The 57,671-nt window shown below is 31.5% G+C and carries 53 protein-coding genes, 1 pseudogene and 1 other annotated feature (1 of these 55 running past the window's edge); of the genes and pseudogenes, 10 read left to right on the forward strand and 44 right to left on the reverse strand.

Annotation, left to right across the window (positions count from 1 at the left end):
* The 4 genes and pseudogenes from DP68_RS17955 to DP68_RS17970 all read right to left on the reverse strand — a co-directional run.
* Positions 1-238: pseudogene (locus tag DP68_RS17955) on the reverse strand (pyridine nucleotide-disulfide oxidoreductase); the annotation flags it as partial.
* Positions 239-645: 407 nt separating this feature from the next.
* The gene (locus DP68_RS17960) at positions 646-1,461 is read right to left on the reverse strand and encodes an ABC transporter ATP-binding protein (RefSeq protein ID WP_035311822.1); all 816 of its coding nucleotides are present in this window, start codon (positions 1,459-1,461) and stop codon (positions 646-648) included.
* A gap of 37 nt (positions 1,462-1,498) precedes the next feature.
* Positions 1,499-2,542: an aliphatic sulfonate ABC transporter substrate-binding protein gene (locus DP68_RS17965; protein WP_035311824.1), complete on the reverse strand. Its 1,044-nt coding sequence runs from the start codon at positions 2,540-2,542 to the stop codon at positions 1,499-1,501.
* 29 nt (positions 2,543-2,571) lie between these two features.
* Positions 2,572-3,348, reverse strand: a complete 777-nt coding sequence (locus DP68_RS17970) for an ABC transporter permease subunit (RefSeq protein ID WP_081957325.1) — start codon at positions 3,346-3,348, stop codon at positions 2,572-2,574.
* Positions 3,349-3,751: 403 nt separating this feature from the next.
* Here DP68_RS17970 and DP68_RS17975 point away from each other — a divergent pair, with 403 nt between their 5' ends.
* Entirely contained in the window at positions 3,752-4,642 is an 891-nt protein-coding gene (locus DP68_RS17975) for a LysR family transcriptional regulator (RefSeq protein WP_035311828.1), read from the forward strand.
* 23 nt (positions 4,643-4,665) lie between these two features.
* Here DP68_RS17975 and DP68_RS17980 read toward each other — a convergent pair whose 3' ends face one another.
* The 9 genes from DP68_RS17980 to DP68_RS18020 form a co-directional block, all read right to left on the reverse strand.
* Entirely contained in the window at positions 4,666-5,193 is a 528-nt protein-coding gene (locus DP68_RS17980) for a YeeE/YedE thiosulfate transporter family protein (RefSeq protein WP_035311829.1), read from the reverse strand.
* Positions 5,194-5,210: 17 nt separating this feature from the next.
* Positions 5,211-5,435, reverse strand: coding sequence for a sulfurtransferase TusA family protein (locus tag DP68_RS17985; protein ID WP_035311830.1), 225 nt, complete (start codon positions 5,433-5,435; stop codon positions 5,211-5,213).
* A gap of 1 nt (position 5,436) precedes the next feature.
* Positions 5,437-6,132, reverse strand: coding sequence for a YeeE/YedE thiosulfate transporter family protein (locus tag DP68_RS17990; RefSeq protein WP_035311831.1), 696 nt, complete (start codon positions 6,130-6,132; stop codon positions 5,437-5,439).
* Between the two features lie 141 nt (positions 6,133-6,273).
* Entirely contained in the window at positions 6,274-6,600 is a 327-nt protein-coding gene (locus DP68_RS17995; protein ID WP_035311832.1) for a hypothetical protein, read from the reverse strand.
* A gap of 137 nt (positions 6,601-6,737) precedes the next feature.
* Positions 6,738-6,935, reverse strand: a complete 198-nt coding sequence (locus tag DP68_RS18000) for a cold-shock protein (protein WP_035311833.1) — start codon at positions 6,933-6,935, stop codon at positions 6,738-6,740.
* 209 nt (positions 6,936-7,144) lie between these two features.
* Positions 7,145-8,809, reverse strand: a complete 1,665-nt coding sequence (locus DP68_RS18005) for a ribonuclease J (protein ID WP_035311834.1) — start codon at positions 8,807-8,809, stop codon at positions 7,145-7,147.
* A 35-nt stretch (positions 8,810-8,844) separates the two neighbouring features.
* Entirely contained in the window at positions 8,845-9,207 is a 363-nt protein-coding gene (locus DP68_RS18010) for a NifB/NifX family molybdenum-iron cluster-binding protein (protein WP_035311836.1), read from the reverse strand.
* A 124-nt stretch (positions 9,208-9,331) separates the two neighbouring features.
* Positions 9,332-10,840 (reverse strand): DUF1846 domain-containing protein, encoded by a 1,509-nt coding sequence (locus DP68_RS18015; RefSeq protein ID WP_035311837.1) that lies wholly within the window; start codon positions 10,838-10,840, stop codon positions 9,332-9,334.
* A gap of 285 nt (positions 10,841-11,125) precedes the next feature.
* Positions 11,126-12,268 (reverse strand): acyl-CoA dehydrogenase family protein, encoded by a 1,143-nt coding sequence (locus tag DP68_RS18020; protein WP_035311838.1) that lies wholly within the window; start codon positions 12,266-12,268, stop codon positions 11,126-11,128.
* 237 nt (positions 12,269-12,505) lie between these two features.
* On the opposite strand from DP68_RS18020, the gene DP68_RS18025 reads away from it, so the two are divergent.
* Both DP68_RS18025 and DP68_RS18030 read left to right on the forward strand, forming a co-directional pair.
* Positions 12,506-13,762, forward strand: a complete 1,257-nt coding sequence (locus tag DP68_RS18025; RefSeq protein WP_035311839.1) for an MFS transporter — start codon at positions 12,506-12,508, stop codon at positions 13,760-13,762.
* Between the two features lie 92 nt (positions 13,763-13,854).
* A complete protein-coding gene (locus tag DP68_RS18030; RefSeq protein WP_035311840.1) occupies positions 13,855-14,520 on the forward strand; it encodes an HD domain-containing protein in 666 nt (221 codons plus the stop codon).
* 80 nt (positions 14,521-14,600) lie between these two features.
* Here DP68_RS18030 and DP68_RS18035 read toward each other — a convergent pair whose 3' ends face one another.
* Both DP68_RS18035 and DP68_RS18040 read right to left on the reverse strand, forming a co-directional pair.
* A complete protein-coding gene (locus tag DP68_RS18035; RefSeq protein WP_052085900.1) occupies positions 14,601-15,629 on the reverse strand; it encodes a hypothetical protein in 1,029 nt (342 codons plus the stop codon).
* Positions 15,630-15,640: 11 nt separating this feature from the next.
* Positions 15,641-17,128 carry an MBOAT family O-acyltransferase gene (locus tag DP68_RS18040; RefSeq protein ID WP_035311841.1) on the reverse strand — a complete coding sequence of 496 codons (1,488 nt, stop codon included), beginning with the start codon at positions 17,126-17,128 and terminating at the stop codon, positions 15,641-15,643.
* A 290-nt stretch (positions 17,129-17,418) separates the two neighbouring features.
* On the opposite strand from DP68_RS18040, the gene DP68_RS18045 reads away from it, so the two are divergent.
* Positions 17,419-18,456 carry a M42 family metallopeptidase gene (locus DP68_RS18045; RefSeq protein WP_035311842.1) on the forward strand — a complete coding sequence of 346 codons (1,038 nt, stop codon included), beginning with the start codon at positions 17,419-17,421 and terminating at the stop codon, positions 18,454-18,456.
* 108 nt (positions 18,457-18,564) lie between these two features.
* On the opposite strand, the gene DP68_RS18050 is transcribed toward DP68_RS18045, so the two are convergent.
* From DP68_RS18050 to DP68_RS19805, 4 genes are all read right to left on the reverse strand, one after another.
* Positions 18,565-19,989 (reverse strand): potassium/proton antiporter, encoded by a 1,425-nt coding sequence (locus tag DP68_RS18050; RefSeq protein ID WP_035311843.1) that lies wholly within the window; start codon positions 19,987-19,989, stop codon positions 18,565-18,567.
* A 173-nt stretch (positions 19,990-20,162) separates the two neighbouring features.
* A complete protein-coding gene (locus tag DP68_RS18055; RefSeq protein WP_035311844.1) occupies positions 20,163-21,605 on the reverse strand; it encodes a TrkH family potassium uptake protein in 1,443 nt (480 codons plus the stop codon).
* Entirely contained in the window at positions 21,556-22,962 is a 1,407-nt protein-coding gene (gene trkA / locus DP68_RS18060; protein WP_035311845.1) for a Trk system potassium transporter TrkA, read from the reverse strand. Before trkA ends, DP68_RS18055 begins: the two co-directional genes overlap by 50 nt.
* Before the next feature lie 434 nt (positions 22,963-23,396).
* Positions 23,397-23,873, reverse strand: a complete 477-nt coding sequence (locus tag DP68_RS19805) for a hypothetical protein (protein WP_035311846.1) — start codon at positions 23,871-23,873, stop codon at positions 23,397-23,399.
* Positions 23,874-24,185: 312 nt separating this feature from the next.
* Here DP68_RS19805 and DP68_RS19095 point away from each other — a divergent pair, with 312 nt between their 5' ends.
* A complete protein-coding gene (locus DP68_RS19095; RefSeq protein ID WP_052085901.1) occupies positions 24,186-26,213 on the forward strand; it encodes a methyl-accepting chemotaxis protein in 2,028 nt (675 codons plus the stop codon).
* 86 nt (positions 26,214-26,299) lie between these two features.
* Here the strand turns inward: DP68_RS19095 and DP68_RS18075 are convergent, their stop codons facing one another.
* The 4 genes from DP68_RS18075 to cooS are packed head-to-tail and all read right to left on the reverse strand — an operon-like array spanning position 26,300 to position 30,879.
* Positions 26,300-27,079, reverse strand: coding sequence for an ABC transporter ATP-binding protein (locus DP68_RS18075; RefSeq protein WP_035311848.1), 780 nt, complete (start codon positions 27,077-27,079; stop codon positions 26,300-26,302).
* Positions 27,080-27,083: 4 nt separating this feature from the next.
* Positions 27,084-27,857 (reverse strand): ABC transporter permease, encoded by a 774-nt coding sequence (locus tag DP68_RS18080; protein WP_035311850.1) that lies wholly within the window; start codon positions 27,855-27,857, stop codon positions 27,084-27,086.
* A 4-nt stretch (positions 27,858-27,861) separates the two neighbouring features.
* Positions 27,862-28,833: an ABC transporter substrate-binding protein gene (locus tag DP68_RS18085; RefSeq protein ID WP_035311853.1), complete on the reverse strand. Its 972-nt coding sequence runs from the start codon at positions 28,831-28,833 to the stop codon at positions 27,862-27,864.
* Positions 28,834-28,863: 30 nt separating this feature from the next.
* On the reverse strand, positions 28,864-30,879 hold the full coding sequence (gene cooS, locus DP68_RS18090) for an anaerobic carbon-monoxide dehydrogenase catalytic subunit (RefSeq protein WP_035311854.1): 2,016 nt from the start codon (positions 30,877-30,879) through the stop codon (positions 28,864-28,866).
* 257 nt (positions 30,880-31,136) lie between these two features.
* Here cooS and DP68_RS18095 point away from each other — a divergent pair, with 257 nt between their 5' ends.
* The 5 genes from DP68_RS18095 to DP68_RS18115 all read left to right on the forward strand — a co-directional run bounded on the left by DP68_RS18095 (position 31,137) and on the right by DP68_RS18115 (position 35,023).
* Complete coding sequence (locus tag DP68_RS18095; protein WP_035311856.1) at positions 31,137-31,415, forward strand: YmaF family protein; 279 nt, start codon at positions 31,137-31,139, stop codon at positions 31,413-31,415.
* Between the two features lie 171 nt (positions 31,416-31,586).
* Positions 31,587-31,836: a binding site (T-box leader), on the forward strand.
* Positions 31,837-31,891: 55 nt separating this feature from the next.
* Positions 31,892-32,518, forward strand: a complete 627-nt coding sequence (locus DP68_RS18100) for a class I SAM-dependent methyltransferase (protein ID WP_035311858.1) — start codon at positions 31,892-31,894, stop codon at positions 32,516-32,518.
* Positions 32,519-32,534: 16 nt separating this feature from the next.
* Positions 32,535-33,677, forward strand: coding sequence for an aminotransferase class I/II-fold pyridoxal phosphate-dependent enzyme (locus DP68_RS18105; protein ID WP_035311860.1), 1,143 nt, complete (start codon positions 32,535-32,537; stop codon positions 33,675-33,677).
* Between the two features lies 1 nt (position 33,678).
* Positions 33,679-34,131: an S-ribosylhomocysteine lyase gene (locus DP68_RS18110; RefSeq protein WP_035311862.1), complete on the forward strand. Its 453-nt coding sequence runs from the start codon at positions 33,679-33,681 to the stop codon at positions 34,129-34,131.
* A complete protein-coding gene (locus DP68_RS18115) occupies positions 34,115-35,023 on the forward strand; it encodes a cysteine synthase family protein (protein ID WP_035311864.1) in 909 nt (302 codons plus the stop codon). The genes DP68_RS18110 and DP68_RS18115 overlap by 17 nt, the downstream gene beginning before the upstream one ends.
* Positions 35,024-35,103: 80 nt before the next feature.
* Here DP68_RS18115 and DP68_RS18120 read toward each other — a convergent pair whose 3' ends face one another.
* The 21 genes from DP68_RS18120 to DP68_RS18220 all read right to left on the reverse strand — a co-directional run.
* On the reverse strand, positions 35,104-35,700 hold the full coding sequence (locus DP68_RS18120) for an SdpI family protein (protein ID WP_035311865.1): 597 nt from the start codon (positions 35,698-35,700) through the stop codon (positions 35,104-35,106).
* A gap of 11 nt (positions 35,701-35,711) precedes the next feature.
* Complete coding sequence (locus tag DP68_RS18125; RefSeq protein WP_035311866.1) at positions 35,712-35,972, reverse strand: autorepressor SdpR family transcription factor; 261 nt, start codon at positions 35,970-35,972, stop codon at positions 35,712-35,714.
* 300 nt (positions 35,973-36,272) lie between these two features.
* The gene (locus DP68_RS18130; protein ID WP_035311867.1) at positions 36,273-37,487 is read right to left on the reverse strand and encodes an FAD-dependent oxidoreductase; all 1,215 of its coding nucleotides are present in this window, start codon (positions 37,485-37,487) and stop codon (positions 36,273-36,275) included.
* 218 nt (positions 37,488-37,705) lie between these two features.
* Positions 37,706-38,668, reverse strand: coding sequence for a C-terminal binding protein (locus tag DP68_RS18135; RefSeq protein WP_035311869.1), 963 nt, complete (start codon positions 38,666-38,668; stop codon positions 37,706-37,708).
* A gap of 13 nt (positions 38,669-38,681) precedes the next feature.
* Complete coding sequence (larA, locus tag DP68_RS18140) at positions 38,682-40,010, reverse strand: nickel-dependent lactate racemase (protein ID WP_052085902.1); 1,329 nt, start codon at positions 40,008-40,010, stop codon at positions 38,682-38,684.
* Positions 40,011-40,053: 43 nt separating this feature from the next.
* Positions 40,054-40,461, reverse strand: coding sequence for a DUF126 domain-containing protein (locus DP68_RS18145; RefSeq protein WP_035311871.1), 408 nt, complete (start codon positions 40,459-40,461; stop codon positions 40,054-40,056).
* Entirely contained in the window at positions 40,461-41,666 is a 1,206-nt protein-coding gene (locus DP68_RS18150) for an aconitase X catalytic domain-containing protein (RefSeq protein ID WP_035311872.1), read from the reverse strand. The genes DP68_RS18145 and DP68_RS18150 overlap by 1 nt, the downstream gene beginning before the upstream one ends.
* 52 nt (positions 41,667-41,718) lie before the next feature.
* On the reverse strand, positions 41,719-42,999 hold the full coding sequence (locus tag DP68_RS18155; protein ID WP_035311875.1) for a TRAP transporter large permease: 1,281 nt from the start codon (positions 42,997-42,999) through the stop codon (positions 41,719-41,721).
* A gap of 1 nt (position 43,000) precedes the next feature.
* Positions 43,001-43,495: a TRAP transporter small permease gene (locus DP68_RS18160; protein WP_035311877.1), complete on the reverse strand. Its 495-nt coding sequence runs from the start codon at positions 43,493-43,495 to the stop codon at positions 43,001-43,003.
* 59 nt (positions 43,496-43,554) lie between these two features.
* Complete coding sequence (locus DP68_RS18165) at positions 43,555-44,583, reverse strand: DctP family TRAP transporter solute-binding subunit (RefSeq protein WP_035311879.1); 1,029 nt, start codon at positions 44,581-44,583, stop codon at positions 43,555-43,557.
* A 144-nt stretch (positions 44,584-44,727) separates the two neighbouring features.
* Positions 44,728-45,420 (reverse strand): GntR family transcriptional regulator, encoded by a 693-nt coding sequence (locus tag DP68_RS18170; RefSeq protein ID WP_035311881.1) that lies wholly within the window; start codon positions 45,418-45,420, stop codon positions 44,728-44,730.
* 337 nt (positions 45,421-45,757) lie between these two features.
* Complete coding sequence (locus DP68_RS18175; RefSeq protein ID WP_291550276.1) at positions 45,758-47,263, reverse strand: S-layer homology domain-containing protein; 1,506 nt, start codon at positions 47,261-47,263, stop codon at positions 45,758-45,760.
* A 25-nt stretch (positions 47,264-47,288) separates the two neighbouring features.
* Complete coding sequence (locus DP68_RS18180; RefSeq protein ID WP_035311885.1) at positions 47,289-48,467, reverse strand: ABC transporter permease; 1,179 nt, start codon at positions 48,465-48,467, stop codon at positions 47,289-47,291.
* Complete coding sequence (locus DP68_RS18185; RefSeq protein WP_035311888.1) at positions 48,467-49,144, reverse strand: ABC transporter ATP-binding protein; 678 nt, start codon at positions 49,142-49,144, stop codon at positions 48,467-48,469. Before DP68_RS18185 ends, DP68_RS18180 begins: the two co-directional genes overlap by 1 nt.
* A complete protein-coding gene (locus tag DP68_RS18190) occupies positions 49,144-50,940 on the reverse strand; it encodes an HlyD family efflux transporter periplasmic adaptor subunit (protein ID WP_052085903.1) in 1,797 nt (598 codons plus the stop codon). The genes DP68_RS18185 and DP68_RS18190 overlap by 1 nt, the downstream gene beginning before the upstream one ends.
* Before the next feature lie 278 nt (positions 50,941-51,218).
* Positions 51,219-53,276, reverse strand: a complete 2,058-nt coding sequence (locus DP68_RS18195; protein WP_052085904.1) for a GGDEF domain-containing response regulator — start codon at positions 53,274-53,276, stop codon at positions 51,219-51,221.
* Positions 53,277-53,323: 47 nt separating this feature from the next.
* A complete protein-coding gene (locus tag DP68_RS18200) occupies positions 53,324-54,160 on the reverse strand; it encodes a DegV family protein (RefSeq protein ID WP_035311889.1) in 837 nt (278 codons plus the stop codon).
* Positions 54,161-54,388: 228 nt separating this feature from the next.
* Entirely contained in the window at positions 54,389-54,964 is a 576-nt protein-coding gene (locus DP68_RS18205) for a DUF2284 domain-containing protein (RefSeq protein ID WP_035311891.1), read from the reverse strand.
* A gap of 199 nt (positions 54,965-55,163) precedes the next feature.
* A complete protein-coding gene (locus tag DP68_RS18210) occupies positions 55,164-55,907 on the reverse strand; it encodes a hypothetical protein (RefSeq protein WP_035311893.1) in 744 nt (247 codons plus the stop codon).
* A complete protein-coding gene (locus tag DP68_RS18215) occupies positions 55,888-56,442 on the reverse strand; it encodes an RNA polymerase sigma factor (RefSeq protein ID WP_052085905.1) in 555 nt (184 codons plus the stop codon). Before DP68_RS18215 ends, DP68_RS18210 begins: the two co-directional genes overlap by 20 nt.
* A gap of 321 nt (positions 56,443-56,763) precedes the next feature.
* Positions 56,764-57,671 carry the 3' portion of a VanW family protein gene (locus tag DP68_RS18220; protein ID WP_052085906.1) on the reverse strand. 436 nt of this gene lie beyond the right edge of the window, so the window shows 908 of its 1,344 coding nt (coding positions 437-1,344); the start codon falls outside the window, past its right edge; it ends in the stop codon at positions 56,764-56,766.

Genomic DNA, 57,671 nt, shown 5'->3' on the forward strand with positions numbered 1-57,671 from the left:
TGTGTACTCTAGCATCTATATTGTATTGTGCTAAGAATTTACTTGGATGCATTAAAACTAGATCTTCTGATTTTTCTACAGTTCCACTTAAATGGTATGGTAAGCAGCAGTTTGAAAATGATACATGTGGGTCTCTTTCAAACATTATTATTTTATCCTCTTCACCAAGTCTTCTAAGTCTTGCTGCTGTGGATGCCCCACCTGCAACTCCACCTACTATTAAATATTTTTTACTCATATCCTATACCTCCATATTTTATGTTAATTTTTATACTATTTACTCCATTTTAATACTTTGCCTTCTAAAGAATAATTAACAATTTTCTTATTATCTTTTAAATAATAAAAGATAAGCAAATACAAAGTTGTCAATAAACCCACAAAATGCTTTGTAGAGATATTCATATTGTTTGTTAATTTCCTCTCAATCACAATGTTAATTATAATACAATATTATAGGTTTTAATAATAAATAAGAGTTATATACCATAAGAGTTTTTTATATATGAAAATTTATATAATAACCTTTTATATATTAAACTTATATAAAAATTTTTTAAGCAACATGAAAACACCTTATAGATAAACGTTAAGAAAGTTTATCTATAAGGTGTTATTTAATATACTTTATATACTTTATATGCTTTATGTAAATTTCAGTTCTTCATTCTGACAATTAATAATATCCAATATTTCATCTCTTATCTCCATATATTCAGATGTATATCTTGTATTTTCATGATTTACATTTGAAATGCGATAAGTGAAATCTGCATAAAATTGCTTGACAATTTTGCCTGGCCTACTTGACATTACAATAATTCTTGTGCCAAGTGCCAATGCTTCATCAACATCATGAGTAATAAGAAATACTGTATTTTCTGTTTTAGTCCAAATTCTTCTTATTAAAGTTTGCATATTTTGTCTTGTTAGGGCATCTAGTGCTCCAAATGGCTCATCCATTAAAATCATTCTTGGTTTATTTACTAAAACCCTTGCAAGGGAAGCTCGTTGCTTCATTCCTCCAGAAAGTTCATAGGGTTTATGCTTTTCAAACCCTTTCAATCCAACAAGCTCTAAGTACTTGCTAGTTAATTCATCAATTTCATTTTGTGGAAATTTCCTCATTTTTGGGCCAAAGGCCACATTGTCTTTTACATTTAACCATGGGTATAGGGTAGGACTTTGAAAAACCACACCTCTGTGCCAATCTGGTGTATTAATAATTTCATTATCCATTTTAGCTTCACCCTCTGAAGGTTTAAGAAATCCTGCAATAATCTTTAACAACGTGCTTTTACCACAACCCGATGGGCCAAGTACACATATAAACTCCCCCTCCTTAATATCTAAATTTATATCTTGAAGAGCAGTTACATCATCTTTTGCCCCGGAGTATCTTAAATTTACATCTTTTAATGTTATAACATTCTCTGATTTATCTTTCAATATTTGATTCATGGTAAATTCTCCATTTCTATCGTACTACTTTAAGCTTTTATTGTTTTAAAGCATTTTCTATATATGATGGATTTACAGAATCTTCAAATGTAGATATTTTGGGTTCATTTATAAGGCTCTTTTGTTTATATAAGAAATCTGCTGTATCTTTCAACGAATTTACTAAGTTACCCTTTTTAGCACTTGTTCCAAAATAAGCAGGATCCAATTGCTCCTTAGCAGTAAGCCAAATAGAACCTTTCATTTGCTTTAAAGCTTCTTCTTCTGTAATATTTAGTTCTTTGGCAATTATTTTAACCGCCTCTCCTTGATTTTCATTATATAGCTTAACAGCTTTATTCACCGCTTTTATGTATTTTGATACCATGTCTGGATACTTCTGTGCAAATTCTCTTCTAACAACTTCTACATTAGATGTAACAACGCCCTTTGATGCCATATCCTTACTTGAAATCAACATCTTACCATCTTTTAAAAGATTAGAAAGTGTAGGCTCCCATGCATAAGCTGCATCAATGTCACCTCTTTGCCATGCTGCGTATATCTCAGGCATTTGCATATCATATAGTGTTACTTCCTTTTGTGAGATACCATTTAATTCTAAGGCCTTTAATAAACTATAATGTGTTGTTGTAGTAAATGGTGTAGCAATCTTTTTGCCTACAAGATCCTTCACTGAATTAATATTGGAATTTTTTTTAACTACTAATTTCTCTGCTTCTCCAAGTACTTCATGTATCCAAATCGTTTCTATATCAATACCACTGGCAATCCCCTGAGTTGCAGAAGCTGACCCAAGTAAGGCAAAGTCAATATCCTTTGAAACAAGAGCATTTCTTATGTCACCTGCTTCAAATTGAATAATATTAACTTTAACCCCAAGTTCTTCTTCAAAGAAGTTCTTTGCTATAGCAATTTTTTCATCATTAGGCATTACTTGAGTACCTATATTTACAACCTTCGGCGCCCCTGTTGAAGTTGTATTATTTTCTATAGGTTTTTTTGAAGTCCCACATGCTGCAAATAACGATGATACTATAGTTAGTATTATAATATTTACTACTAACTTTTTTACTCTCATGATTATCACTCCTATTTATATTATATTTTTTATTCTTTACCCTTCCAAGGAACAGCTTTATGTTCAATAAGTTGTATACTTCTATCTAGTAAAATGCCCGTTATACCCATTATAATGATTCCTAAGAAAATGATGTCACTCCTCAAGTAACGACTTGCATCCAATACCATCCAACCTATTCCAGAATTGGCTGCAACCATTTCAGCAGATACTAAGGTGGTATAAGCAACACCTAAAGCTGTCCTAAGTCCTATAAATATATCAGGTAAACTTGCTGGAAATATTACATGAATAAATATTTGCAATTTATTAGCACCTACTATATAAGCACTATTTATATAATCTTCTTTTATCTTTATAACTGCTGCTACACAAGAAATGTAAATAGGCGCAAAGCAAGCCAAGAATAAAAGTGCAATTTTAGACTCATTTCCAATTCCTAACCATAAAACTAATAGTGTGTAATAGGCTAATGGTGGCAATGGACGGTAAAACTCTATAACAGGTTCTAAAAGAGCCCTAATCTTTGAATTATACCCACTTGCAAGTCCCAATGGAACTGCAAGAATAACGGCACATACAAAAGCAATAATAAGTCTTTCCAAACTTGCTCCTAAATGCTCTAGCAATGTGTAATTCTTATATCCATTTTCCATAATATCAATGAAAGCAATCCACACGGATTGTGGAGATGGTACTAATTTAGGGTCAACCCATCTAAGTCTTGCTCCTATAAACCATATGGCTAAAATAACAAGTACTGTTCCAAAAGCTAACATCTTTTCATATGTATTTTTTTTATTCACCATTATTCCTCATTTCTTTTTAGGCTGTACTATAATAAAGAGTATTAAAGTGCTACGAACTTCATATGAATTTGTAATTATACTTCAAACCTTTATGTTCTTCAGGTGTCCAAAGCATTACTACTATAGCATAAAAGAAGTTAGATATTTCACTAACTCCCTTGTCATATAAAAATTATACAATTTAAGCATCCTTGTTAATTTTATCTCAATCTCTCTTTTAAATTATAATATAGTGTTATATATTTTTATAATAATTATTCTTTATACTATATAAGAAATCGTTATACTCTAACTTTATCTTCTAAAATACTTCTATGTTTTGTTTATTTTTATTTGGAGTAATGATACAATATACTCTAATACATAAAAACTATCTTTAAACTTTTAGCGGGGTGAGATTATGAATCTTGAACATCTCCAAGCATTTTATGAAACTGTAAAATGTAATAGTATATCCAAGGCAGCTGAATCCCTTCATCTTACGCAACCAGGACTTAGCATGCAACTTAAAAATTTAGAAAAGGAATTTGGAGCAAGGCTTTTAACCAGAAGTAATAAAGGAGTAGAACTAACAGAAGAGGGCAAAGTTGTATTTAACTATGCTGATACTATTTTATCTATTAAAGGAAATATTGAGAGAGATCTTAAAAACTTGCAAAAGGATACTCCCAAGCTTATAATTGCTTCTTGCAAAAGTGTAGGTGAATATGCTCTTCCTTGCAGCATTTATATATTTAAAAAACTTTATAAAGAAGTAGATATAGATATGAAAGTTATAAATTCCACTGAAGTTATACAGAAGTTGCATGATCACACTATTAATATAGGGATTATTCAAGATGATCCAATGACAGATGATATAATCATAAAAAAGGTAATTTCGGACGAATTGATTTTGGTTGGGAAAAACGCTAATGATAAAAGAACAATTTCCATAGAAGAGTTGAAAAAGTTACCATTGATTTTAAGAGAAAAAACTTCAAATGCTAGACATCTTGTTGAAACAGCCTTAAAAGAAAAAGGGGTTGGTATAAAGGATTTAAATGTAATATATGACTTAAATTCTCCTGAAGCTATTAAATCTTCTATTTCTGCAGGAAATGGATTTTCCTTTTTACCAAAATTGATACTTCAAAAGGAATTAAAACAAGGTATACTTCAGGCAATTGATATAGAGGGTATTAAGATTAATTTTGATTATAACATTGCTTTTAGAAAAAACTACACATTTACCGAATACGAGAAAAGATTTGTAGATTTTATCATCTCTAATAAAAGAGGTTTTTGCTAAAATAGGAGGAATATACTTCCCTCCTATATCAAAAATTTCTTTATAATTTTAATTCCTGCCCAAGCTCCTAATGTCACAAAAATCCAAAAAAACCATGCATGTAATGAAAAGGATGGAATTCCGCTAAAGAAACTTCCTATATTGCATCCACCAGCAATTCTAGCACCATACCCCATTATAATACCTCCAATAAGAGCAAATATTGCTTGTTTCTTATCCTTAACTTTTTTCCACTTAAATTGAGAGGCTAATAGTGTTGCCATTAGAGAGCCTACAACTACAGCAATATCTAAAATTACATATTTATTTATAAATATATTATCGCTTACAATTATATCTCCATAGTTACTCCTAAAATAATTAAAGTAGTCCCATTTAAAAGGCTCTAATCCAAGCCATTGTAAAATTCCAGCACTCCACAGCATAAATCCACTAGTTACATGCCAAGTCATACCACTTACAGCTAATAAAATTACATTTATTAATCCAAGTAAGATTCCACCAACCCAATATGGCCAAGGCTTTTTTAACCACTTTATAATAGAATCCATTTTTTCCTCCTATGTCTCTATGGTTTTTGAATGTACACTTCTAAATCTCCATTTTCTATTTCAACAACTTTCACAGGATAATTATTTTGCTCTCCCCATTCTTCTACAATAACTCCAACACAACTTTGATCAGATTTTAAAATCAAAATATCTCCAGACTTCATTGTTTTTAATTCTCTTATTGCCTTAATCAAAGGAACAGGACATGCTTCATACAAACAATCAAGCTCTTTTACTTTCATATTAATTCCTCCAAAATTTATCTCTTAATGCTTTTTCATATTTAGATGCACCCTTATAGATCATCATTAATAAAAACATTTGCACTACGACAACAACCTTTAAGTCTACATATTGCGGAAAATAAATTATCTTAGTATTTTTAATAATGTGATCATACCAAAACGGATAATCATGAATTCCAAGCGTACTTCCTATAAAGAATCCTAATAAAACAATCCATTGCAATGCATGACCTTCCCCAATTCTCATAAGCACTCCTGAGGCACATCCTCCTGCAATAGTCATCCCAATTCCAAATAAGAAAGCTCCAATCATGATATGAATTCCCCATGAGGTTACAGAGCCAGGAATATATGTATAATCTACAATATGGCCTTTAAAATACAAATATTGAATTACTGCGAAACCTAAGGTACTAACCATCATTCCAAGAAGCATTGCTTTTAATAATTTTACATTACCAATCAATAGAGGATCTCTAATAGCTGCCGAAAAACAAAATCTAGAATATCTTAAGACAATTCCAATTGAAATACCTAAAATCCAATATGCAATATATTCTTGGTTAAGTTTCCAGAGTATTATACAAATAACTATTGAAATTATAAATACTATAATTGCATAAGGAATTTGATTTTTCTTGTTACCACCTTTATCATTACGTTTTTGTATTAACATATCTATTTCATTTGCCAAAATACCACCCTCCTTTAACATTGTAATTTCCCCGAAATTCTACATCACATATTATATCAAAAAAATAATGAAAATAATGACAGTTATCTATAAAGTTAAACAAAAACTTTAAATAGACAACTGTCATCATTTATAAAAGCATTATTTAATGCCCTTCATGTTTCCTTTAAGTGCCTTTACACGACCGTTTACATAATTCATCAATTCGCGCTTATCATCCTTCACACTGTTAGGAGCATTGGACACTATATTAATAAGGTCTAATCTATTCATCTTCACGTCTTCAGCAATTTTATAAGCTAAACACCTATTTTTTACTTTCCAGTAGGTATTATTAAACTCTACCGCTTGTCTTTTGTTATAGTATCCTTTTTCTACGCCAAATTCAAATAAATCAGCAGCTACTTCTAATTCCTCTAAATCTTGAACTTCTAGAGTTTCATTAATAAGATCTTGAAAGTTCTTCATTATAGCACCCTTTCTTTCATTATGTAATAATATTTTGCGCTTTTGCTCCTCATAATATACTTAGTATATTATTTTTCCATAGTATAAACTTGAAAAAACCTGAAGACTTATCTTCAGGTTTTTATTATTTTAACAAATTAAAGTATTGTTATATCTTCAGCTTGAGGACCTTTTGCTCCATCAACAACATTAAAAGATACTTTCTGTCCTTCTTCTAAAGTCTTGAATCCTTCTTTGTTGATTTGTGAAAAGTGAGCAAATACGTCATTTCCCTCTTCTGTAGTAATAAATCCAAATCCTTTTTCTCCATTAAACCATTTTACTGTACCAGTCATTATTTCTTACCTCCGAAACTTCTATTCCTTTAATTCTTTATAAAAAGTAAATTACAAACAATTTTTTTCATAAAAATGTTTATTTAGTAAATCATTACTTCTGAATTAAGGTTCTATATTAGTATATACCATATTAAAAATTTTTCAAGTGTTTTTTGATAAATATATTTATCAAATTACATATTTATTTTTAAAATCACCACATTAATCTAAATTTCCATTATGATAGGCAAAATAATTGGTCTTCGTTTTGTTTTTTCATATAAAAATCTTTCTGTTGCACTTTTCATGTTACCTTTTAATACATACCATTCAATAACTTTATTTTCTAAGCAGCCACTGAGCTCTTTTTTGACAATTTCTTTTACTTCATTTATCAAAGCTTCTGATTCCTTTGCATACACAAATCCCCTAGTTATTACATCAGGACCTGCTATTATACTATAAGTTTCTCTTTCTAAAGTTACAACAATTGTAAGCATTCCATCTTCGGCTAAGTGCTTTCTATCCCTAAGAACTATATTGCCAACGTCTCCTACTCCAAGTCCATCCACAAATACAGATCCTGTGTGAACCCTTCCGGATATTTTTGTTTCCTTATCTGATAGCTCTAAAACTTGACCTGTTTCTAAAGTAAATATTTGTTTTGCATCCATACCTAGTTTTTGTGCTAACTTTGCGTGATGTTTTAAATGCCTATATTCGCCATGAACTGGCATAAAGTACTTAGGATGAACCAAAGTATGAACAAGCTTTAATTCTTCTTGGTATGCATGCCCTGATACATGTACTTCTTCTAAATCATCATAAATTACCTCTGCGCCCTTTCTAAACAACTCATTAATTACTCTAGATATAAACTTTTCGTTGCCTGGAATTGGAGATGCAGAGATGATAAATAAATCCTTTGGTTCAATTTTAATTTTTCTATGATTTGAAAAAGCTATTCTAGCTAGCGCTGCCATAGATTCTCCTTGGCTTCCTGTGGTTATTATAGTTATTTTTTCATTAGTATAATTTTTAACTTCATCTAGAGTTATCATAGATCCTTCTGGAATATGTAAGTATCCAAGTTCCATAGCTACCTTTGATACATTTTCCATACTTCTCCCACTAAAGGTTACTTTTCTCCCATATTCAACGGATGCATCCACTATTTGCTGCATTCTATGAATATTAGAGGCAAATGTTGCCACTATTACTCTTCCTTCTGCATTTGCAAAAACTCTATTAAAGGTTTCTCCTATAGACTTTTCTGAAATTGTATGTCCAATACGCTCTACATTTGTACTATCAGCCATTAAAAGAAGTACTCCCTCTTTTCCTAAAGTTGAAATACGCTCTAAATCCATTACTTTGCCATCAATAGGCGTGTAATCTATTTTAAAATCACCAGTGTGCAATATAACCCCAATAGGTGTATGAATAGCAAGAGCACAGGAATCTGCTATACTATGAGTTACTCTAATAAATTCAATGCTTAAATTTTCTAGCTTTATTATGTCAGAAGTATTTACTACGTTAAGCTGACAATCTGAAATCAATGCATGTTCTTCTAATTTAGTTCTAATCATACCTAATGTTAAATTTGTACCATAAATAGGCGCATTTAACTGTTTTAAAATATAAGGAAGTGAACCTATATGATCCTCATGACCATGAGTTATAAAAAAACCCTTTACCTTTTCCTTATTATTTAGTAAATAAGTTATATCTGGAATCACTAAATCTACACCATACATATCTTCGTCTGGGAACGCTATACCACAGTCTATAACAATAATTTCATCTTTATATTCAATTGCTGTTATATTTTTGCCTATTTCCCCAAGCCCTCCCAAGGGAATAACCCTTACACTATCTTCATTCTTCACTTAATCACCTCATTCACTTAAAAACTTATTTAATTTTAATGACTATGCTCACCATGGCAAGCACAAGTAGTTTCCTTATTAACTAGATCACCTTGTAAATATTTCTGCATGATATCCTCAATCTTTCCTGATGCACCTTTTACAACTCCTAATCCCTTTTCTTCTAAAGCATTGTATGCATTTTCTCCCATACCACCTGCAATAACTACTGAAACTCCCTCATTTTCAAGAAGATCTGCTAACCCCTCATGGTTATGCTGCAAGCCTTCTGTAGAAACTTCTTTAGTATGAACAACTTTATTTTCTCTACCCTGATCAATATCTACAATAGCAAAGCATGTGCTTCTCCCGAAGTGCTGATTTAACATTTCTCCATCTTTAGGTAATGCTATTTTCATTTAAATTCACCTCATATTTAAAATTTATTTTCTAAATATAATTATTCTCATTTTTAAATATAATATTACATTAATAAAAATAAAAAAATAAACCTTAAGATTTCTCTAAAGGTTTATTTTTTTATTACATATTATAATAAAGACTTTCTGAAGCATATACAGGGTCACAAGTTATATCTATCCCAAGCTTTCTAAAGGTTTGTTCATCATTTCCGCTTATGATAGCAGTTGAATGAGCCTGACATCCTTTAAGCATTGATAATTTCTCCATAGCTACTTGTGCTGTTGGATTTGTAACAGCACATATGCTAAGTGCCATTAAGATTTCTTCAGCATCTAAAGATGTACTTCTATTACCTAGTGTTTTTGATTTTAAATTTGTAATTGGTTCTAATACAACTGGTGAAATAAGATGTATTTCATCAGATATATTCCCAAGATATTTTATAGCATTTAAAACTACAGCAGCAGTTGCATCCATAAGTTCTGAGCCTTTACCTGTAATTATTGTACCATCATTAAGCTCTAAAGCTACCACTGGACAAACATCATTTTTATCAGCAGTTTCTTTTAGCTTAGAAGAATATTCTCTTGATGGTATAACTACTTTTCTATCCTCAGGTTTTAAATTAACCTCTTCCATAATAAGCTTTATTCTTTCAAAAGTTTCCTTATCTAAGTAACCCTTTTTGTATTCACAACTTGTTTTAAAGTATCTTCTAATTATTTCTTGTTTAGAAGCTTCCTTAACAACTTCATCATTAACTATTCCAAAACCTACTCGATTAACTCCCATATCAGTTGGGGATTTGTACATAGACTCCTTGCCAGTTATCTTTTCTATTATCTTTTTAAGAACTGGAAATAATTCTAGGTCACGATTATAATTTACAGACATCTCATTGTAAGCTTCAAGATGGAAAGAGTCTATCATATTCACATCTTTTAAATCTACTGTTGCTGCTTCATAAGCTATATTTAAAGGATGCTTTAAAGGAACGTTCCATACTGGGAATGTTTCAAATTTTGAATATCCTGCAACTCTACCTCTTTTGTTTTCATGATAAAGCTGGCTTAAACAAGTTCCAAGTTTTCCGCTTCCTGGTCCTGGTGCTGTTACAACAACTATAGGCTTTGAAGTTTCAATATATGGGTTTGCTCCATATCCTTCGTCACTTACAATTGTATTAACATCTGTAGGATATCCCTTAGTTGGAGCATGTTTATATACTTTTATTCCTCTACGTTCAAGCTTGTTTATGAATACAGTTGCAGCTGGTTGATTTTCATATCTTGTTATTACAACGCTATTTACATCTAGCTCATAGCCTCTAAGCTCATCGATAAGTCTTAAAACATCCATATCATAAGTGATGCCAAAATCTCCCCTTATCTTGTTTCTTTCAATATCTCCTGCATATACGCAAATAACTATTTCCGCTTTTTCTCTTAATTTATGTAGTAATTTAATTTTTACATTTTCATCATATCCTGGTAAAACTCTTTTTGCATGAAAATCTTGTAAAAGCTTTCCACCAAACTCTAAATATAATTTATCATAATTATTAACTCTTTCTAAAATATATTTAGATTGTTCTTCTAAATACTTCCTATTATCAAATCCAATATTCATTTTTAACGCCTCACTATCTATAATAATTATTTAACTATTTGGTGATTGATATAATTTAGTAAATAGCAACAATTAATTCGTATTTACGACATTTTATTATGACATAAAACTTAATTAAAGTAAATAGAATGAGGAAAATTACTGTATTTTTTTTATTAATTAAATATAAAAATAATCATTATAGATGTTTTTATGCTAAAACCATATTTTAATAGATACCGGTTAATAAATAACCTCTAGCACTAAAAAAGTTGAGGATAGCAATTTATGCTATCCTCAACTTTTTTACTTAAATATGTCTCCACTTATAATTAATTTTTGAATTTCATTTGTTCCTTCATATATTTGAGTTATCTTTGCGTCTCTCATCATTCTTTCAACATGATACTCTCTCATAAAACCATTTCCGCCCATCATTTGAACAGCTTCAACAGTTACATGCATAGCTGCATCGGTGCATGCAAGTTTTGCCTTTGCAGCTGAAACTGAATAAGGTTTTCCTTCATGCTTATCTATTGCTGCTTTATAAAGTAAATATTTTGCTTGTTCTATTTCTAAAGCTAAGTCAGCCATCTTAAAAGCTAACGCTTGATTTTTGCATATTGGTTTTCCAAATTGAACTCTTTGTTTCATATATTCTTTTGCCATATCAAAAGCACCTTCAGCTATTCCAAGTCCCTGAGCAGCTACTCCAATTCTTCCTCCGTCAAGAGTTTTCATAGCAACCTTAAATCCTTGTCCTTCTGCTCCACCAAGTAGATTTTCCACTGGAACTTTTACATTGTCAAATATAAGCTCTGCAACTTGTGCTGCTCTTATTCCGCACTTATTTTCAAGTTTTCCTATTGTAAATCCTTCATATCCCTTTTCTAATATAAATGCTGACAGTCCCTTTACGCCCTTAGTTCTATCAGTCATGGCATATACTACAAAAACATCTGCTAAAGGAGCATTTGTTATGAAGCATTTTGAGCCATTTAATATATAATAATCTCCTTCTCTCACTGCAGTTGTAATAGCATTTGCAGCATCTGAACCTGCATTAGGTTCAGTAAGTCCAAAGGAACCTAATTTTTTACCTGAAAGCAAATCTGGAAGATATTTTTTCTTTTGCTCTTCACTGCCACCATTCATTATTGAGCCGCAACATAAAGATGTAGTAACAGAGTAACTAATACCTAATGATCCATCTATCTTAGAAATTTCTTCAACAGCTAGTGCATAGGATAAATAATCTCCGCCAACTCCACCATATTCTTCTGCATAAGGTAGTCCCAAGAATCCCATCTGCCCTATCTTTTTATAAGCTTCTAATGGAAATCTACTATTTTCATCATTTTCTATTACCTGTGGTAATAATTCTTTCTGCGCAAAATCTCTAGCCGTCTTTTGAATCATTAATTGATTTTCATTTAGTTCAAAATTCATACACATATCCCCCTAGTTTTCTATAATTTAAAAATTAGTTGTGTTAATATATATGTCATTTAATTGTTAATAATTACTATTTTATACCAAAATATGTAAACTGTCTATATGAATTTATTGATAAAATTTTTTTAACTAATAAACAAATTATCCATAAAAACCAATGCCATTCAGTGTCTTTGCCTAGACAACCTTAAGAAAATAAGAGTATACTTATATATGAATTAGGAGGATATCATGTTATTAAAAAATGGATTTAAAGACATTTCTAACAACGCTTTATTATATTTATGCAGTATAACATTTTTTTATATTTCTTCAGGAGCTTTTAATATGCTCCAAGGAATATATATAAAAGAATTAAATTATGGGGAAAGTTATCTCGGCACCTTGCTGAGTTTAAAAATACTAGCTACAGCTGTATGTTCAATTCCATGTGCTGTATTTGTAAATAAGCTGGGTAAGAAATATGCCTTGCTTTTTGCCTTTATTTTTGTACCTTTAATGAATATTTTTCAGGTATATTTTAACACCAAAGGCCTTATGCTTATGTTTGCAATTATACAAGGTGGATTCACTGCTTTATTACTGGTTTCAGAAGGCCCCTTTCTTATGGAGAATAGTATAGAAAGAAGCAGATTAAAATTATTTAGCATCTCTTTTGTTACAAATGTATTTTCTAATATGATAGGTTATCTTGCCTTTGGAGAAGTGTCTCATAAATTAGAGCTTAAAATTAGTTCTATAGAAGCTTTAAAATCCTCCATAATTATTTCAGGAATAATCGGATTTATAGCTTGTTTCTTTATAATAAGAATAAAAACTTCACTTAATACTACTAAAGGTGCTAATGACTCAGATATAGAAACTAAGGAAAGCTTAATTAAAACTTATTTATATATATTAAAGCAAAGACATCCCTCTCAATATGTTTTATACAATTTTATAATAGGTTTTGGTGCTGGTCTCGTAGTGCCTTACTTTAATGTTTACTTAAAATATAAGATAAATATCTCTACTGAAACTATAGGATTTATAATGGCTTTGGCTCAAGGTGCTATGGGGGTAGGAGGACTTATTACTCCAATTATGGCTAAAAAGTATGGAAAAATAAACACTATAATCATCTGCCAAACTCTTTCAGTACCCTTTCTGATGCTCATAGCCTTACCCCCTTCAGTAGTAATTGTATCCACAGCATTATTTATGAGAAATGCACTTATGAATATGGCAGGCCCTATCATCTCTAATCTAGCCATGGAAATGGTTGATAGCAATCATGGGCCTATGTTTTCTAGTATAATAAATATTTCTGGAAACCTAAGCAGGGCTTTAAGTGCCATGCTATCAGGATTTATAATGAATCACCTAGTTAATGGTTATGAAATCCCCTATTTTATAACTGCCATTGTTTATATAGGAGGAACAATTTATTTTTATAAATGTTTTAAAAATGTAGATAAACAAAATAAAGGTGTTATTAGGGAAATTTAATTCATTAGTCTTCAGCTCTTGCTCATAGCATTTAAGTGAAATTATTTGATAATACTATGTAAAGATAATAAATTGTGAAAGAAGGTATTTTGTTGGAAAAGCTTACTTATGAAGATATAAAAAACAATGCAGAAATACAATCATACATACAATGGGCTGATCGCCTTTTAGAGGTCTTAGGAATAACAAAACATGACACAGGTCATGTTACAAAAGTTGCAGATACGGCTTCTAAGATACTAGCAGAATTAGATTATGATAAACGAACAATAGAACTTGCCAAAATTGCAGGATATATTCATGATATAGGCAATATGATAAACAGAGAAGAACACGCTCAAACAGGAGCTGTTTTATGTTTCAATATTTTAACAAGACTTAATATGCCTCCTGATGAGATTGCACTAGTAGTATCTGCCGTTGGAAATCATGATGAAGGTACTGGCTGCGCTGTTAACCCCATATCTGCTGCATTAATTTTAGCTGATAAATGTGATGTGCGCCGAAGCAGAGTTAGAAATATAGATTTTGCAACCTTTGATATACATGACAGAGTAAACTACGCAGTAGAACATTCCGAAGTTTGTGTTAATAAAGAAAATGGTTCCATACTATTAGATTTAAAAATTGATACTACCATTGTTTCATTAATGGATTATTTCGAGATATTCTTAACTAGAATGACCATGTGTAGAAAAGCAGCAAATTTTTTAAATTTAAAATTTGAACTTGTAATGAATGGAACAAAAATAATCTAAACAAAAGACTGTTTCTAAATAATCGAAATGATTATTTAGAAACAGTCTCTTTATTAAAGTTTAGTTGCTGTAACTTTCTACTATTTAGCAGAGGCTTCTACTTTCAGATACTTATCATAGTCTTTTTTCCAATCAGCATATTTCTCATCATTTCTATGATCTTCTAAATCATAATTTTCTTTTAAAAACCTTCCAAAGTGAGTCGAAACCTTATTAGAACCCCAAATATTCATATGTCCTTCGTTATACATATCATCTTTAAAGTCAAATCCTATTTCATCAAATAAGTTATTATAATTTATAAATGGAATATTATTTTCTTTTGCAATTTCCGCTACCCTATTAAACATTTGAGCAGGTTCTTTATGCCAAGTGCTCATATTAGCTGTACTTGTATAATCATGTGGTGCATTTGTAAATATTAACCTAAAACCTTCTTTTTGGGATAGCTCTATAATTTTATATAAATACTCTTGTGTTTTAGGGGGAATCTCTGCAGTTTTTGTTTCTTTAATGTCTGACAAAGTGTCTTTTCCGTATACCTCACGACCAGCACCAAAGCCTTTTTGATAATACGTGGTTGAAGTATCATAATTAAAATCTTTCTCTTCTAGTTCCTTCCACCTATCATGGTATTTTATAATTGGCAATAAATAGCTTAGCCACTGATCTTTTGGTGTACTGCTTACAACAGCTTGTACCTTATTTACCGAAAACCTCATATTATCCAAAATATATCTAATATATCCCTCTTGACCATACTCTTCTGTTAAACCTAAATAATATAAATCTACTACTACAATTGGATTTTTATGTTTTTTTAAAACTTCTTTAAGTAAATAATATGTAACATCTATAGGCTGTCCTCCAGTTCCATAATTAAAGCTAGTTATCCCATACTCATTCCATAGCACATTAGGGTTAATTGATGAATCCATATGACTTGATCCCATTAAAATAACATCGTATTCACCTCTATCTTCATATACTCCTTGAAATATTTTACTGCGATGACTTACCTTTAGTATAAAGATAGAGTTAAGCGCATAAATAATCATGGTTAATATAATTATAAAAATGCATCCTTTTAAAGCTATCTTTTTAGCCATGGATATTCCTCCTAAAATTGAAAATAAATAAACTGCTGTTTACTATATTCTGGTCCATATACGCCAAGTATTAAAATAAAGATAATAGCCGTAAAATATACTGCCCATCTAAATCCTATATTTTGTTTTGAAAGATCTATATGGACACTTTCAGTTGCTTGAATGTAATTTACAATTAAAACTATAATTATACCTAGCACTGCTACTTTAAAATCCTTTGAATCCAATCCCAGGCTATAAATCTCGCCTGAATAAAGTATCCATGGATTGAAATAAGCCATATTCTTAATTAACATTTTGGCCCCAGTAAAGGAATTCGCCCTAAAAAATATCCATGCAAAATCAACTAGTACAAAATTTGTTAGTACTTGAAAAAATTTAAAACTAAATATATCAGTTTTTATTTTAAAAGCATCTATGATTTTTTCTTTAACTGGTTTTAAAATATTTTCTATTACTTGATAAATACCATGTAATCCCCCCCAAACTAAAAAATTCATAGATGCTCCGTGCCATAGTCCACTAACTAAAAATACAATCATTATATTAGCATAATTTCTAAGCTTACTACACCTATTTCCTCCAAGGGGTATATAGAGATAATCTTTAAACCAGCTGCTAAGACTTATGTGCCAACGCTTCCAAAACTCCTTTATTGATCTTGAAAAATAGGGTTGTTTAAAGTTTACAGTTAACCTAAATCCCATAATTTCTGCAGCACCTCTTGCTATATCCGAATAAGATGAAAAATCACAGTATATTTGAAATGCATAAAATATAGTAGCTATAATTATTTCTAATCCTCTATATTTACTAGGATTATTGTATACAGTATTAACTAATATAGCTAATCTATCTGCAATAACTATCTTCTGAAAGAAGCCCCATAGCATTAAAACCAAGCCATTCCTTACTCTATAGTAATCAAATGAATGCTTTTCATCAAATTGATGTAATAAGTTTTTTGATTTTTCTATAGGTCCTGCAAGCACTTGAGGAAAAAATGATACAAACAAGGCATATTTAACCATACTTTTTTCTGCTTTAACATCTTTTCTATAGATATCCATAGTATAACTAAGAGCTTGAAACGTATAAAAAGATATTCCTACAGGTAATAAGTAATCAAATGATGAAATTATAACTATTACATCATTTAAAGAAAGCACCCTCTTTATACTTGATATAAAAAAGTTATAATACTTAAATAAAAACAAAATGCCTAAATTACTTACAATACTCATTAAAACCCAAAACTTTTTTAACTTAATTGATTTATCTCCATCGCTTATTCCATTTGCTTTTTCTATTAATAGTCCACTAAAATATGTTATTATAGTGGTCGTTCCGATTAAAATTGCATATTTAGGATTCCAGCTCATATAAAAATAATAACTACTTATAAGCATCCACACTTTACGAAATTTAAATGGCATTAAAAAATATATAAGAACTACAATAGGGAAAAATACTAAAAAATGAATTGAATTAAATAACAAAACTATTTTACCTCCTTTAACTATTTATCAGATTTCTTTTTAACTCTATACTTATTTTTATGCGATTATCCAATATAGTTAACTTACCTAAATGCTCGGCAACTTCGTAATGTATTTTACTCTTATATTGTTACAGGCTTGTTACAACTTTGTATTATTTTACTTATCATTCATATCTAGATACTTTTCTGCATAATTATACTAAAACCTACTATTCCAAATGAATCTATGTAATGCACTGTAAAGTTGTGGTAAAATACAATTAAGACTTAAACAAAGGGGTGCTTTACATGAATTACAATGAAGAACAAATTAAATATTACTTAAGCAATATTTTAACTACACCAAGTCCTAGTGGATATACAAAAAAAGTAATAGCTTACATAAAAAAAGAACTAGATATTATAGGCGTATCTTATGAGCTTACTAATAAAGGATGCATTTTGGTTACATTACCTGGCAAAGATAAACAAAATGGAAGAGTACTATCTGCTCATATAGATACTTTAGGCGCTATGGTTAAAGGTATAAAATCTAATGGAACTTTGTCCCTTGCTGCCATTGGAGGTTATATGATGAACTCCATCGAAGGTGAAAATTGCATAATAGAAACTTTAGATGGCAAAGAATTTACTGGAACGATTCAAAGCATTAAGCCTTCTGTACATATAAGTGGCGATGAAGCTAGAGAACTTAAAAGAACTGTAGAGAACATGGAAATTGTATTAGATGAGAAAGTGTTTTGTAGAGAAGATACCTTAGAACTCGGAATTGAGGTTGGTGACTTTGTATCTTTTGACTCAAGAACTGTTTTTACTCCAAGTGGCTTTGTGAAAAGCAGGCATCTAGATGATAAAGCAAGTGCAGCAATACTTTTATATGCTATAAAATACTTGGTAGATAATAAAATAGATTTACCTTATACTACAAGCTTTTTTATAACAAATTACGAAGAAGTTGGACATGGAGCTGCTGCAATTCCTCATAACACTAAAGAATTTATAGCTGTAGACATGGGTGCACCAGGACTTGATCAAAACTCCTCTGAGTATGCAGTATGTATTTGTGCTAAAGATTCTTCTGGCCCATATGATTTGGAAACTCGTAAAAAACTTATAGATTTATGTAGAAAAAATGATATTCCTTATAAAATAGACATTTATCCTTACTATGGCTCAGATGCTTCCTCTGCCCTTCGTGCTGGATGGGATATTAAAACAGGACTTATTGGAACAGGAGTATTTGCATCCCACGGCTATGAGAGAACTCATATGGATGGAATTTTAGCAACTTTAGACTTAGTAATTAATTATTGTAAAGAAGATTAATTACTCTATACCTTGATGAAATTTATATAAAAGTATATAACTCTATATTATAAATATATTAGTCATTAATATCAGAAAGCTCCCACAATTTTCAGGGAGCTTTTCATCTTAATTTAATAAATGTGTAAATTTTTCTAAGTTGTTAGCAGTAAAAACTAAAATATCTCCTAGCTTTATAATGGACGATCCATTTGGGATAATTATTTCATCCTTTCTTTTTATCATAACAATCAATATTTCATTAGGTATCTTTGATTCTGAGATAGTTTTATTTATTAAGCGGTTGTCTTCTTTTACAGCATACTCTACTAACTGTGTGTGTATTTCATCTTGATAGTCATTGAAGGTTTTAAATACTGAAGCTTCATCTTCTACTAAATCCAGACCTTTTGCCATTGTTGGAATCATTGTTCCTTGAACGACAACTGAAAGCAAAGCTATAATGAACACAGTATTAAATATTTCATTTGCTATAGCAAGATTATTGGTAAGCGCATAGGTTGCAAACACAATAGACGCTGCTCCTCTAAGTCCGACCCAAGATACTAACACTTGCTGCTTTATCGGAGTTTTAAAAAAGCTTAGTATACTCATAACTGCAATAGGCCTTGCTACTAAGAGTAAAAATACAGCCACAAGCATTCCGGACACTAAAGCTGATGGTAATTGGGATGGAAAAACCAATAATCCCAAGGTAAAGAATAAAACGATTTGCATGAGCCATGATATCGCATCAAAGAAATGCACCAAATTTCTCTTATTTGGAATTTTGCTATTCCCCATAATAATTCCAATTATATAAACTGCCAAAAATCCATTTCCACCAAGCCATTCAGTTACTGAATATCCAAGTATAGCTACGGATACGGAAAAAATTGGGTATAGCCCATCTATTTCAAAGTTAATATTCTTTAAAATAAATACAGAAATTATGGCAATAATAAAGCCAATGGCTAAGCCGAAAATAATTTGACGTGATAGCAAACTAATTATTGATTGCTGCTGATTATTTGTTATCAAAGATACTATAATAACAGTCAACATATAAGACATAGGGTCATTACTTCCGCTCTCCATTTCAAGCATGGAAGCTAACCCACCTTTTAAATTTAATTTTTTTGATCTTAAAATAGAAAACACTGAGGCTGCATCTGTAGAAGAAACTACTGATCCTAGAAGCATTCCTTCCAGTAAAGTGACCTTTAAAATAAAATGAGCAAATAAACCAACTAAAAACGCTGTCATTACAACTCCCAGTGTTGCTAAAAGTATTGCTTGAGGAGCTACAGATTTTGCCGTATTCCAGTTAACACCAAATCCTCCATAAAACATAATAAAGACAAGCCCTATATTACATATTTGTTGAGCGAGCATTGAATTATCAAAATATATTCCACCTATCCCTTCTGAACCTAAAAGCATTCCTAAAGTTAAGAAAATCATTAGGGTAGGTATTCCAAATCGATATAATAATTTGCTAGAAAGTACACAAATAAGCAATATTATCCCTGATAATAACATTATTTGAACCATAAAATCCTCCTCTCATAAAGACATTTATTATAATCTATTATTACATTATAATTATACACTAGTTATGTATAAATTAATTTACATAGTAAATATATTTACTAAACATTCATATTTTCTTCAAAATTCCATAAAAAACACCTCCTAAAGATTAGGAGGTGCCTCAATGACCATTACTATTTCTTCCAGAATTCTGGGACAAAAAGTAATAATATAGGATAAATTTCAAGTCTACCTATAATCATACACATAGATAACACTATTTTACTTAAATCAGAAAAGTTCACAAAGCTTCCCATAGGACCAACTGCTTCTAGTCCTGGACCAACATTCCCTATAGATGTTGCAACAGATGATATTGTTGTCATTGTATCAAAACCTTCCAAAGAAACAATTAAAATTGCTCCAAGACATATAGCCATATATATAAAGAAAAATGATGTTATACCTTTAAGAGTGTCTTCGTCTACAGACTTGTCTCCAAACTTTACAGTATACACTGCTTTGGGGTGGATTATTTTCAACAACTCTCTTCGTATAACTTTAAAAAGTAATAAAAACCTAATGTTCTTCATTCCTCCTGCTGTTGATCCAGCACATCCACCAAAAAACATTAAACTTAGCAAGATCATTTTACTGAAAAGGGGCCATAGGTTAAAATCCGTGGTAGCATATCCTGTAGTTGTAATAATAGAAACTACCTGGAAGGAGGAATGTCTTAAAGATTCTCCAATGGTTTTAAAAATACTTCCATGAATATTTAATGTTATCAATACAATCGAAGTAGAAACCAAACTAATATAAAATTTAAATTCCTCGTCTTTAAAAATCCCCTTGATGTTTCCTTTTAGCGCCTGATAATATAGAGAAAAGTTTCCACCACATATAAGCATAAAAAATGTAATTATAATCTCTATCCATAAATTATTGTATGCTCCGACACTCACAGCCTTATTAGAAAACCCTCCAGTTCCTACCGTTCCAAAAGTATGTATAAGCGAATCATACCATGTCATTCCAGCCATTTTAAGTAATATGGCTAAGACAATAGTAACTATTATATATATCCCATATAAGATTTTTGCAGTTTGTCCAATTTTAGGTACTAGTTTACCTGGATTGGGGCCCGGACTTTCAGCTTTCATAATTTGAAGAGTGCCCGCTCCTGCAGAGGGAAGTATTGCTAGCGTCATAACAAGCACCCCCATGCCTCCAACCCAATGAGTAAAACTTCTCCAAAATAAAATTCCATGAGGCAATGCTTCAATATTAGTGATTATGGTTGCACCAGTAGTTGTAAATCCAGAACTCGACTCAAAAAAACTATCAACAATGGAGGGTATTGCTCCACTAATTACAAAAGGGAGCGCCCCGAAAAATGAAGTAAGCAGCCATCCAATTGCTACAATTGCAAAGCCATCTCTTGTATAAATATTTTTATTCTTAGGCTGATTAATTAAGCCTAGTACACCTAGTGATAACAAAATTTCAATTGTAATAGCAAATGCCTTGGCATCATATCCCCCATGTATCATTGCTACCAACAGCGATGGAATCATTACAATTCCTTCACAGGTTAATAATATTGCCAAGCTTCTTAATACCATTCCAAAATTCACTATTTATACCTCCATTTAAGCTATTAATCAAGTCATGTAAATCGTTTATATTTTTATCTTTAGCTATAACAATAACACGGTCTCCATCTTGTATGCTATCATTACCATTAGGTATGATAATTTTGTCCTTTCTAACTATTGTTGCAATAATAACATCTTGCTTAAACTTTATTTGCTTTAATGGAGTATTTAAAAGCTTACTTTCTTTATTTGCTATAAACTCAAGTATTTCAACTTTTCCTTGAACTATTCTATATAAAGACTCTATATTATTTCCTCTTACATATTTCAAAATTTGATTTGTAATAATCTCTTTAGGACTTATTATATTATCAATTCCAAGACTACTTACAATATTGTTATATCTTGTTCTACTTACCTTTGTAATAACCTTTTTAACTCCATTTTGCTTGGCCATTAAAGAAGATAAAAGGTTCTCTTCATCCATTCCTGTAGCTGCAATAAATCCATCTATGTCCTTTATATTTTCAGACAACAAAAATTCTTCATCTGTGCCATCTGCATTTATAATGAGCACCCTGGGTAGAAGTTCTGAAAGTTCTATACACCTTTCTTTATTGATTTCAATGATTTTTACGTTCATGCCCATGTCGCATAGATTATTTGAAAGATAATAAGCAATTCTACCTCCACCAAGTATCATAATATTTTTTAATCTCTGTGGTAAAATTCCAGCTATTTTGCAAAAATTATAAATACTAGATGATTTTCCTATTACATGAATTTTATCATCTTCATTAATTATAAATTTCCCATTTGGAACAATTATTTTATCTCCTCTTACTACAACTCCAACTAGTACAGAAAGATTAGCTTTTCCCACAATTTTTTCTAGACTTTTACCTACAATAGGCATGTCCCTTGTAATCTTAAGTTGAACAAGCTTTACTCTCCCCTTAGCGAAATGCTCTACATTTATTGCTGGAGAAAAATTAACCATTTGCGCAATTTCATCTGCTGCAGCAAGCTCTGGATTAATAATCATTTCAAGTTCTAATTCTTCCTTTAATAATGAAAGCTCTCTTGCATATTCGGGATCTCTAATTCTTGCTACAGTATGAGCTGCCTTTAACTTCTTTGCAGTAAGACAACAAACCATATTTACTTCGTCACTATTTGTAACTGCAATTAGTAAATCTGCTGCACTTACCCCTGCTTCTAGAAGTGTACTAGTACTGACTCCACTTCCTTTAATGCACATGACATCTAAGTTTTCTTCTGCTTTTCTTAAGATTTCAGGATTTTTATCAATAATTGTTACATCATGCCCTTCTTTTTCTAGGTTATCTGCCAAATTATAACCTACCTTACCTGCTCCAATAATTATAATTTTCATCATAGCCTCCAAAGTTTTTCTGTACATTAAATGCTTAGTTAAAATATGTACTTTTTGTTAATTGCTCATAATTAATATCATTATAAGACTTTGTACGTTTTACTTCAACATCCTAATATCTAAATCACCTATAGTTTTCTTAAGAAATAGCTGTTTCTTTCTCTTTATTATCACTTCTCTTATTTGAGGTACTTAAAATATATGTATTTGTGGAAATAAATATGCTTTTAGATAAGTTCCTAATTAACAATATATAAAAAAGGGCTATCTCACAATTTATATCTTTACATTGTGAGATAGTCCTTTTTAATCACGCACATCAAATTCATTGTAAATCTAATTTTCTGCAATACTATTAGAGTTACTATCATAGGTTTTAATGAATTCACTTGTCTTTAGAAGTTTGTGTTTCCTTTCGAACTTGTTTTATATACCTATACCTCTATAGCTTCTTCTTCGTTTTCCTGCATAACTTCCTGGGTGGTTTCATTATATTCAGCTGTTTCAATATCTTGTATATTATTAATATCGTCTTGTAATTTACTTTCCTCTAGTAAAATACTTTCTTCAGCAGCATCATTACAATCATCAACTTTAGTCAACAGCATTAAGTATTTTGAAGTCTTTTCATTGATTGCACCAATACCTAATAAAGCAAATGCTATACCTCCATATACCGCAACTGATTCGCATACTCCAGGTAATAATTGCGATGGAATTATTTGACTAGTAACTAAGGCATAGTCATACCCTTGGGCTACATATTGATTAACAGTATTTCTAAACAGAATAATATTATTAACTAATAATGTAACTCCAGCTATAGCTACAATTAAAGCAATAATATACAGAGTAATTGTAACAGTAGATTTTTTTGATTTTTTAGACACCTTTTCATCTTTAACTTTCATAATAGTTTATCTCCATTTCTGCCATAAAGGCCTGTACTATAAATATAATTTTATTATTTTTACATGTGCTTTATCCATTAATTAATATTACTGAGTTATTGTTACAATTGAGTATCAATATTATCAACATTTTATAAAGAGACGTCTTACTTTGATTTTATATACCTAAGCTTCTAACCTTACTATTACAGAATGATTTCTATTTCCATATATTTATTAACAATTGAACTATCATAATATATTTACCCTATGTTATAATGCAAAAGAAATATATTCTTTCATAATAAGACAATATTTTTAAGAGGTGAAATGATGGGTCTAAAGAAGATGCAGCAAGGATGGTCTATTAGGGTAAAAATAATAGGTATATTTTTAATTTTACAACTAATTACATTGTCAATTTTAACAAGTATATCAATTAGCACATTTGTACAAAAGCAAAAAAAACAGTTGGCAAATGATGGTCTAGACTTAGTAAGCCAAGTTACTAGGGAGCTGGAAATTAATAATTCTGCATTACATACTATAGAATATCAGTTTGAAGATAAGGTTATCAGTATTGCTAAAATAATTTCTGAGACTGAAAACATAACTAATGAATCCCTTATTGAAATTTCAACAAAAGCTGATGTTTCAGAAATAAATATAGCCAGCAAAGATAGAAAAATACTATATTCTAATTTAAAAGCTAATATTGGGTGGGTTTATCCCACAAATCATTCCACATACCCAGTTTTTACAGGAAAAAGCTCTGAGTTAATTGAAGAAATACGACAAAGCGAAGTAGATAAAAAATATTATAAATATGCAGCATTACCCCTTAAAAATGGTGGAATAGTTCAAGTAGGAATTATAGCTGATAAAATTAAGAACGTTGAAGCTGATTTTGACAAACAAAAGTTAGTTGAATCTTTAGCCAAAAGCGAAAATATCGTATATGCTCTTATAATAGATAAAAACTTAAAAGCTGTAGCCCATAGTAATCTTGATAGTATTGGAAAGCAGCTCTCAGATACTGGCAGCAAATCTGCAGCTTTAGACGAAAAAGTGTATACAGGTAGTTATTTTTATGATACGGAAAATGTTGAAGTCATGGATGTACTAATACCTTTATACGATAATGGAAAACATATAGGTGCTGTAAATATAGGTATATCTATGAAAAATCTAAAAGCAGGTATTACCGATATGATGAAGAAATCAATACTTATGGCTATTATTTCCTTTATCGTGATGGGAATATTAATCACTCTAGTTATTAATGCCATAATAAAGCCTTTAAATCTTTTAAAAGAATCTGCCGAGGAAGTTTCTGATGGGGATTTAACTAAAGAAATACCTATTAAAAGTAAAGATGAAATTGGACTGCTTACTAATGCTTTTAATAAAATGACAAAATCATTAAAAGATATAATTAGAACAACTACTATAAGTGCTAATGGTTTAAATGATTCAAGCCAGCATCTTTCAGCCACAACACAACAAGTACTCGCTCAAGCTGAAAATGTACATGTCACAGCTAAGAAAATAGCTACTGGTATGGAAGAAAGTAGTACTTCCGTTGAAAATATAGATTCTTCTATTAATGAAGTAACCTCTGCTACTAGGGCGCTTGCTAAAAAAGCTGAGGATGGTAATATAATATCAAAAGAAATAGAATCTAGGGCTAGAAACTTAAAAGATAACGCCAAAGAATCACGCAAAGCAACTAACACTATGTATTTACAAAGACAAGATGCTATCTTAAAAGCTGTAGAAAAAAGTAGTGTTGTACAAGAAATCGTACAAATATCTAAAGTTATTTCTGATATAGCCGCAAAAATAAACCTTTTATCTCTAAATGCCGCTATAGAAGCTGCAAGGGCTGGCGAGCAAGGTAAGGGCTTTGCTGTGGTAGCAGCAGAAGTAGGTAAACTCGCTGAACAATCAACTAGAACTGTTTCTGGAATAGCTCCAATTATTAAAGATGTGCAAGCTTCAGTAACAGACTTATCGGAAAATGCAAAAGGTATATTAAGCTTTATAGATGAGGAAGTATCTTTAAATAATGAACTATTAGAAAAAACCGGAGAACAGTATATGAAGGATTCAGAAATTATAAATAATCTAGTACAGGATTTTGCAGCAAGTACAGAAGAAATATTATCTTCAATGGAAGAGATAACTACTGCTATAGAAATTATGTCTAGTTCCATAGAACAATCCAATATAGGTTCTCAAGATATTGCATCAAGTATTTTAGAGATTTCCACTGCAATACAGGAGGTTTCAAAAATAACTCAAAATCAAGCAAGATCAGCACATGAACTTAATAATCTGGTTGAAAAATTTAAAATTTAATATACAAAATAAACTGTATAAAAACAAAAAATCACCAGAATTTCACACTGGTGATTTTTTATTATTTAGTATCTGTATTTTAAATTTTATACATAGTATTCTATATCAAATTGATTTTTCATTTTAAACTCTATAAATACTTTATCTCTTATTTTTAAAAATTCTTCACTAGTTCTATCTCTTTTCCTTCCCATAGGTACATTGATTATACTTTTTACCTTTCCAGGCCCTGGCGTCATAATAACAATTCTATCTGCAAGAAATACTGCTTCTTCAATATCATGAGTAACAAATATTATTGTTTTTTTCTTTTTATCCCATATATTGGATATTTCATCTTGCATATTCATTCTTGTCATTGCATCTAATGCTCCAAAGGGCTCATCCATAAAAATTATTTCTGGATCTACTGCTAAAGCCCTTGCAATGGCTACTCTTTGCTGCATACCTCCTGAAAGCTGACTTGGATGATGCTTACTAAACTTTGAAAGTCCTACAAGCTCTATATATTCATCAGCTATTTTACTTCTTTCTTCCTTGCTGATTTTTTTAGCTTCAAGCCCAAGTTCCACATTTTTCTTAACACTTCTCCAAGGTAATAATCCATAGTTCTGAAATATTGTTACATAATTTGGTGATGGTTCTTTCACTCCATTACCACCAATAAGTATTTCTCCAGTAGATGGCTTATCAAAACCAGCAATTAGATTTAGAAGTGTAGATTTTCCGCATCCACTAGGGCCTAAAAGGCATATAAATTCGCCCTTTTCAATAGTCAAATTTACATTATCAAGAGACTTAAATTCAGATTTTTTATCATTATTATTTTTATAGATTTTTGATATATTATTTATCTTTATAAACATTATATTACCTCCCAGGCTCTGAAGAAATACCCCAGGTTTTTCCTATCCATTTTTCAAAGAGTGTTATTAATTTATCTAATAATAAACCTAAAACTCCTATCATTATTATTGCTGAAAGCAGCAAATCTGTTCGGAGTGAGTTTCTTGCGTCCATAATTAGATATCCTAATCCAGATTGTGCACCCACCATCTCTCCTGATACAAGAAATATCCAAGCTGAACCAAGGGCAAGATGAAGTCCTGTAACTATATTAGGAAAAGCAGCTGGTAATATAATTTTGGTTAGTACAAAGGGCTGCTTAATTCCAAAATTTCTAGCAACTTTTAAATAAGTTTTATCTGTCTTTTTTACTGCAGACACTGTAGAAAGTAACACTGGGAAAAATGCTGCAATAAATATAATAGCTATTGCTGGAATATCACCAATTCCAAGCCATAATACCATAAATGGGAACCAAGCTACTGGAGATATAGGTCTCAACACCTGAACTATTGGATCAATAACATCCCAAATTTTCTGGAACCATCCTAAAATAATTCCTAGAATTATAGCTAGTATTACTGCAGCAGAGTACCCTATAAAGAATCTGAATAAACTTACCTTAATATGGGTAAAAAAAGTACCATTTTCAATAAGCTCTTTTATTCCCTTTAAAACCATCAAAGGAGATGGAAGAAGAGATGGTTCATACTTACCAGTAAGAACCACAGCTTCCCATCCAATTAATAGAAGTCCTAGTCCTATAACTATATTTATTAATTTTCTAAACTTAGTCATATTATCACTCTGCCTTATTAATTAATGAGTTATCAACAAAGTCGCTATATTTAGGAGGATTTTCTAATAATTTCATAGTTTTAAGGTAGCTTGTTAATTTTTCATAGTCTTTTTCATTAATTTTCAAGTCTGTATATACTGTAGATTTTAAAGATAAATCTAGTACTTCTTTCTTCACGGACATATATTTTGATGCTATCTTTTGTATATTTTCATCTTTAGCCTCTGCTTTTTCTCCTGCTTTAACATATCCATTTACAACTTCCTCTGCAGCTTCTTTATTATTGTTTATAAATTCTTCTCTCAATACAAAAGCACAACAAATTGAATTTTTCCATATATCTTCTGATTTGATCAGTGTTTTACCCTTGCCATTTATTACAGATGTAGCTCCAAATGGCTCAGCAACTATATAAGCTGATATACGTCCTTCTGACAGTGCCGCTGGCATTTCTGCTGGAGCAAGTTCAATTGTCTTTGCATCTGAATAACTCATACCTTCATCTTCAAGCATTTGGTAAAGTAAAATATTCATAGTTGAAAATCTTTGAGGTATTGCAATAGTTTTGCCTTTCAGATCGGAAACATTGTTGATATCCTTTGCAACTGTAATATTAGTTCCGTCCCTATGCCCAAGAGCAACAGCTTTTAAGCCAATTCCTTGTGCTTTTGCCTTCATAGCAAACTGAACTAGTACAGATGCGCCATCCACCTTACCTGTATTTAAGGCATCCATTAGTTCTGGCCAGCTACCATATTTAACAAGTTCAATATTAACATTTTTAAGTTCCTCTTTATTAATTATTGGATCTTCATGTTCTACATATAAAGGCACTGCATGAGTTATTGGTAAATAGGCTATTTTAACTGTTTTCTTTCCATCCGTTGGTTCAGCAGTTTTGTTCCCGCAAGCGGTAAAACCTAAAAGGGAGCCTACTATAATTGTGCCAATAATAAATTTATCAAATATCTTCATATTAAGATCAACCTCTCTTCTTTATAAGCTTTATTCCCATCCAAGTGCTTTTCTCTTTTCTCTTAGATCTTCTATTATTTTATCTGCCAATTTTATTGGATCTACATTTACATTCATAGTTGATCCTAATGTTTCCTTTGTTCCCTTATACAAGAAGTTCATAACATTATCAGAACCTTGTACTGGAGCATGAACACAGTGATATGAATTAATACCATTAAGTCTAAATCCAAGTGCTGCCCCTATTCCTTTTTCATTGGACCATTCTGGGCTCGCAAAAGCAAATGGCATGTCTTTAATTGCTTGTCCAGCTTCGCTTGCTATGGCTCCAAAGGCTCCTGATGCTCTTGCATTATCTATACATTCTCCCATATGCCATACTGGTGGAAGGTCTGGCTGTAAGAAACTTCTTAAACCTTCTCCTGTCTTTTGCAGAGCATCAGTGTTACAGAAACCTAGTTTTAATAATGGGAATGATGCACAGCCATTAGTAAATACAAGAATGTTATTCTTAAGTAGCGTTTCTGCTACATCTACAGTTGCCTTTTCGTAAATTACCCTTGGATTATTACATCCTACAATGTTAACAATACCTAATATTTCCCCACTCTTTAGCGCTTCAACAATTGGTTTCATTCCTCCAAATCTGCTTTGAATATATTCAACTGTAAAACCAACTTCAGCATCAACTTCATATGGTGGAATAAATACCGGTATTTCTCTTCTATCTGCAAAGCTTTCAATTGCTCTTGTAACTATCTTTCTAGCAATAGCGCTAGTTTCATTTATATTAGAATGATCATGTTTATAAGCATAATGCTCTGCTCCTGGAAGTCTTGCAGAATCACTTGTTGTAACAATTGTTGTCTTGTGACATCTTGCAACATCCATAATTCCAGGATATACATCTTCAACATCAGCAACCCAAAGATCTAGCGCCCCTGTTCCAAGAACTAATTCTGCTCCAATGGCATTTGATAATGGAATTACCCCATCATATCTATACATTGCTGAAAGTCCAGAACAACATATCCCATAAAATTGTATTCCTTTGGCTCCATGTTCTTTAGCTAATTTAATAAACTCTTCACTTTGTCCTACCTTTACTATTTCATTTACAAGAACAGGTAAATGTCCATGAACTGCTATGTTTACATATCCTTTTTTTAATGCTCCAACATTAACTTTTGAAGTTCTTCTGCCACCCGTCCCAAATAGGCTATCTGTTGCAATAGAGGAACCAACTACACCTGAAAATACAAAGGCAAGTCCACATCTTAAGAATTGCTGCATTACATTTTTCCAATCGCCATCAGTTCCTGTACCAGTTCTATGAAGTGCCTCAAAAACTTCATGGTAAGCACTTATAGGTATTATATCCATGTCCTTCCACACTTTCTTTCTTTCAGGAGATGCACTTACTTCTATTGTTTTAAATTCACCTGGAACAGTTCTTGATAAATCCTCTAATAAAACATCTGCCAGCTTTGATGCAAGTTCATTTATTGTCTTTCCTTCTATATCTATTCCAAATTGCTTTGCAGTTTTTATTACCTTTTCTTCTCCTAAAATAGGTATATCAAGCTTACCTTCTGCTGCATTTTTCATAGCAAGAAGTACTTCTCTTGCATGAGATCCATGTGCTGCTACCCCAGCAGCAAGTCCTCTTAATAAATTTCTAGCAACTATAAGATCTGCATCTGCTCCACATACTCCTCTTGGGCTTTTAGGAGTAATTTTACAAGGCCCCATATAACAAATACGACAGCATACTCCTGCAAGACCAAAGCTACATTGTGGCTGCTGCTGATCAAATCTATCAAAAGCTGTATCACAACCTATTTGCTCCATACGTAATAACATTTCTTTTACTGCTGGGTCTGGAGTTTTCTCAAGAACATCTTGCTTTGATGCAAAAGTTTTTCTATATTCAGATACTGCTTGCAAATAATCATTAACTCCTCCACCATGGTGATGGTGACTATGACCATGCTCATCATTATGAGAATGACTGTGATGATATCGATAAATTTCACTAAGATTCATATTTAAAAACCTCCTATATATCTTACAACATTCAAATACAATTCATACTATTCCTATATGTTTTGTTATATAATATCATCACTTATATACCTTGTCAATAAAATATTATCTCCTTATTTTTGAAAAAGTCTTATTGAATTTCTTCGATAAGATTAGCTCCTTATTATAACTTCTCTTTCTGCGTACCTGTAATGAGCACTAAATTTCTAAAATAATCATATACTGCCAGTATCTATAAACATTTAGGAGGCATTGTAATGAAACATTCACACAGTTATGTAGGTACAACATCCTTTGATGATTGCCATGTTCATCATTACGGTGGCGTTACATCTAAGTCACCAAGTGGAGTACCCCATACTCATTGTCTGAAAGGTGAAACAACCTATCTTGATGATCATGACCATGATTATGAAACTAAAACAGGTCCAGCAATAGTACTACATGATGGACTTCACTATCACTATTATGAGACCAGAGTAAGATGTGCAGATGGTCACATTCATTATATATGTGGTTGTACTAGCACTGATTAACTTATAGAATTCTGTATATTGTTTATTTTTTTAAAGATAGCTGCCATTTTATATAGCAGCTATTTATTGTTTTTAAAATTTTCTATAATTCTGCGATATTGGGTTGACAAAATCATTTTGATATTATAATATGTTATCAATCTAGTATTCCAATCAAAATAATAAGAATTAGTAAATGCTGTGATAAGAAATAGTAGCATAAAGTAAACTAACAGAGAAAAATCCTCCTAGCTGAAAGGGATTTTTAGTATAACTTGTGTGAATGCATCTTTGAGCACTGTCTTGAAATATAGTAGACGACAGCGTGTACGCCCGTTAAAGCGTTGAGGTATGTATGTACCAAAATGAGATATCATTGTATATTTTTATTATACATATGATAATTAGAGTGGAACCGCGGAAGTTAACTTCTGCCTCTAAGTTTTTAGAGGCAGGAGTTTTTTATTTTTTAAAAATTAATAAACAGGAGGGCTATTATGAATTCTTTACAATACTTTGATTCCATAGCTAAAAGCTGGAACGTTATAAGAAGTGAATATTTCGAAGAAAGACTAAAATATAAAATTTTATCTACAACTAATATAAAGGATAAGATTGTGGCTGATTTGGGGTGTGGCACAGGCTTTGTTTCTCTTGCACTGGCCAGCGAAGCCAATATAGTGTTTTCTGTTGATAATTCCATAAATATGCTAAAGGAGTTAAAAACTACTGCATTAAAAAGAGATTATACAAATATCTACCCTTTAAAATCTTCTTTAGATAACCTTTCACTATTTGATGAATCATTAGATGCAGTATTTATAAATATGGCACTTCATCATATAAAAGATGCTAGCAAAGCAATTGATGAAATGCATAGAATTCTAAAAAAAGATGGTATAATTGTTATTTCCGATGTTATGGAACATACTGGAGAGTGGGCTAGAGAAGAAATGTTTGATGAATGGCTTGGTTTTTCTAATGAGCAAATAACCAATTGGCTGCAATCAGCAGGATTTAGAAATATACAAGTGGAAAATACAGATTTAAGCTGCAAAGGCTACTCAAGTAAGGGAGAGTTCACTGAAACAGGTATCTTCTTAGCTAAAGCCACAAAATTATAATTTGGAGGAAAAACATATGAAAATCGAATCAATTTTAATACACGGTGGAATAGATGGAGATCAACATACAGGGGCGGTAAATGTACCAATTTATCAAACCTCAACTTACAAACAGCCTAAGTTTGGAGTGAATACAGGCTATGAATATTCAAGAACAGGCAATCCAACACGAGAAGCTTTAGAGAAGCTTGTTGCAGACCTTGAAGAGGGATATGCAGGCTTTGCTTTTGCATCAGGGATGGCTGCTATAACTGCAGTGCTTTCACTATTAAAGTCAGGAGATAAGATAGTTATTTCAAACAACGTATATGGTGGAACATTTAGAGTTCTGGATAAAATATTTACAAACTTTGGCATTCATTATGCCATAATTGACACCTCAAATTTAGATGAAATAAAAAACAGTATTGATGAAACTGTAAAAGCTATTTATATAGAAACTCCAACAAATCCTCTTATGGATGTAACTGATATTGAAGCTGTGGCAAATATAGCTCAGGAAAAAAGTATATATACTATCGTTGATAACACCTTCATGACTCCTTATTTACAAAAACCAATAACTCTTGGAGCTGATATAGTTATTCACAGTGCTACAAAATATCTTGGTGGCCACAGTGATGTAATTTCGGGTATTGTTGTTGTAAATAACAAAGATTTAGCTGAAAAACTTCATTTTGTTCAAAATGCTACTGGAGGAGTTTTAGCTCCCTTTGATTCCTTCCTTTTAATTAGAGGAATTAAAACCTTGGCAGTAAGAATGGATAGACATAACTCAAATGCAAAGCTTATTGCTGAATTCTTAAAAAATAGAGAAGAAATAGAAAAGATATATTATCCTGGTTTCGAGAATCATCCTGGTTATAAAATTCAAACAAATCAAGCTAAGGGTTATGGTGGAATGATTGCCTTTGTTCTTAAGGAAGGCTATGATTATAAGAAATTCCTTGAAAATCTTAATTTAATAACCTTTGGAGAAAGCTTAGGTGGAGTTGAATCCTTAATTTGCCACCCTGCTTCTATGACTCATGGTTCTATACCTTATGAACTAAGACAAAAGGTTGGTATTGTAGATAATTTAATAAGGCTATCTGTAGGCATAGAAAATGTTGAAGATTTAATTCAAGATATGGAAAATGCATTAAAGGAGAGTATGTAATATGGTTAAAGTTGAAAGCTTCTTATTGGATCACACAAAGGTTAAGGCACCCTTTGTAAGAAAATGCGGAACTTCACAAGGTCAAATTGGAGATACTATATCAAAGTTTGATTTAAGACTTTTACAGCCTAATGAGGAAGAAATGCCAACAGCAGCAGTTCACACACTTGAGCATCTATTAGCAGGTTATATGAGAGAAAAAATGGATACTATTATAGACATTTCTCCCATGGGCTGCAGAACAGGCTTTTATATGGTAGCTTGGGGAGAAGTTGAAGTTCAAACTGTTATTGAATCACTCACTTACGCATTAAACAAAATTATAGAAGCAAAAGAGGTCCCTGCAACTAATGCAATTCAGTGCGGAAACTATAGGGATCATTCTCTATTCTCAGCGCAGGAATATGCTAAATATATTTTAGAGAAAGGTATTAGCAATGAAATATTTAAATAATATTAAAGAGCTTATAGGCAATACACCTATTATAAAGCTTAATAATGTAAATATTAAAGCTGACGTTAGTATTTTTGTAAAGCTTGAAAATCATAACCCTGGTGGGAGTGTCAAGGATAGAGTGGGAGTTTATATGATTGAACAGGCTGAAAATGAAGGGCGCTTGAAGCCAGGCTACACCATAGTTGAAGCTACTGCTGGCAACACTGGAATTGGTGTTGCCCTTGCTGGAATAAATAAAGGTTATAATATAATTTTTGTTGTTCCTGAAAAGTTTTCATTAGAAAAACAAGCTTTGATGAGAGCACTAGGAGCTACTGTAATAAATACTCCTAGAGAAGATGGTATGTTAGGTGCTCTTAAAAAGAGTGACGAACTCTTACAGACTATAGAAAATTCAATAAGCTTAAAGCAGTTTCAAAATCATTCAAATCCACTTGCCCACTATGAAACTACTGGCCCAGAAATATATGAAGCTATGGATGGTAAAATAGACTATTTTGTTTGTGGTGCTGGAAGTGGAGGTACCTTTACTGGAGTTACAAAATTTCTTAAAGAACGAAATAAAAACATTGTAGGAATTTTAGCTGATCCAGAGGGTTCTACTATGGGTGGAGGTATTGAAGGTTGCTATGATATTGAAGGAATTGGCAATAACTTTATTCCTGGAACTATGAACATGGACTTAGTTGATGAAATAATAAAAGTTAGTGATGAGGAAGCTTATGAAATGGTTAAGATTCTTGCCTTAAAGGAAGGCCTTATTGTTGGAAGCTCTTCTGGTGCTGCTGTGGCTGCTGCTTTGAAACTGGCCGAAAAAATAGAAAAAGGTAATATAGTTACTATTCTTCCCGATAGAGGCGATAGGTATTTTAGCAAAAATATTTATTAATTAAAAAAGAAGCGTATGTCTAGTTAAACTAGACATACGCTATAATTATTAATCACTCTTTTTATGCCACTCTTATTATTTTAAACACTATTTTTCATTTTTTTATAATAAAATCCTAGTGAATATAGTCCTGGTATTGCAATCAATGTAAGTATAGACGCAGTAACTACCCTATCTATACTAAAGAAAAATACTAATATAAATTGTATTATAGCTAGCGGAAATGATACATATCCAAGTACTTTATGAGCAATTTTCCAAGTTTCTTCATCTCTTATAGTCCAAGGAAGTCTTAACCCCAGATACCTATTAAAAGGTATTTTAGGCGAAACATTACCGAACCCCATGATAAAAACTGAAATTAAACCAACTATTATTAATTCATTATTCTTATTATAAAGTGCATTTTTATTTGGTGTTAATGCTGTAAATAAAGAACAAATAATGATAATCCCTATAATCATTCTATTTATATTTCTCACAGTTTTAACTTTAGGATTACCCTCCGAGAGTTTTGTTATCCTTGCTGCTTGAATATCAAATACAATTAATGAAATAATAATTAAAACAAAAATAATACTTGCAACTAAGTTACTTTCAGGAACTAAAAAACCTAAAATTAGTATTGTTATTGATGTAAGTAAAAATATCATCCTTGTAAAGTCAAACTTCTTCATTTCAATCCCTCCTATTTCTTTGTAAATATATCTAAGAAGCTTCCAAGAACCTCTTGAAGTATTGTAGTATTTATAGAATAGATTACAAATTGGCCCTTTTTCTCTGATGTAATAAGTTCTGCTTCCCTTAAAATATCTAAATGCTTAGATATTGAAGGCTTAGACATATTAAAGTGTTCCGATATTTCGCCTGCACTCATATCCCCTTTATTTAAAAGTTTTAGTATTTCCCTTCGAGTTTCATCACTTAATGCTTTAAATGCCTTACTCATATAATGACTCCTTTCCAGCTAATATAGATATTTAGCTAATTAGCTAAATATCTATATTTATATTATACATGTATTTTATATAAATGCAATCATTTGCAATAAAAATGACCTCCCAAAAATAGAAGATCATGCTCTTAATAACCATATTTAACCAATATATTTTACATTTATACTTCCCTAACTTCTACTAAATATAGTTTCTTATATAACTTCTTGCTTTATACTTTCTTCCTGATGCTTATTTCTACATTTTATGCATTAATAATATTCTTTTCTCATATATAATAAGCTTTTTATTTTCTAACAATTTCTATAGGGATTGAATAATTCTAAATCTTCATCTTTCTTCCCTGTAAATAAATTAACTAACATTTTTCCACCTAATACTGCAAATAATATTCCATTAGCGCCATATCCTAAGCAATAGTATAAAGATTTTCTATGCTTATCCCTTCCTATGTATCCAAGATTGTCATTAGTAGATGCAAAGACACCACAATACTTATATTCTATTTCAATATCATGTATATCCTTAAACATATTTTTTAAACGCTGCTCAAGGATATTGTATTTATCTTCATATATATTACCATAAAACCTTCCTTCTAAAAAAGGAGTATCTTCTCCTCCAATTATAATTCTATTATCTGGAGTAATTCTAACATAATTATAGGGATCACAATTATCACGGATAACTATATTTTTATATATATCATCAATTTTTTTTAAAGGCTTAGTAACTATATTATAAGCAATAGTCTTTGTTCCAAAGGCTTTATCTGTAAATAGCTTTGTATTATAACCCGTTGCACAAATTATTTTTTTACCTCTTATTTTAAAGCCATAAGATGCTACAACCTTAACATAATCTTCATAATAATTGATTTGTTGTACTTCTGTATTCTCAAAAACCTTTAATCCTCGTGTTATTGCTACTTCTAAAAGGTGATGAGTAAATTTATAAGGATTAAAAACTGCTCCCCCATTTTTAGAAAACACACCTGCTTTTAAATCAAAGCTATAGGGATTATTATTATCTATAAAGGAAACATCAATATCATTATCTTTTCTATATTTATACTCATCTTTTAATTCTTGTACTTCTATATTTTTAGATGTGTATAGAAGTGTATCCTTCTTTTGATATTCACAATAATTCCCATGATTATTTATGAATTCATCAATTTCATCTAAGGCCTTTAAACCTAACTTATAGGATTTAATAACCTTTTCATAAGTTGTATATTCCTTAAGATTATTTAAGTTATCATCTAATTCATATTGAAGTAAGGCAGTGGTAATACTTGTGCTGCCATATCCAATTCTTGCTTTTTCAAGAATACAGCAGTCCACTCCTGCCTTAGTAAGATAATATCCTAAAATGGCACCAGTAACTCCACCTCCAACAATAATTATATCCGTTTCAATATCTTCATTTAAATAATCATATTGCTTCTTTCTATTTGCTGCTTGTGTAAAATAAGGCTTACCATAAACTACTTCAAAGTTTTTCATTTAATTTCATCCTCTCTAACATATTCTAGGGCATAGTACTAATGTTTTTCATTTTTCATATATATTATTATTTAAAGTACCCAATTTTATCACATATTTTTATCTTTAAACTAATGACACTATATTCATATAACCCTTTATTAAAATATAAAAAGAGCATTAACTCTAATAAAAGTTTAATACTCTTTTTACCTAATCAATAATATTGATATTATTTTTTAAACGCTATTTTTAACTTTCATATTATTTAATGCCTCAATAACATTTAAAGCAACGGTTTCTCTTAGCTCAATCATGGATTGTTTACTTGCATAGGAAATATGCGGTGTTACAATAATATTATCTACATTTAATATTTCGCTTTCTGGATTTGGTGGCTCATTACAAACCACATCTAGGCCAGCACCTCTTATAATTCCATTTTTAACTGCTTGGATTAGTTCACTTTCAACAATGATTTCTCCCCTTGATGCATTTAAAAGTACAGCACTTTTTTTCATAAGTTTTAATTCCTTCATTCCAATCATCCCTCTTGTATTTTCATTAAGAGGTACTGCTATACTCACATAATCTGAAAGTTTAAGTCCTTCTTCAAGTGTCACTTTCTTTACTCTATAAACTTTAAGTTCATCATCATTAACATATGGGTCATAAATTAACACATTCATTCCAAGGGCTTTAGCCTTCTTTGCTTCTAGTTTGGCAATTTTCCCAAATCCAATGATGAATAGCACCGAATCTTTAATTCTCTTTGGAATATAATCCATGGCATCTACGCCCCAAAACCCTTTCTTAACTTTGTCATTAAAGGAACTAAGATTCTTGTAAAACTCAAAGATGAATGATATCACATGATCTGAAACCTCTTCAATGCAATAACTTGGAACATTTGCAACTATTATGCCTTTGCTTCTAGCATAGTTTACATCAATATTGTCATATCCAATTCCATACACAGATATTATTTTACAATTTGCCAGCTTATCAATAACCTGTGAAGAAATTTCAATATCTATTTGTGCAATAATAGCTTCAGCATGCTTGCCGAAGTCCTCTAAATCATTATGAAAATCTCTTCCAGAGTATTTTATTTCATAACCAGGTAATTTCTCTTTTATGATTTTTTCCTCTATATCATATTCCTTCCAATCTCCGTCAATAATCCATATAGTCTTTAACATCTTGCACCTCATCTTACTTGCCACTTGCCATGTGGGTGGCACTTATTATCATTGGCAAACAATCTCCTCCACGAGGTAAAACTCCAACTTTTCCTCCTGGAATTTCCTTTAAGGCATAGTCAACTGCTTCCTGTAGAGTTTTATTTTTTTTATAACCTAGAATTGAGATTTCTTTATCATCTAAACCTTCTGTAACAATAATTATTTTTGCTCTTTCCCTCACTCTGGCATTGCCCATTGCAATATCTGCAGCCACTAAATCAGCTTCGTCATCATCTAAAGAAATTTTCCCTACGATATTTTTAGATTCTTCATAAGAAGCCTTTGCCCACTCTATTAATTTTGGATGATTATGCACTAATCCTTCGTAGCATGGAGCCACAAATATAATATATCCATCTTTTTTCACACTAAAATATGCAGATATAAGCCCCTTTTCAGCTTGCCAATAATCAATATCGCAAGGGCTAGAACTTACTACAACTATATCAGCAAGTTTAGGTATCTCTACTCCATAAACCTTTGAGGCAAGTTTTGCTCCTTCTCTATGAGCTTTTATAAAATCTCCTGCAAAGATTCCAGTAACCTCTCCATCTGGTGTCATAACCACATTTATAATAAACTTAAGTCCCACTATTCTTGCTACCTCTTCTATTCCCTTCCTGCAAGGATTATCTTTAATATTTCCTAAGGGAATCCTTTCCAAAAGGGCTCCTGCAACATGTGTAGCTGATGTAGTAGCAGAGCCGCATATTCCAGGCTGAACAATTTTGCCACCACCTGAATAACCTGCATCTGAGTGTGGTATTATATTTCCAAGTCCTATTATATAATCAACTTCCTGAACCTTTTTGTTAACATGAATAGGAAACTTCATTCCATCTGCTTCAATAGTCCCCATGTCAACAAGTGCATCTTTATCTGTGAAATCATGCTGACTAATTTTAACTGTATTAAAGATTTCTTCTCCAACCTTTTCGACAATTTCATCTTCTGTCATCACTCTATGAGTTCCAGGTGCAGTTAATATTTCAATATTTTCAAGAGGTATCCCCATATCATTAGTAAGGTATTTTATTAATACAGGAAGTATCTTATTTACTGGAGTTACTCTCGTATTATCATCAATTAATATCAAAATTTTATCATCTTTTTTAACCTGATTTTTTAATGCTTCACACCCAATTGGATGTTCTAGCTTGTCTAGTAATGTCCTTTCAAAATTCTCTATAGGTGAAAACCTTGTCATCTCTCCTCCAAAAAGGAAGGATGAAGCAGGAATTGATGCCCGCATCTCCTTATCACCATAAGGAACCTTAATTATTGTCAAACTTTCGTTCATAATAAATACACCTTCTTATATTATTTATGAATTTTTTTATAGCTTATAAAAGTGTAATTTCTCCATTATTAGTATCTATTCTAACCATATCCCCATCCTTAACAGTCTCGTAAAATCTCGAATCAACTTTATCTACCATTGGAGTTCCAATAATGATAGCGCTAGCTACAATTACTGTTTCTGGGTTTTGAATGATCATTCCCTTGGGTGCATTATTATTTAAAGTAAGTTGATAAAGGCCATCAGCTTGAACAACAGAACTTCCCTTTGAACCAGGAAATACTAATATTTTATTTGATACGTTTTTTCCCTCTAAAGAATGTCCCTTTTCAATACAAACACCTGTCTTTGGCTCAATCAAGTAAAACATTATATCATCTGTTGAAATTAGAACTTCTCCTTCTACAACGCCTTCAGAAATTTTATGGCAGGAAAATACTTCTTTACTCATTATTTTACTTCTCCTTTCAATGCTGCTTCAACGCATGTTTTTAAATCCCTGATGATTAGATTAATTCCTCTACGTTTTGGGTAATAAGCAAGCTTTGGAGAATCTGTAACTCCTACTTTTCCACTTAAGAAGTGCCAGCATGGCTGATCAGAACAAGTATCTTCAATAATATCTCCACCAGCTTCTCTAATAATTTGAAGTAATCCCATTCTATCAGCCATCTCTTTAGTATGACTAGAAGTCATTACCCAAAGATCCACGGCAAGTTTCTTTCCCTTTACGATATTTGCTATTTCTTGAACTTGATCTAATGTAAAATGCGGGCATCCAAATAGTGCAAAGTCAATTTTTCTATTTCCAGGCTCTGATATTTGTTCAAGGATATTTTCTAAGTCCTCATTTGTTATAACTACTTTTCTTTTGGGTTCTTTTCCGCCAAAAGCTGCTTCAAGGGTTGGTGCTTCTGGAGTTACTCCTACTATATGATACATTCCATATGCCCCAGAAGTATTTAGCTGTGCTCCAAGATTCATAAGAGCTTCTTGAGAAATTATTTTTGGAAGTCCTGTAAATACTGGAATTCCATTGCCTATTTTTTTACCCATATATCCTAAAAGATGATATTCAAAGTCAGACTTCATATCTGCTTCAACTTCAACAAGTATATCTCCCTTACGGTTTTCATCAAAGAGAAGACCATATTCTGGTACAAACCCTGTTATAGCAGCACAAAGTGCACTTTGAGCAGCTTCACGATTACTTCTTGCTCCCCAAACTGAGTTAACATATGGGGTTGCACTAGATTCAGAAAATGCTACAACTTCTCCATAATGAGGAATATTCGTCCCTAAATAAGGTGTACAGTTGTATGATAAAATTGCACCTAAATTTTTATATGCATTATGAGTTCTTTCCATTAATGATGCATATTCATCTGTAACTGTTCCAAGCTTTTTAAAATATGCCAAGCAAAAACCTGGATTAACTGTAGGAGCAATTTTGCAATGTGCTCCAGCCTTTAAAAGCCTTTCTGCAAACCATAAATCTGCCTCTTGGTTACTTAATGCAACATGGGCTCTAGTAATTGGCACCATACGTTTAGCATCAAAGGATTCGCCAATTGCTACTTGAATTTTCATAGCAAGGGCAGTACCCTCACCATATTTTCCATCTAACATATCCTGTTGATCTCTTGTCAATTCCATAACTTACCCCCCCATAATTTTAGCGAAATAAAATTCCTTATTTCACTTATATTCACTTCAATAAGTTTACTAAAAACATTGTAGTTGCTGGTATATAAGTCGTTACTGCCAGTGCAATAAATAATGCACCTAAAAACCACTTGATATATCTCATCATTCCCCCTATAGAAATATTTCCTACTGCTGACGCTACGAAGAGATTAATTCCATAGGGTGGAGTTACAAATCCAATTGCTAAATTCATTGTAAGCATAACACCAAAAGTTATTGGTGACATTCCAAGCTTTACAACAACTGGAAGTAGTATTGGAGATAATATGATTGTTGCAGGTATGTTATCAATTAGACACCCAACTCCAAGTAAGAATAAGTTTATTAATAATAATAGTAAAAATTTATTAGTAGTAATTCCAAGAAGTGTACCTGCTATAGCTGCAGGGATTTGTTGTAGGCTAAGATAACTTGCAAATGCCATAGAAAGCCCAACCATGAAAGTTGTTATTCCATTGATTACAATAGTGTCATATAAAGCCTTATAAATTCCTTTTAAATCTAATTCTTTATAAACAAATGCTCCAATAATTAATGAATATACAACCGATACTACCGCAGCTTCAGTAGGAGTGAACATTCCTGAGTATATCCCACCTAATACTACCACAGGAGCCATAAGTGCCCAAAATGCATCCTTAAAAGAAATCCATATTTCTCTTGGCTTTGGCCAATATCCAGTACCTTTATAGCCATGTTTCTTTGATAAAATATAGCAAGCTATTATTAGTACTACTCCCATGAGTATTCCAGGAATGAGCCCTGCAATAAAAAGATCACTAATTGAAGTTCCAGTAACAACTCCATAAATTACAAAAGGTATACTTGGTGGAATAATAACGCCTATAGTCCCAGCTGCTGCTGCTAAGGATGCGCTAAATCCAACATCATATTTTTTTTCTTTCATGGCTGGTATCATAAATGCTCCGATGGCTGATGTAGTAGCAACTGCTGAACCAGATATAGCTGCAAAAAACATACACGCAACAGTAGTTACCATTCCAAGTCCTCCAGTAATAGCTCCGAAGCAAAGACTTGCAAAATTTAAAAGCCTCTTAGCAACACCACCCGTACTCATTAAATTACCTGCTAATATGAAAAATGGTATTGCCATTAAAGGAAATGAGTTTATTCCTGTTATTGAATTTTGAGTAATAAGTACTAATGGAATATCTGAAAATAATGATAATGATATAAGTGTTGCTATACCTATTGCAAACCCTACAGGCACACTGAGTAATATAAGCAAAGCAAATGCTCCAAATAACACCATAGCTTCCATATTAAACTTCACTCTCCTTTGCCTTAGGTCCCTTTACTATCATTTCATATATTTGACCTAATAATCTTAAGGCCATAATACCTGCACTAAAAGGTAATGCAGCATAAACAAAATACATAGGGATTCTCATTCCAGATGATACAGAACCTTTCTTAACTAAATCCATTACGAGTTCATTTCCATTTAGAACCAAGAAAATGCAGAAGCAAAACCAAATAATTAATGCAATTATATTTATAACCTTTTGTCCTCTTTCTTTAAGAACTCCGTTTAAAAGTTCTATATTAATATGCTTACGTTCCCTAAGCCCTACACTTGCACCTAGCCATGTCTGCCATATAAAAATATAACGGGTTAATTCTTCACTCCAGGACAATGAAGAATTAAATAAATATCTCATTATCACTTGTATGAAAACAATAATTACAGTAAAAATCAAACTGGCAACTAACAAATACTCTTCTAACTTATTGTAGTAGCGTGATAATTTACCCAATTGCAACCATCCCCCATATTATATTTATTTGAGGAAGGGAAGGATTTTCCCTTCCCTTTTTATTTGTTAGCCTTAGCTGCCAAATCAAACATATCTTGTCCGATTTCCTTTTTATATTTTTCATACATAGGTTTAACTGCTTCTACAAACTTAGCATGATTTTCAGGTGTTACTTCATTAACCTTCATGCCCTCTGATTTAAGCTTTTCAATATACTTATCATTGTCTGCAAGCTCTAAATTTCTTTGATAATCAATTAAATACTTTTTAGCACCATCTGCAATGGTTTTCTGGATATCTTCTGGCAAACCCTTGTAGAACTTGTCATTTATAATTACAGCTAAAAATCCATAGGTATGGTTTGTTAGGCTAAGATACTTTTGTACCTCCTGGAACTTTGTTGCGTAAATCAATGAAGCAGCATTTTCTTGTCCATCTACAGTTCCCTGTTGTAGTGCAGTAAATAATTCTCCGAAGCCCATAGGAGTAGCATTTGATCCTAGGCACTTAAACATATCAATAAATACTGGACTTTCCATTACTCTCATTTTTACGCCTTCAAGGTCTTTAGGTTCATTTATTGGACGTTTGCTATTAGTTATATTTCTTACACCATTATAGTTGTAACCAAAATTGTGAATACCCACCTTGTCTAGATTTTTGCTAAGCTCAGTACCAAGCTCAGAATCTACAGCTTTAAATGCAGAATCAGCATTATTAAATATAAAAGGCATATCAAGTATTCCAAATTTAGGACTGTAAGTGGTAAGTACTGATGTTGATGGCATAGTCATTTGTATAGTTCCAAGTGCTACAGCCTCTGTCATTTCTCTATCACCGCCAAGCTGCGCATTTGCATATATTTCTACAGTAACTGCACCCTTGGATTGTTCTTCAACATACTTTTTAAACTCTAAAGATGCCTTATGGGTTGATCTGTCTTCTGCCTCAACATGCCCCAGTTTAATTACAGTTTTTTTAGTACCGCTTGTCTCCTTCGAATCCCCACCTTTATTTGAACAACCAATCATAAGAGAACAAGCCAAAGAAACAGTTAATAAAATTGATAATAACTTTTTCATTTTCATACTAATTTCCCCCTTCTTATTAAACCAACTATAAATAAATTAACTTTTTATAACTAAATTAATCTTATTTGTTTAACACCTCCTGATTTTCTAAATATAATTGTTTCAGGATTTTATGTTAATTTAATGAGTTAACCTTATGATTTAATAATTCCAATCAGGGTTATTTGCAATATTTTCACCTGCTTTTTTTATATGAATTCTTAATAGCTGTGACAATTTATCAATATCTCTTTCCTTCAGCAACTTTAAAATCTCCAGGTGTTGATTAATGGTATCCTTTTCATTACCTAATGATTTAGCAGACATACGTTGAAATCTTAAAACTTTCAATTTTATACTGCTCATAATATCAATTAAATAATTATTATTACACTTTCTAACAATAAGTGAGTGTAGTTCATTATCCCAGTGCGCAATTTCATCTAAATCAATTTCTTCACCCAAATCTGCTCTGTTTTTCAAGTCAATCCACTTTTCTTCCATTTGGTTTATTTCACCTTCCGTAATATTTTCCATAGCAGATCGCAACGCAGTACATTCAAGTGCTGCTCTTACCTCAAATAATTCGTAAATATCTTTTATAGTAACATGCTTAATAAAAATTCCAACACCATTATGCACCTCTACTAAGTCTTCACTTTGCAGGATTTTTATTGCTTCTCGTATAGGGGTTCTACTCATACCTAATGTTTGTGCAATTATAGTTTCACTTAGATGGTCTCCAGGTTTAATTTCGTTATTTATAATTGAATTTTTTATCGTTTCATAAGCAATGCTAGTAAGATTTTTAATTTCATTCTTTTTCATACCTTTTAAACTTGCGTATTCTGCCATTAACAAGCCCTCCTTAATGTAATTATATGCAACTATATTCCACTAATATACCACCTGTATACAGGTTACTATAGTTTGGAATATTTTTCAAGTAGTATTGTGAAATATTTCTATATTTTTCTATATATATTTGTGTATTATTAAATGAACATTCAATAATACTACTTAATATCTTACTTACTATATAACTTTTCCGATAAAAAAGATGACTCCTGTTCAATACAGAAATCATCTTATTGATTTAGCATAGTCTTTTTTCTAATGTCCTTGACAATGGATGCACTTTAAATTCCTAGGAAGTTCTTTTTTTATCTAACTTGTTACTTGGGCAGTATCTTTACTCATATATATCTAATATCTCTCCGTTGATACCTAAAATAAAAACTCTAGTATTTCCAATATTAAGTAAATTATTAGATTTATCGACATTCAGTATATTTCTATTAAAATAGTTGCTAAATGTGTAGTTTTTCGTCTCCATTCCATCTTCTTCTAAAGTAATGCTACTAGGATTAAATCTATTTGGTGAAATAGATTTAATTTCTCCATACACAATATTATTATATACGTAAATAAAGCTGTTTCTTTGCCATAAATCAGAAACTAAATAAACTACATCATTGTCATAATATGATATTTCATCACTAGGCAAATACTTACGTCCATCATTATCCCTAATTCTATAAATATAGTCATAGTTAGCACCGCTCATCAATTTAGCAATTTCTTTATTATCATATTTATATATTAAAGGCTCATTACTGAAAACCGGATCAACAATAACACAATAATCATTATCGTTATTGCTATCCTTCGCTAGTATTATTGAAGAATATGGCTGTATTGCTTTAACTGCTGCACTATAATCAATATTTCCGCCGTGATAATAGTATGCTGAAGCATTTGGTAGTGACATAGTTTGGGATGAACCATTTTCATCAATATAAGTTATAGTTGAATCTGATACCTCTGATACAGCATAATTTACTAAAGTATTTTCTTTTGGTGAAATTTTTGTAATAACAGTCCCATCAATATATAGTTTATATTTGCCCCCAATTTCAGGTGCTGCAACACCTCTTTTTACTGTGTAGATACCAGTATCTGTTAATACTTGATTTTCCCCCAATTCATCTGAAGTTTTAGAATTCCCAAGTATTAAAGTTTCAACTAATTTTCCTGTTACTGTAGTATCACTATAATAATTGTCTGAAAAAAACTTATCACTTTCTGTTGAACTTGATTTCTTCATTACAGAATCAAAAAGTCTATCCAGCATTACAGCTTGTACCCTAACAGTTAAATTATCACTTTTATTCAACAAAATGCCTTCAGTTAAGTCCAATGTTGATGCCTCTTGTATATAATTATTAGGCCAGGATCCCCCCTGTAATTCCTCATCTGAATCTGTATATCCAAGAAGTCTTACTAGCATTGTGCAAGCTTCTGCATAACTCACAGCTTTATCTGCTTGAAAAGTTCCGTTTGGAGTACCATAAACTACTCCTTGATTTACTCCCTGCTTAGTTCCTAAATTAAGGCCAACATTTATATATCCACTGAGTTCGCTATTTGGATCTATATCCGGGAATATAGTTGTTCCCTTTGAATTTTTAGCCGTATTCCCTAAACCCTCAGCTATAACTATAGACTTTATAAACTCTCCTCTTGTAACAGTGTTATCAGGATTAGTTACTGATGTATCAATAATACCAAGTCCCTGCAATCTTACAAGTGCTGACGAATAATCTAAAGTCTCTGCAGAAACCAAAGAAGATCTGATTATAGTAAATAACATAGCAAGAGCTAACATCAAGCCAACTCTAGATTTTTTTAGTTTCATTTTCACACCATCCTTTATTGCTATTTTATTCATACATTAATGCATCTACTGGATTTAAATTTGCAGCTTTGTTTGCAGGATACATTCCGAAGATTATACCTATTACAAGTGAAATTACAAAGGAAGCCACTATCCATGGTATTGAATATACTTCTGGTGCAAGATTAAATCCTCCAATAACAAATTTTATAACACCTACTCCAAAAAGAATTCCAGCTACTCCACCTATTCCAGTAATCACTATGGATTCAATTAAAAATTGAATAAGTATATTTGATTTTTTCGCTCCTATGGCTTTTCTTACCCCTATTTCTCTAGTTCTTTCAGTTACAGATACTAACATGATATTCATTATACCTATACCACCTACTATAAGAGATATAGCTGCTATACCCGCAAGTACGGTAGTCATAGTTGATGTAACAGAATTAAGCGTTTCTAATACTTGTTCCATATTTGTTACTCTAAATGCATCAGATTTCTTAAAGGTTTTAGTAAGAAATTCCGTTAAAATTGTAACTGCCTCATCTACAGTTTCTGCACTAGTTGCTTTGGCTGAGAAATTTCTAATAGTAGCTGATTGGCTTAGTCTTGTTGCAAGGCTTACTGGTATAATAACTCTATCATCAGTAGAAGAATCTGCTCCATTTGCGGTTTGCGTAAGCACACCTATTACTTTAAATTGCTGCCCAGATATTTTAATATTTTTGCCTATTGGATTATCTCCATTAAAAATGTCGTTTACAACTGCTGTACCAACTATTGCTATCTTTTGATTGTAATCTAAATCTAGCTGCATCAAAAATCTACCACTTTGAACAGTAACACTATTAATGTCTGCGTATTCAGGGCTAGTCCCTAAAATAGTGGTGCTTCTGCTTTTATTGCCTGCTTTTACTGTAGCACTAGTAGAAGCCTGAGGAGAAATACTTGAAATTATATTACTATTCTCCTTTTGAAATTTTGCAAGATCATCATAACTAACATTTCTATTACTACCTCTCCCTATTATATTAATATTAATTAAGTTTGTACCAAGACTAGAAAGAGAATTAGTTATATTGCTCGTGCTGCCTTGAGCAAAGCCTACAGCAATAATTACCGAAGAAACACCAATGATAACACCTAGCATTGTAAGAAAAGATCTTACTTTGTTTCCAGCAATGCTTTTTATGGCCATTTTATAGATTTGAACAAATCTCACTATATCATCTCCTTATCCTCGATAATTTCTCCGTCCTGTATTCTTATAATACGTTTGGCTTGCATGGCAAGGCTATTATCATGAGTTATAAGTACAACTGTATTTCCCTCTGAGTTAAGTTTTTTTAGGATTCCCATTACTTCTATGCCTGTTTTACTATCTAGTGCTCCTGTAGGCTCATCAGCTAATAAAACTGGCGCCTTTGTAACCAATGCCCTTGCTATGGCAACCCTTTGCTGCTGCCCTCCAGAAAGCTCATTTGGTTTATTGTTCATTTTTTCACTAAGACCAACAATCTTTAAGGATTCCCTAGCTCTTTTCTTAGCTTCCTTAGCATTTATACCTTGATAAAGCAGAGGAAGTTCTACATTTTCTAAAGATGACAACTTTTGAAGTAAGTTATATTTTTGAAATATGAATCCAATTTTGCAGTTTCTTATTTGAGCCAATTTATCTTGTTTTAATTTGCTAACTTCTTCACCATCTAACTTATAACTACCTGAAGTGGGTACATCTAAACACCCCAACATATTCATAAGTGTGGATTTACCTGATCCTGAAGGACCTACTATAGCTACAAATTCATGAGGTTTTATGTGCAAATTTATATCATTAAGTGCTATCACCTTATTTTCTCCCATGGTATAAATCTTAGACATATTGGTTATGTGAATCATTAAAATCCACCTCCAGGGCCTTGTTGAACTCTAACCCCGCCTCCAGGTATTCCTCCACCCATACCACTACGATTAGTTGTATTTGCATTTGTATTTGATGAAGTTTTGGTTTGAGGTAAAACTACTATATCACCTTCATTTAAACCACTTTTAATTTCAATATAGGAATCGTTATTTACCCCCATTTGAACTTCTTTTCTTACTGCATTTGCATAATAGTTCTCAGACGCACTTGTTCCATTATTCTGTTTTACATATTTCGAAGCTGCATTCTCTCTTTTATTACTATCGTTGCTTAATGCTCCATTTTTATTTTCAATATTTTGTGGGGCAGTTCCTGATTTAGTGTTACCTTCTCCTTCTTTAATCCAAACATAGTTTTTCTTCCCAGAGGTTGTTACAGCTTCTATTGGAATATATAAAACATTTTGCTTATTGTTCACTTCGATTTCAGCATTTGCATTCATGCCACCTTTAATCTTATCAAGTTTACCATCTATTTTTATAGTTACTGGAAAACTTGTTACTCCATTAGATGCAGTTCCTTCAACAGCAATCTTAGTAACATTTCCAAGTAAAGGAGTTGTTTCTGTCTCTTTCATTGCATCGATGGTTATACTTACCTTTTGGCCAACAGAAATTTTTGCTATATCAAGCTCATCTACAGATACATCAAAATCCATTTCAGTAGGGTCTGAAACATTAGCAACTTCATCTCCAGACTTTACAGTGTCACCGACTTTGAAATTAATTTTTGTTATAACTCCATCAATAGGTGAAACTATTTTATAGTATTCAAGCTGCTTTGAGCTTAAAGCAATTTTCTCTTGTGAACTTGCTATTTTTAGATCTGAAGATTGCTTATTTCTAATTACGTCATCATTTTTTATGTTCATTACTACAGCACCAGCTGAGACTTTCTGATTTTCTTTAACCGCAATACTTTTAACTGTTCCTCCAGTTACACTTGTAACTGTTTGTTTCTTTATATAGCTTAATGCTGCAGTATTAGTACTAGATACTTCTCCTTTTGAAGTGTTAATTTCTGCACTAGCAGTCATTCCTTCAGTAAGTGCACCTGGATTATTCATTTGAATCTCAACAGCATAAACCTTTCCACCAGCTGCAGCAACTGTTGGCTCACTACTTATATAAGTTACAGTTCCATTTACTGACTGCATTAAGGAAGTTAAGTTTACATTTGCTGATTGTCCCTTAGAAACTTTTTTAACATCTGCTTCATTATATGTTAGCGTTACCTTTAACTTCGAAGTATCAGTTATAGTAAGCACTGTTCCTCCAGCTTGAACTTTATCTCCTTCATTAACAGCTATATTGGTTACATTCCCTGACAAAGAAGCTTTTATCATCAGATTTTCTACAGCTTCATTATTGGCACTAGATGTTAACTGATTTTGTAGAAGTTCATTAGTACTTGTAGAAAGAGTTGACTCAAAATCTGAAGCATCGAATTCAGCTATTATATCTCCAGCTTTAACAGTATCTCCTTCTTTAAAATTTACTTTTGTAACTGTAGCACCAATTTTTGAATAAAGTATTTTAGAATTTGGGAAATAAATAGAATTAGAACCAGATACAAATTCTTGTATATTACCTCTTTTTACAGTTACTGTTCTTTGAACCACTGCTGTCTTTTTGCCAAATAGCTTTTGCTTAACAGTTTTGTCTGTAAAAGCTAAGCCAGTCAATAAAGCTACTATAGCAAGAACAATAACTACTTTAAAATACTTTTTTACAGATAAGTTCTTAAGTTTTTGCTTTGAGTTCACTTCCACTACTTGTCACCTTCCATTCCCCTTAATAATGTTTTATTTGAATAAATTTTCTGAAAACTTAATGCTTGTACATACTTTATCCATTATTTGTGATAATAATAGGTTTATTTCACTTTAATTCCTTAGTTTCTATTGCTTACCATAAACATATTATCAAAGCAATATAACAGTTATATCTCAAATTTATTAATAATTTGTTAACAACATCTACCTTTAAGTATAAATTTTTTCTATAAAAAAAGCCTCCTAATTATTTAGGAAGCTCTTTTATAATATTTTTAGTTTTCTTTAAGTTTTCCATTATAAAATTCAATAAAATCTTTGCTACACATTGGTCTTCCAAAAAAATAACCTTGCATTTCATCACAAGTATTTTCTTTCAAAAAATCAACTTGTTCTTGAGTCTCTACCCCTTCAGCAACTACCTCTAATTCAAGACTTTTCCCTAATGACATAATTATTGAAGCAATTATAGAATCATTTTTTTCTCCACCTATTTCACTTACAAAAGACTTATCTATTTTTAATTTATCTACAGATAAACTATTTAACTTACTTAGCGAAGAGTATCCAGTTCCAAAATCATCTATAGAAAATTTTACTCCCATTTCTTTTATTTCGTTAATAGTTTTAATAGTATATTCTACATTTTGCATAGCTATACTTTCTGTAATTTCTAGTTCTAAGTATTGAGGATCTAATCCTGTTTCCTTTAATACTTCCTGTACAACCTTTTTTAAATCTTGTAAATGAAATTGAAGTGTGGAAAGGTTAACAGATATAGTTAAAGGAGGAAATCCTGAATCTTGCAGCGCCTTGTTTTGAGCACAAGCAGTACGCAATACCCATTCTCCAATAGGAATAATTAATCCCGTTTCTTCAGCTAAAGGTATAAATTTATCAGGTGAAATTAATCCTAAGCTAGAGTGATTCCAGCGTATCAGAGCTTCTGCTCCAATCAACTTCTCTGTTTTAGCATGAACCTTAGGCTGATAATACACTATAAATTCATTTTTTTCTAAGGCATGACGTAAACTGTTTTCTAAATTTAATCGCTCTAGAGCTTTTACATTTAAAGACTCTGTATAAATTTGAAAGTTATCTTTTCCTCTTCTTTTAGCCTCATACATAGCAACATCTGCATTAGACATTAAAGTTCTATTATCTTCACCATGCTCTGGATAAATAGCAACTCCAATACTTGCAGAAATATAAATCTCATGAGCATCTATTATTAGCGGCTCTTTAACTACCTTGAGAAGCTTGCTTGAGAATTCCATTATATCTTTCTTACAGGTCACTTTAGATGATAAAATTACAAACTCATCGCCCCCTATTCTGGCAATAGTGTCAGCTGAATGTATATGTTTTTTTAGCCTTTCAGCAATTTGTTGTAGCAATTTATCTCCGCTATCATGACCAAGAGTATCATTGACAAACTTAAATCTATCTAAATCAAGATATAGCACAGCAAACCTTCTATTAACAACCTTACTTTTATCAATTTCACGCTCTACACGTTCTTTTAATAAAAATCTGTTAGGAAGTTCGGTTAGATAGTCATAAAATGCATGATGTCTTATTATTTCCTCATAGTTTTTTCTTTCGGTAATATCTCTAAGAATAAGGGTATAAAATTTCTCTTCACCTACTCCAAATTTACTTATCGTAAGTTCAAGAGGCAAAACTGACTTATCTTTTCTATAACCACTTAACTCTATGTTGATATTCACTAGTCTAATATATGTATAATTAAATTCTGAAATAAGCATATTAATATTTTTGCCAATTAGCTCTCTAGAATTATATTGGAACATTTTCTCAACTGCATTGTTAGTATATTTAATACTTCCATTGTTGTCTATAGTTATAATTCCTTCAGCTGCATTATCAATTATAGAACTTGCAAACGCCTCTTCTTTATTAAGATTTTTTTCAGTATATCTTGTATATAGTAATCGACTTATACGTTTCCGTAAGACAGCCCAATTTATGGGCTTGCTGATATAATCAGTAGCTCCAGCTTCAAAAGCTAAATTTATGGAGTTTTCATCTTCAATAGAAGTAATTATAATAACAGGAGTGTTGCTCCCACCAGGCAATTTCTGTAACTGTTCACAAGCATTAATGCCGTTTAAGTCTGGCATTAAATAATCCATTAAAATAATGTCTGGTTTCTGATCTAAAAACAATTCCAGTGCTTGTTTACCATTTTCAGCCTCAATAACATTATATCCTTCTTCTTCTAAAAGATTTCTCATTGTATATCTCATAAATCTAGAATCATCTGCTACTAGGATCGAAAAGTTTCTTTTTTCAAATATTTCTGCAATCATGTTATCTTAATGCTCCTATTATTCTATAATTTTTTCTCTAGCAATATCTAAAAAGCTATAACTATCCCGCCATCATCTGCATATGTTGAACTTAATCCACCCATTTCAACAATAACTATATCCTTAAAATTATATTTCTTTAATACCTCGTCCTTAAAATTCAATGCTTTATCTAGGGCATTACAATGCGCTATTCCAAGTACTTTTTCTTCTAAATTACTGCCCTGTTCTCCAATAATTTCTACAAATCTTTTAAAAGCTTTTTTATATCCTCTTGTTTTTTCAACCAACTTTACAGTACCTTCTTCTGTAGCTCCCATAATAGGCTTAATGGATAACATGTTTGCAAGTTTAGCAATAATAGGATTTAGTCTTCCTGCCTTTGCTAAATGGTCTAAGCTTTCTAATAAGAAAAACGTCTTCATTTCTTTTATATAGCCTGTAACCTTTTCTAGAATTTCTATATCACTGAAATTTTTCTTAGCTAGTTCATTAATTTTAAGTGCAATTAAAGTTTCTCCAGCTGAAGCACTAAAAGAATCAAACACATGGATGAACTTTTGACCTACTTCCTCTAGAAATATGTTTTTAGCTAAGATAGCACTATTATAACTTCCGCTTAACTTATTAGATAAGGTCACAACAAAAATACTTTCATCCCCTTGGTATCTTTTTATATAGTCTTCTGGAGATGGACATGATGTTTTAGGTGAATTTTCACACTCACCCATAGCCTTAACATAATCTCTTATATCAAGGCTTTCATCATCTAAATAATTTTTATCTCCTAATTGCAAAATTAAAGGAGCAATGTTAATATTCATATTTTGCTTCATTTCCCTTGATAAATCGCAACTACTATCTGCAACAATTTTTACTGCCATGTCTGCTCGTCCCCCTTGTTTGTTTGGTAGTTAACTATTTCTATTATATGTAAATGTCATTGTTTTTTGTATGAATTAAATACATATTTCTCCACTATATAGTATATTATATCATATGAAACACTTAATATTTCTATGAAATTAATTAATCTTTATATTATATTTATACTTAAATTTCATGCAAAAAAAGAACTACCTTTTCGCAGTTCTTTTTGATTGTCTATTAGCTTAAAATTCTATTGCAATATCGCCTTTATTTGTCAACAAGCCACTAACAAGTGTATAGTATTCTGGTAGTTTTCCATCCTTTGCCCACTGAAGTTCTATACCAAGCAATTGACTTAATGTCTTTCCAACATCCCCTCCAATAGACTCTATGGAATATCTCATCTTATCAGGATGAATGCAAGGATTGTTCATTTGCCTTTGGCAAGTTTTACAAAGCTTACAACTTCCTGCGGATAAACTGATAGCACCTGGATATTCCTCTTCTAGCTTCCAAAGCTTCTCCATTAAAACTTTCTTTTCCTTCCAAAGAGCTTCTTGCATTTGCTCTTTTGCTACTTCCATATCCCCTAAACCACTAATTACATCTTTATCGAATATAACCTTTGTTCCTATTATGTAAACATATTTATACTTTTCCCAAAACTCTTTAGCATCAAAGTTGAATTCTGGACAAGACCAATTTTTCTCGTAACTATCACACTTTTTACAGTAACCTAAAAATTTAGGTACATCCACATAATTTTCAATGTAATCCTCTGTTGTTGTCATAACTACATGAGATTCTATTTTATACATTCATAACCCTCCTAATTTAAAGACCTATTTAATAGTATTCTACATAAAACAAAAGTACCCTTCACGAATCTTCTAAAATTACTTGGCTTATTAACAGATTTAATTGCATAAAAAGCAGCCCATATGGACTGCTTTTATTTTTATCAATGAATTATTATATTATTTTGAAAAATACCATTAACTTGCCACGTGAGTGGCACTATTCTATTATCTTAAACTCTTTAAGCATGTTATCCATTCTTGCTCCATGCCCTTCTTCAGCTTCAACAAATAACTGCTGTTTAATTACAAAGGTTCCTCCCTTTGTATTATCAACTAAATAATATCTTATAACTGTGCTATTGAAATTCATCCCGCTATTTGCATATATTAATGTAGCCTTTAGTGGATAATTAACCTTGCCTCTATTTTCAACCTTTTGATATTTTTCCTTAAGTTCCTCTTCAATTTCAGAAGCTATTGCGTCTGCCTTTTTCCCTTCTACTTGGCTGATTTCCATAAACACTTCTGGTGTATTTTCTCCCTTTATCTTTGCAGCTATTTTATCCTTTCCATCCATTTTTGTCATAGTATATCTTTCTTCATCAATGTAAATTATATATTTCGCTGAGCCTTCCTTTAAAGCTACATTGCTATCTTCATCCATGCCTTCTACTTGCTGCTTAGCAACTTTATTGGGAACAAATATCTCTTTAATCTTATCTACTGCAGCCTGACCATATTCTGTATTCAAGCCTATAACAAGTGTAATTGCTGCTGCCATGCTTCCATATTTCATGAAACTTGCCATTTTATTTGTCTTCCTTTTAACATTTTCCTTTTTCTTCATATCTAAATTCAATTCTCTTTCAATATTACTCCATACCATATTTTTAAGTTCAGTAACCTCTTCTGTTCCTTGAAGAAGAGCATCTTTTATTTTTTTATCTTCCATTTGATTCATAATTATCACTGCCTCTCTCAAGTTTTTCTACTAACGTTTTAAGTTTTTGTCTACCTTTAAAGAGCCTAGATTTTATTGTGTTTACATTAATACCTAATATCTCTGCAATTTCATTTTCCTTAAATCCCTTTAAATATTTTAAAATTATAGGAATTTTATTATTATCATCAAGACTTTCAATAGCTTTATAAAGACTTTCGTATTCCTCAAATTTATGCTGATCTTCTATAACCCCTTGTAAATTATTTTGGATAAAATCATCTACAAGTATTGTAGTTGAGTTCTTACTAAGTATTCTGTTACATTCATTGACTAAGATTCTATAAAGCCATGGCTCAAAAGGTTTATCAATATCAAAACTTTCAATATTTTTGTAAATTCTTATAAAAGTTTCTTGAACAGCATCTGCAGCATTCATTTTATTTCTTGTGATAGCCGCTGCAGTTCTTAACGCATATTCTGCATACTTGTTATACAATTCTTGAAAAGCTTCTTTGTCCCCCTCCCTGATTTTCTGTAACAATTCTCTATCCAAATTTGCCACTCCTATCTCAAACATAATTTATCCGGATTAATTAATGTTCTTACTATATATACCCTACTAAGATTAAATAAGTTTTTTGTTCCACATTTGGAAGTTTTAAAAAGAAATTTTCAATTTCTTGCTTATAATTTCTTCTCCCTAATGTCTAATGTCTCTATAACAATATAATTTATAAAAAATTCCATAAACCCGAAATTCCTCCAATAATTATTAAATGTTAACTTAAACTAAATTATCAACTATTTTATACAATAATCTTTTCTAGTTTTTAATAACTAGCTTCTAAAAATAAGAAGTAAATTGCTTTGCAATTTACTTCTTGGTGCCTCTTATTATCTCCCCATTCACTGGTGTATAATAATCATTTGAAACTAATTCTGTATTAATTAGTTTTCCATTTTCATAGGTTTTTCTATACACCTTTACTTTATATCCATTAGAACCATGCTTAGTCACTAAATTATCACCTTCTAATCGATTAGCATCATCAATGTATTTAATAGTTGACTGTAATACTGAAACCTCTGTAGCCATTTCATAGGATCTTTTTTTCAACTCTTTATTGGCATATATATTAAAGTACACATTTTTATTTTGTGTATATCCTTCAATATATATAGGGGTATTTAAGGTATTTTTGAATTTGTAATCTATATTTCCCCAATCAACTGTTGCATCTAATCCCTTAGGAACATAGGATAATGGTAAAGTATGATTTCTTCTCTCAGAAGATTTTATACCTGACTTTAACATAGCATTATATAAGGTGCTTGACACCTGACAGATACCTCCTCCAAGACCTGATTCTACTTTATCTCCTATAATAACTCCTGCTGACTTATATCCCCTCTCAGCTGTGCGCTCCCCTACTATTTCATTAAAGCTAAAGCTTTCTCCTGGCATAAGAACAGTTCCATTGATGGCATTAGTTGCTAGTTGAATATTATTAATTCTATTTGATGCTGAAGTAAAGAAGCTTGTACTATAAGAAGCAATAGGGCTGTTAATAGTAGACAGCTTTTCCTGAGTAACCTCTGGCCTAACAGTTTCAATTGGTGCATTAATTTTAATATTTTCTTTTGAAAGTTCTCCATTAATCTGTGCTACAATTGCTTGTTTTAGCTTATCTTTTTCAAGTTTTACTCCATTAATTGCAGGAGTAATCATTATATTTCCGTTGGTTATAGATATTTTTGCATTTTCAGGATTTCTATTTATCT

The organism is Clostridium sp. HMP27, assembly GCF_000765165.1.
Taxonomy (GTDB): domain Bacteria; phylum Bacillota; class Clostridia; order Clostridiales; family Clostridiaceae; genus Clostridium_AK.

Bases quoted from the DNA above. Each gene is read 5' to 3' on its own strand.
- DP68_RS18155 (WP_035311875.1), bottom strand. From the start codon at position 42,999: ATGGAAGCTATGGTGTTATTTGGAGCATTTGCTTTGCTTATATTACTC.
- DP68_RS18125 (WP_035311866.1), bottom strand. From the start codon at position 35,972: ATGAGTAAGGCATTTAAAGCATTAAGTGATGAAACTCGAAGGGAAATA.
- DP68_RS18145 (WP_035311871.1), bottom strand. From the start codon at position 40,461: ATGAGTAAAGAAGTATTTTCCTGCCATAAAATTTCTGAAGGCGTTGTA.
- DP68_RS18165 (WP_035311879.1), bottom strand. From the start codon at position 44,583: ATGAAAATGAAAAAGTTATTATCAATTTTATTAACTGTTTCTTTGGCT.
- DP68_RS19095 (WP_052085901.1), top strand. From the start codon at position 24,186: ATGGGTCTAAAGAAGATGCAGCAAGGATGGTCTATTAGGGTAAAAATA.
- DP68_RS18195 (WP_052085904.1), bottom strand. From the start codon at position 53,276: ATGATTGCAGAAATATTTGAAAAAAGAAACTTTTCGATCCTAGTAGCA.
- DP68_RS18120 (WP_035311865.1), bottom strand. From the start codon at position 35,700: ATGAAGAAGTTTGACTTTACAAGGATGATATTTTTACTTACATCAATA.
- DP68_RS18130 (WP_035311867.1), bottom strand. From the start codon at position 37,487: ATGAAAAACTTTGAAGTAGTTTATGGTAAGCCTTATTTTACACAAGCA.
- larA (WP_052085902.1), bottom strand. From the start codon at position 40,010: ATGAACGAAAGTTTGACAATAATTAAGGTTCCTTATGGTGATAAGGAG.
- DP68_RS17995 (WP_035311832.1), bottom strand. From the start codon at position 6,600: ATGAAGAACTTTCAAGATCTTATTAATGAAACTCTAGAAGTTCAAGAT.
- DP68_RS18115 (WP_035311864.1), top strand. From the start codon at position 34,115: ATGAAATATTTAAATAATATTAAAGAGCTTATAGGCAATACACCTATT.
- DP68_RS18045 (WP_035311842.1), top strand. From the start codon at position 17,419: ATGAATTACAATGAAGAACAAATTAAATATTACTTAAGCAATATTTTA.
- DP68_RS17965 (WP_035311824.1), bottom strand. From the start codon at position 2,542: ATGAGAGTAAAAAAGTTAGTAGTAAATATTATAATACTAACTATAGTA.
- DP68_RS18100 (WP_035311858.1), top strand. From the start codon at position 31,892: ATGAATTCTTTACAATACTTTGATTCCATAGCTAAAAGCTGGAACGTT.
- DP68_RS18010 (WP_035311836.1), bottom strand. From the start codon at position 9,207: ATGAAAATAGCATTACCTAAAGATGGAGAAATGTTAAATCAGCACTTC.
- DP68_RS17960 (WP_035311822.1), bottom strand. From the start codon at position 1,461: ATGAATCAAATATTGAAAGATAAATCAGAGAATGTTATAACATTAAAA.
- DP68_RS18035 (WP_052085900.1), bottom strand. From the start codon at position 15,629: ATGGCTAAAAAGATAGCTTTAAAAGGATGCATTTTTATAATTATATTA.
- DP68_RS18075 (WP_035311848.1), bottom strand. From the start codon at position 27,079: ATGTTTATAAAGATAAATAATATATCAAAAATCTATAAAAATAATAAT.
- DP68_RS17980 (WP_035311829.1), bottom strand. From the start codon at position 5,193: ATGGATTCTATTATAAAGTGGTTAAAAAAGCCTTGGCCATATTGGGTT.
- DP68_RS18020 (WP_035311838.1), bottom strand. From the start codon at position 12,268: ATGAATTTTGAACTAAATGAAAATCAATTAATGATTCAAAAGACGGCT.
- DP68_RS19805 (WP_035311846.1), bottom strand. From the start codon at position 23,873: ATGAAAGTTAAAGATGAAAAGGTGTCTAAAAAATCAAAAAAATCTACT.
- trkA (WP_035311845.1), bottom strand. From the start codon at position 22,962: ATGAAAATTATAATTATTGGAGCAGGTAAGGTAGGTTATAATTTGGCA.
- DP68_RS18175 (WP_291550276.1), bottom strand. From the start codon at position 47,263: ATGAAACTAAAAAAATCTAGAGTTGGCTTGATGTTAGCTCTTGCTATG.
- DP68_RS18085 (WP_035311853.1), bottom strand. From the start codon at position 28,833: ATGAAGATATTTGATAAATTTATTATTGGCACAATTATAGTAGGCTCC.
- DP68_RS18185 (WP_035311888.1), bottom strand. From the start codon at position 49,144: ATGATTCACATAACCAATATGTCTAAGATTTATACCATGGGAGAAAAT.
- DP68_RS18015 (WP_035311837.1), bottom strand. From the start codon at position 10,840: ATGAATATTGGATTTGATAATAGGAAGTATTTAGAAGAACAATCTAAA.
- DP68_RS18210 (WP_035311893.1), bottom strand. From the start codon at position 55,907: ATGAATCAAATGGAAGATAAAAAAATAAAAGATGCTCTTCTTCAAGGA.
- DP68_RS18200 (WP_035311889.1), bottom strand. From the start codon at position 54,160: ATGGCAGTAAAAATTGTTGCAGATAGTAGTTGCGATTTATCAAGGGAA.
- DP68_RS18205 (WP_035311891.1), bottom strand. From the start codon at position 54,964: ATGTATAAAATAGAATCTCATGTAGTTATGACAACAACAGAGGATTAC.
- DP68_RS18105 (WP_035311860.1), top strand. From the start codon at position 32,535: ATGAAAATCGAATCAATTTTAATACACGGTGGAATAGATGGAGATCAA.
- DP68_RS18095 (WP_035311856.1), top strand. From the start codon at position 31,137: ATGAAACATTCACACAGTTATGTAGGTACAACATCCTTTGATGATTGC.
- cooS (WP_035311854.1), bottom strand. From the start codon at position 30,879: ATGAATCTTAGTGAAATTTATCGATATCATCACAGTCATTCTCATAAT.
- DP68_RS18150 (WP_035311872.1), bottom strand. From the start codon at position 41,666: ATGGAATTGACAAGAGATCAACAGGATATGTTAGATGGAAAATATGGT.
- DP68_RS17975 (WP_035311828.1), top strand. From the start codon at position 3,752: ATGAATCTTGAACATCTCCAAGCATTTTATGAAACTGTAAAATGTAAT.
- DP68_RS18000 (WP_035311833.1), bottom strand. From the start codon at position 6,935: ATGACTGGTACAGTAAAATGGTTTAATGGAGAAAAAGGATTTGGATTT.
- DP68_RS18080 (WP_035311850.1), bottom strand. From the start codon at position 27,857: ATGACTAAGTTTAGAAAATTAATAAATATAGTTATAGGACTAGGACTT.
- DP68_RS18135 (WP_035311869.1), bottom strand. From the start codon at position 38,668: ATGTTAAAGACTATATGGATTATTGACGGAGATTGGAAGGAATATGAT.
- DP68_RS18050 (WP_035311843.1), bottom strand. From the start codon at position 19,989: ATGGTTCAAATAATGTTATTATCAGGGATAATATTGCTTATTTGTGTA.
- DP68_RS18025 (WP_035311839.1), top strand. From the start codon at position 12,506: ATGTTATTAAAAAATGGATTTAAAGACATTTCTAACAACGCTTTATTA.
- DP68_RS18170 (WP_035311881.1), bottom strand. From the start codon at position 45,420: ATGGCAGAATACGCAAGTTTAAAAGGTATGAAAAAGAATGAAATTAAA.
- DP68_RS18110 (WP_035311862.1), top strand. From the start codon at position 33,679: ATGGTTAAAGTTGAAAGCTTCTTATTGGATCACACAAAGGTTAAGGCA.
- DP68_RS17985 (WP_035311830.1), bottom strand. From the start codon at position 5,435: ATGAAAGTAAAAGAGCTTGATTGTTTGTATGAAGCATGTCCTGTTCCT.